The 52,862-nt window shown below is 71.4% G+C and carries 46 protein-coding genes, 5 tRNA genes and 1 pseudogene; 33 read left to right on the top strand and 19 right to left on the bottom strand.

Going from position 1 to position 52,862, the window contains the following annotated elements; all coding sequences use genetic code 11:
- Both DMB66_RS18040 and DMB66_RS18035 read right to left on the bottom strand, forming a co-directional pair.
- A partial coding sequence (locus tag DMB66_RS18040) for a class I tRNA ligase family protein (protein ID WP_148112745.1) occupies nucleotides 1–402 on the bottom strand: 402 nt, incomplete at its 3' end.
- Between the two features lie 71 nt (nucleotides 403–473).
- On the bottom strand, nucleotides 474–1,094 hold the full coding sequence (locus tag DMB66_RS18035) for an L-threonylcarbamoyladenylate synthase (RefSeq protein ID WP_125805251.1): 621 nt from the start codon (nucleotides 1,092–1,094) through the stop codon (nucleotides 474–476).
- 125 nt (nucleotides 1,095–1,219) lie between these two features.
- On the opposite strand from DMB66_RS18035, the gene DMB66_RS18030 reads away from it, so the two are divergent.
- Nucleotides 1,220–3,142 (top strand): hypothetical protein, encoded by a 1,923-nt coding sequence (locus DMB66_RS18030; RefSeq protein WP_125805250.1) that lies wholly within the window; start codon nucleotides 1,220–1,222, stop codon nucleotides 3,140–3,142.
- 62 nt (nucleotides 3,143–3,204) lie between these two features.
- Here the strand turns inward: DMB66_RS18030 and DMB66_RS18025 are convergent, their stop codons facing one another.
- Nucleotides 3,205–3,630 carry an NUDIX domain-containing protein gene (locus DMB66_RS18025; protein WP_125805249.1) on the bottom strand — a complete coding sequence of 142 codons (426 nt, stop codon included), beginning with the start codon at nucleotides 3,628–3,630 and terminating at the stop codon, nucleotides 3,205–3,207.
- A gap of 100 nt (nucleotides 3,631–3,730) precedes the next feature.
- Here DMB66_RS18025 and DMB66_RS18020 point away from each other — a divergent pair, with 100 nt between their 5' ends.
- From DMB66_RS18020 to DMB66_RS18005, 4 genes are all read left to right on the top strand, one after another.
- Nucleotides 3,731–7,342: a WGR and DUF4132 domain-containing protein gene (locus DMB66_RS18020; protein WP_125805248.1), complete on the top strand. Its 3,612-nt coding sequence runs from the start codon at nucleotides 3,731–3,733 to the stop codon at nucleotides 7,340–7,342.
- 194 nt (nucleotides 7,343–7,536) lie between these two features.
- On the top strand, nucleotides 7,537–8,610 hold the full coding sequence (locus DMB66_RS18015; protein WP_125805247.1) for an AAA family ATPase: 1,074 nt from the start codon (nucleotides 7,537–7,539) through the stop codon (nucleotides 8,608–8,610).
- Between the two features lie 3 nt (nucleotides 8,611–8,613).
- On the top strand, nucleotides 8,614–11,064 hold the full coding sequence (locus DMB66_RS18010; protein ID WP_199752459.1) for a DUF5682 family protein: 2,451 nt from the start codon (nucleotides 8,614–8,616) through the stop codon (nucleotides 11,062–11,064).
- Nucleotides 11,057–12,181: a VWA domain-containing protein gene (locus tag DMB66_RS18005; protein ID WP_125805246.1), complete on the top strand. Its 1,125-nt coding sequence runs from the start codon at nucleotides 11,057–11,059 to the stop codon at nucleotides 12,179–12,181. The genes DMB66_RS18010 and DMB66_RS18005 overlap by 8 nt, the downstream gene beginning before the upstream one ends.
- Here DMB66_RS18005 and DMB66_RS18000 read toward each other — a convergent pair.
- The 3 genes from DMB66_RS18000 to DMB66_RS65900 form a co-directional block, all read right to left on the bottom strand.
- Nucleotides 12,150–12,764, bottom strand: coding sequence for a hypothetical protein (locus tag DMB66_RS18000; protein ID WP_125805245.1), 615 nt, complete (start codon nucleotides 12,762–12,764; stop codon nucleotides 12,150–12,152). The two genes, DMB66_RS18005 and DMB66_RS18000, sit on opposite strands and share 32 nt — an antisense overlap.
- Nucleotides 12,765–12,869: 105 nt before the next feature.
- Nucleotides 12,870–13,496: a hypothetical protein gene (locus DMB66_RS65905; RefSeq protein ID WP_370318661.1), complete on the bottom strand. Its 627-nt coding sequence runs from the start codon at nucleotides 13,494–13,496 to the stop codon at nucleotides 12,870–12,872.
- Nucleotides 13,469–13,801: a hypothetical protein gene (locus DMB66_RS65900; RefSeq protein WP_370318659.1), complete on the bottom strand. Its 333-nt coding sequence runs from the start codon at nucleotides 13,799–13,801 to the stop codon at nucleotides 13,469–13,471. Before DMB66_RS65900 ends, DMB66_RS65905 begins: the two co-directional genes overlap by 28 nt.
- Nucleotides 13,802–13,889: 88 nt before the next feature.
- Between DMB66_RS65900 and DMB66_RS65895 the strand changes: the two genes are divergently transcribed.
- The 8 genes from DMB66_RS65895 to DMB66_RS17960 all read left to right on the top strand — a co-directional run bounded on the left by DMB66_RS65895 (nucleotide 13,890) and on the right by DMB66_RS17960 (nucleotide 21,696).
- Nucleotides 13,890–14,906 carry a hypothetical protein gene (locus DMB66_RS65895; protein ID WP_370318657.1) on the top strand — a complete coding sequence of 339 codons (1,017 nt, stop codon included), beginning with the start codon at nucleotides 13,890–13,892 and terminating at the stop codon, nucleotides 14,904–14,906.
- Between the two features lie 75 nt (nucleotides 14,907–14,981).
- Nucleotides 14,982–15,977: a zinc-binding alcohol dehydrogenase family protein gene (locus tag DMB66_RS17990; protein WP_233624655.1), complete on the top strand. Its 996-nt coding sequence runs from the start codon at nucleotides 14,982–14,984 to the stop codon at nucleotides 15,975–15,977.
- Nucleotides 15,978–16,101: 124 nt separating this feature from the next.
- Nucleotides 16,102–18,186, top strand: coding sequence for a glycosyl hydrolase family 28-related protein (locus DMB66_RS17985; protein ID WP_125805243.1), 2,085 nt, complete (start codon nucleotides 16,102–16,104; stop codon nucleotides 18,184–18,186).
- 179 nt (nucleotides 18,187–18,365) lie between these two features.
- Complete coding sequence (locus DMB66_RS17980; RefSeq protein WP_125805242.1) at nucleotides 18,366–18,710, top strand: helix-turn-helix transcriptional regulator; 345 nt, start codon at nucleotides 18,366–18,368, stop codon at nucleotides 18,708–18,710.
- Nucleotides 18,707–19,168 (top strand): SRPBCC domain-containing protein, encoded by a 462-nt coding sequence (locus tag DMB66_RS17975; protein WP_125805241.1) that lies wholly within the window; start codon nucleotides 18,707–18,709, stop codon nucleotides 19,166–19,168. Before DMB66_RS17980 ends, DMB66_RS17975 begins: the two co-directional genes overlap by 4 nt.
- Nucleotides 19,161–19,586 (top strand): DUF6069 family protein, encoded by a 426-nt coding sequence (locus DMB66_RS17970; protein WP_125805240.1) that lies wholly within the window; start codon nucleotides 19,161–19,163, stop codon nucleotides 19,584–19,586. The genes DMB66_RS17975 and DMB66_RS17970 overlap by 8 nt, the downstream gene beginning before the upstream one ends.
- Nucleotides 19,587–19,689: 103 nt before the next feature.
- The gene (locus DMB66_RS17965; protein WP_233624653.1) at nucleotides 19,690–20,505 is read left to right on the top strand and encodes an MOSC domain-containing protein; all 816 of its coding nucleotides are present in this window, start codon (nucleotides 19,690–19,692) and stop codon (nucleotides 20,503–20,505) included.
- A 33-nt stretch (nucleotides 20,506–20,538) separates the two neighbouring features.
- The gene (locus DMB66_RS17960; protein WP_125805239.1) at nucleotides 20,539–21,696 is read left to right on the top strand and encodes a Gfo/Idh/MocA family protein; all 1,158 of its coding nucleotides are present in this window, start codon (nucleotides 20,539–20,541) and stop codon (nucleotides 21,694–21,696) included.
- Here DMB66_RS17960 and DMB66_RS17955 read toward each other — a convergent pair whose 3' ends face one another.
- A complete protein-coding gene (locus DMB66_RS17955) occupies nucleotides 21,697–22,380 on the bottom strand; it encodes a TetR/AcrR family transcriptional regulator (RefSeq protein ID WP_125805238.1) in 684 nt (227 codons plus the stop codon).
- Between the two features lie 89 nt (nucleotides 22,381–22,469).
- Here DMB66_RS17955 and DMB66_RS17950 point away from each other — a divergent pair, with 89 nt between their 5' ends.
- Complete coding sequence (locus tag DMB66_RS17950; RefSeq protein ID WP_125805237.1) at nucleotides 22,470–23,207, top strand: SDR family oxidoreductase; 738 nt, start codon at nucleotides 22,470–22,472, stop codon at nucleotides 23,205–23,207.
- A gap of 168 nt (nucleotides 23,208–23,375) precedes the next feature.
- Here DMB66_RS17950 and DMB66_RS17945 read toward each other — a convergent pair whose 3' ends face one another.
- From DMB66_RS17945 to DMB66_RS17935, 3 genes are all read right to left on the bottom strand, one after another.
- Entirely contained in the window at nucleotides 23,376–24,146 is a 771-nt protein-coding gene (locus DMB66_RS17945) for a hypothetical protein (protein ID WP_125805236.1), read from the bottom strand.
- Between the two features lie 74 nt (nucleotides 24,147–24,220).
- The gene (locus DMB66_RS17940; protein ID WP_125805235.1) at nucleotides 24,221–24,517 is read right to left on the bottom strand and encodes a hypothetical protein; all 297 of its coding nucleotides are present in this window, start codon (nucleotides 24,515–24,517) and stop codon (nucleotides 24,221–24,223) included.
- A gap of 181 nt (nucleotides 24,518–24,698) precedes the next feature.
- Complete coding sequence (locus DMB66_RS17935) at nucleotides 24,699–25,361, bottom strand: DUF305 domain-containing protein (RefSeq protein ID WP_125805234.1); 663 nt, start codon at nucleotides 25,359–25,361, stop codon at nucleotides 24,699–24,701.
- Nucleotides 25,362–25,490: 129 nt separating this feature from the next.
- On the opposite strand from DMB66_RS17935, the gene DMB66_RS17930 reads away from it, so the two are divergent.
- Nucleotides 25,491–26,933 (top strand): LVIVD repeat-containing protein, encoded by a 1,443-nt coding sequence (locus tag DMB66_RS17930; protein ID WP_125805233.1) that lies wholly within the window; start codon nucleotides 25,491–25,493, stop codon nucleotides 26,931–26,933.
- A 144-nt stretch (nucleotides 26,934–27,077) separates the two neighbouring features.
- Nucleotides 27,078–27,587: a bifunctional 2-polyprenyl-6-hydroxyphenol methylase/3-demethylubiquinol 3-O-methyltransferase UbiG gene (locus tag DMB66_RS17925; protein WP_125805254.1), complete on the top strand. Its 510-nt coding sequence runs from the start codon at nucleotides 27,078–27,080 to the stop codon at nucleotides 27,585–27,587.
- Nucleotides 27,588–27,732: 145 nt separating this feature from the next.
- Here DMB66_RS17925 and DMB66_RS17920 read toward each other — a convergent pair whose 3' ends face one another.
- Nucleotides 27,733–28,599: a LysR family transcriptional regulator gene (locus DMB66_RS17920; RefSeq protein ID WP_125805232.1), complete on the bottom strand. Its 867-nt coding sequence runs from the start codon at nucleotides 28,597–28,599 to the stop codon at nucleotides 27,733–27,735.
- A 79-nt stretch (nucleotides 28,600–28,678) separates the two neighbouring features.
- On the opposite strand from DMB66_RS17920, the gene DMB66_RS17915 reads away from it, so the two are divergent.
- The gene (locus DMB66_RS17915; protein ID WP_233624652.1) at nucleotides 28,679–29,638 is read left to right on the top strand and encodes an aldo/keto reductase; all 960 of its coding nucleotides are present in this window, start codon (nucleotides 28,679–28,681) and stop codon (nucleotides 29,636–29,638) included.
- On the opposite strand, the gene DMB66_RS17910 is transcribed toward DMB66_RS17915, so the two are convergent.
- Nucleotides 29,639–30,487 (bottom strand): M15 family metallopeptidase, encoded by an 849-nt coding sequence (locus tag DMB66_RS17910; RefSeq protein WP_233624650.1) that lies wholly within the window; start codon nucleotides 30,485–30,487, stop codon nucleotides 29,639–29,641.
- Between the two features lie 150 nt (nucleotides 30,488–30,637).
- On the opposite strand from DMB66_RS17910, the gene msrA reads away from it, so the two are divergent.
- Nucleotides 30,638–31,141 carry a peptide-methionine (S)-S-oxide reductase MsrA gene (msrA, locus tag DMB66_RS17905; protein WP_125805230.1) on the top strand — a complete coding sequence of 168 codons (504 nt, stop codon included), beginning with the start codon at nucleotides 30,638–30,640 and terminating at the stop codon, nucleotides 31,139–31,141.
- Nucleotides 31,142–31,299: 158 nt separating this feature from the next.
- On the top strand, nucleotides 31,300–31,575 hold the full coding sequence (locus tag DMB66_RS17900) for a hypothetical protein (RefSeq protein WP_125805229.1): 276 nt from the start codon (nucleotides 31,300–31,302) through the stop codon (nucleotides 31,573–31,575).
- Between the two features lie 6 nt (nucleotides 31,576–31,581).
- Here the strand turns inward: DMB66_RS17900 and DMB66_RS17895 are convergent, their stop codons facing one another.
- Nucleotides 31,582–32,796, bottom strand: a complete 1,215-nt coding sequence (locus DMB66_RS17895; RefSeq protein ID WP_158647264.1) for a PQQ-binding-like beta-propeller repeat protein — start codon at nucleotides 32,794–32,796, stop codon at nucleotides 31,582–31,584.
- 103 nt (nucleotides 32,797–32,899) lie between these two features.
- Between DMB66_RS17895 and DMB66_RS17890 the strand changes: the two genes are divergently transcribed.
- The gene (locus DMB66_RS17890; RefSeq protein ID WP_125805227.1) at nucleotides 32,900–33,547 is read left to right on the top strand and encodes a 4a-hydroxytetrahydrobiopterin dehydratase; all 648 of its coding nucleotides are present in this window, start codon (nucleotides 32,900–32,902) and stop codon (nucleotides 33,545–33,547) included.
- 14 nt (nucleotides 33,548–33,561) lie between these two features.
- On the opposite strand, the gene DMB66_RS17885 is transcribed toward DMB66_RS17890, so the two are convergent.
- The gene (locus tag DMB66_RS17885; protein ID WP_158647263.1) at nucleotides 33,562–38,739 is read right to left on the bottom strand and encodes a diguanylate cyclase; all 5,178 of its coding nucleotides are present in this window, start codon (nucleotides 38,737–38,739) and stop codon (nucleotides 33,562–33,564) included.
- A gap of 40 nt (nucleotides 38,740–38,779) precedes the next feature.
- Entirely contained in the window at nucleotides 38,780–39,169 is a 390-nt protein-coding gene (locus DMB66_RS17880; RefSeq protein WP_125805225.1) for a MarR family winged helix-turn-helix transcriptional regulator, read from the bottom strand.
- A gap of 101 nt (nucleotides 39,170–39,270) precedes the next feature.
- Here DMB66_RS17880 and DMB66_RS17875 point away from each other — a divergent pair, with 101 nt between their 5' ends.
- The 4 genes from DMB66_RS17875 to DMB66_RS17860 all read left to right on the top strand — a co-directional run bounded on the left by DMB66_RS17875 (nucleotide 39,271) and on the right by DMB66_RS17860 (nucleotide 43,636).
- Nucleotides 39,271–40,695 carry an MFS transporter gene (locus tag DMB66_RS17875; protein ID WP_125805224.1) on the top strand — a complete coding sequence of 475 codons (1,425 nt, stop codon included), beginning with the start codon at nucleotides 39,271–39,273 and terminating at the stop codon, nucleotides 40,693–40,695.
- A gap of 75 nt (nucleotides 40,696–40,770) precedes the next feature.
- On the top strand, nucleotides 40,771–41,295 hold the full coding sequence (locus DMB66_RS17870; protein ID WP_125805223.1) for a GNAT family N-acetyltransferase: 525 nt from the start codon (nucleotides 40,771–40,773) through the stop codon (nucleotides 41,293–41,295).
- A 40-nt stretch (nucleotides 41,296–41,335) separates the two neighbouring features.
- The gene (locus DMB66_RS17865; protein WP_125805222.1) at nucleotides 41,336–42,817 is read left to right on the top strand and encodes a dienelactone hydrolase family protein; all 1,482 of its coding nucleotides are present in this window, start codon (nucleotides 41,336–41,338) and stop codon (nucleotides 42,815–42,817) included.
- Nucleotides 42,818–42,925: 108 nt separating this feature from the next.
- Nucleotides 42,926–43,636, top strand: a complete 711-nt coding sequence (locus tag DMB66_RS17860; RefSeq protein ID WP_125805221.1) for a hypothetical protein — start codon at nucleotides 42,926–42,928, stop codon at nucleotides 43,634–43,636.
- Here the strand turns inward: DMB66_RS17860 and DMB66_RS17855 are convergent.
- On the bottom strand, nucleotides 43,633–46,782 hold the full coding sequence (locus DMB66_RS17855; RefSeq protein WP_125805220.1) for an NACHT domain-containing NTPase: 3,150 nt from the start codon (nucleotides 46,780–46,782) through the stop codon (nucleotides 43,633–43,635). The two genes, DMB66_RS17860 and DMB66_RS17855, sit on opposite strands and share 4 nt — an antisense overlap.
- Nucleotides 46,783–47,174: 392 nt before the next feature.
- Between DMB66_RS17855 and DMB66_RS17850 the strand changes: the two genes are divergently transcribed.
- From DMB66_RS17850 to DMB66_RS17830, 5 genes are all read left to right on the top strand, one after another.
- A tRNA-Trp gene (locus DMB66_RS17850) sits at nucleotides 47,175–47,246 on the top strand.
- Nucleotides 47,247–47,281: 35 nt separating this feature from the next.
- Nucleotides 47,282–47,354, top strand: a tRNA-Leu gene (locus DMB66_RS17845).
- 20 nt (nucleotides 47,355–47,374) lie between these two features.
- Nucleotides 47,375–47,448 (top strand) — tRNA-Arg (locus tag DMB66_RS17840).
- A gap of 30 nt (nucleotides 47,449–47,478) precedes the next feature.
- A tRNA-Asn gene (locus tag DMB66_RS17835) sits at nucleotides 47,479–47,550 on the top strand.
- A 22-nt stretch (nucleotides 47,551–47,572) separates the two neighbouring features.
- A tRNA-Tyr gene (locus tag DMB66_RS17830) sits at nucleotides 47,573–47,653 on the top strand.
- Nucleotides 47,654–47,708: 55 nt separating this feature from the next.
- On the opposite strand, the gene DMB66_RS17825 is transcribed toward DMB66_RS17830, so the two are convergent.
- Together DMB66_RS17825 and DMB66_RS17820 are read right to left on the bottom strand one after the other, a co-directional pair.
- Entirely contained in the window at nucleotides 47,709–48,458 is a 750-nt protein-coding gene (locus DMB66_RS17825; protein WP_125805219.1) for a hypothetical protein, read from the bottom strand.
- 8 nt (nucleotides 48,459–48,466) lie between these two features.
- Nucleotides 48,467–48,979 (bottom strand): SigE family RNA polymerase sigma factor, encoded by a 513-nt coding sequence (locus tag DMB66_RS17820; protein ID WP_125805218.1) that lies wholly within the window; start codon nucleotides 48,977–48,979, stop codon nucleotides 48,467–48,469.
- Nucleotides 48,980–49,134: 155 nt separating this feature from the next.
- On the opposite strand from DMB66_RS17820, the gene DMB66_RS17815 reads away from it, so the two are divergent.
- Together DMB66_RS17815 and DMB66_RS17810 are read left to right on the top strand one after the other, a co-directional pair.
- Nucleotides 49,135–50,649, top strand: a complete 1,515-nt coding sequence (locus DMB66_RS17815) for a VCBS repeat-containing protein (protein ID WP_233624648.1) — start codon at nucleotides 49,135–49,137, stop codon at nucleotides 50,647–50,649.
- A 101-nt stretch (nucleotides 50,650–50,750) separates the two neighbouring features.
- Entirely contained in the window at nucleotides 50,751–51,611 is an 861-nt protein-coding gene (locus DMB66_RS17810) for a sulfotransferase domain-containing protein (RefSeq protein WP_125805217.1), read from the top strand.
- A gap of 36 nt (nucleotides 51,612–51,647) precedes the next feature.
- Here the strand turns inward: DMB66_RS17810 and DMB66_RS17805 are convergent, their stop codons facing one another.
- Nucleotides 51,648–51,950 carry a hypothetical protein gene (locus DMB66_RS17805; RefSeq protein WP_125805216.1) on the bottom strand — a complete coding sequence of 101 codons (303 nt, stop codon included), beginning with the start codon at nucleotides 51,948–51,950 and terminating at the stop codon, nucleotides 51,648–51,650.
- 137 nt (nucleotides 51,951–52,087) lie between these two features.
- On the opposite strand from DMB66_RS17805, the gene DMB66_RS17800 reads away from it, so the two are divergent.
- Nucleotides 52,088–52,465 (top strand): nucleotide pyrophosphohydrolase, encoded by a 378-nt coding sequence (locus DMB66_RS17800; protein WP_125805215.1) that lies wholly within the window; start codon nucleotides 52,088–52,090, stop codon nucleotides 52,463–52,465.
- Nucleotides 52,466–52,584: 119 nt separating this feature from the next.
- A pseudogene (locus DMB66_RS17795) lies at nucleotides 52,585–52,862 on the top strand (ATP-binding protein); the annotation flags it as partial.

Raw genomic sequence — 52,862 nt, 5'->3', positions numbered from 1 at the left:
GAGCTCGGCGAACGCGTCCGTGTGCCGGGTGACCGACTCGCGGCACTTGACGTTGAACTCGGCGATGCCGTACGCCTCGATGTCCTGCTTGCCGGTGAAGCCCAGCTCCTTTTCCACCGCGAGCTCGACCGGCAGGCCGTGGCAGTCCCAGCCGGCCTTGCGGGCGACGTGGAAGCCCTTCATGGTCCGGTATCGAGGGAAGAGGTCCTTGAAGACCCGGCTCTCGATGTGGTGCGTGCCGGGCCGGCCGTTCGCGGTCGGCGGGCCCTCGTAGAAGATCCACTCGGGGCGGCCGGCGGACTGCTCGAGGGTGCGGTGGAAGATGCTGTTGGCCTGCCAGAAGTGCAGCACCTCATGGTCCAGCGCACCCAGATCCACCTGGGCCGGCACGGGTAGATACATGGTTTCCTCCGACGACGGCAGCGGATCGCACTGTATCGCCGGGCACCGACAATCCGCCCGCGGTTTCCCGGCTACTCGAAGCGGGACGGGTCGCCCGCGCCGACCCGCAGGATCTCCGGCTCGCCGCCGGACAGGTCGATCACCGTGGTCGGCACCGTGCCGCACTCGCCCGAGTCGATCACCGCGTCCACCACGTGGTCGAGCCGCTCCTTGATCTCCCAGCCCTGGGTGAGCGGCTCCTCCTCGCCCGGCAGCAGCAGCGTGCTGGACAGCAGCGGTTCACCCAGTTCGGCCAGGATCGCACTGGTCACCGCGTGCTCCGGGATGCGTACCCCGACGGTCTTCTTCTTGGGGTGCAGCAGCCGGCGCGGCACCTCCCGGGTGGCCGGCAGGATGAAGGTGTAGCTGCCGGGCGTCGCGGCCTTGACCGCCCGGAAGACCGCGTTGTTGATCTGCACGAACTGGCCGAGCTGCGCGAAGTCGCGGCAGATCAGGGTGAAGTGGTGGTCGCTGCCCAGGTGGCGGATCTCCCGGATCCGGTCGAGGCCCTTGGCGTTACCGATCCGGCAGCCCAGGGCGTAACAGGAGTCGGTTGGATACGCGATCAATCCGTCGTCGCGCAGGACGCGGCCCACCTGGGCGATGGCCCGTGCTTGCGGATTGTCCGGATGTACGTCGAAATACTTCGCCACCCGCAGAGTTTAGATCGCCCGTCCCGCAAAGGACGGCAATTCGGATGGGCCGGGCCCGGTGCGGGAGTGACGCTTGTACCTGCGTAAATCTTTACTGTGCGTCCGCTGAATGGCAGCGTGGCCACATGAGACGGAGAGCCGCGCTCGTTGTTGCGCTGATTACGGCGATGGTGGGGGCATCCGCGGGAGCCGCGGGAGCCGCACCGAAGTCCTCCTACACCTATCTGCACCCCGGCGGCCAGCCCAGGCTGACCGAGAAGGTGCCCGTCAACGTGGTCTTCCTAGGCTATGAGCCGAACCAGGTCGGCAAGGCCGCCTACCTCTCCGGCCTGCCGAAGAAGTACGAGCCCATCGTCCGTTACCGGCAGTTCTACGGCCTGACCGAGAAGCTCGGCATCACCTACACCTACGACTACAAGGTCAGCTACAGCAACAAGTCCTACGAGGACAAGTTCTTCAAGCAGCTCGGCCGGCTGGCGAAGCCCGCGCCGCTGACGCAGTACCAGACCGAGTACAACGCGCAGCAGAAGAACGTCAAGGACATCACCTCCAACCACACCATCGACGCGCCCAGCGTCGAGAAGTGGCTGGCGTACCACCCGCCCGCCGGTGTCGACACCCGGCGCAACACGATCTTCTTCATCAACTGGCACGGCCGCTCCGACTTCAAGTTCCACGTCTACACCAAGATCGGCGAGCCCGACCCCGACACCGGATACGACTTCGGCAAGGAGCGGGACAGCCGCAAGATCATCGCCTGGGGTGGCACCACCGCCGACGACGAGGAAACCGGTCTCGGCAGCACCCGGCGGGTCTGGTTCCACGACCTGTCCGCCGGCCCCGAGTCGTGGACCAGCAACTACGACGTCGACAACCCGGACCTCGACGGCGACGGCGTCGTCGACTACCGGATGCCGCCGACCTGGGAATACACCGCCGGCGGCTTCCGGGCGCCCGGGGCGCTGGCCGGTGACCTCGGGCTGATCACCCGCTACGTCGCGATCAACCTGCTGATGACCTCGTCGCCGCTCTACCCGGTGGAACTGCCGACGGCCAAGCCGCCGAAGTCGCTCAACCTCGACAGCAACACCTACGAGGGCTGGCCCGGCGTCAACGCCTCCGAGCAGTACATCACCCCCGAGTTGCTCGTCGACGAGCTCTCCGAGCTGCGCTGGCGCAACCGGCTGGACTTCGACAACCAGGACCTGCCCTACGACGCCAGGGCCGAGGAGTGCTACCTCGGGGTGCTGACCGACGAGAGCTGCTATCCCGGCTCGGGATATCCGGCGTTCGCGAACCTGTACCTCTACAACTGGGAGAACCTCGAGCGGACCAAGGACGACGCCGGCCGGGTCGACTACGAGGTGCCGATGTTCAACTACGCCGTGGGTGCGGGCGTCGGCGTGCCGGCGCTGGGCTTCGCCGACGACAACTACGTCGACGGCACCCAGACCGGAGTCTTCAGCTTCATCTCCCCGGAGGTGGTCGCCTCCGGCTACGGCCTGACCACCACCCAGATCCACGAGGTCGGCCACCACCTGGGCATGAGCCACCCGCACGACGGCTACGACAGTGAGACCGGGGTGGACTACTCGCCGGGCGGCCCGTTCCTGTTCGCCAACGCCGGCGACGAGAGCAACTCGATGATGAGCTACATCGACGTCAACTGGGACTTCAGCCAGTTCGACCGGGACAACAGCGACCGGTTCCTGACCGCGGCGTACCACGAGGCCGCGAACCGGCTGGCCGCCGACGTGCTGGCCGCGCCCAAGGCGTCGAAGGCCCGCGGTCAGCTCCGCGCGGCCGACGTCCTGCTGGGCCTGTCCACGAAGGCGTTCGCGCGGCACGACTACCGCGCCGCGTACGCCTTCGCGGAAGGGGCGTACAACCAGGTCGTCGCCGCCGCGAAGCGGGCCGGCGTCGATCCGGCCGGTGCGGCCAAGGCGCTGGCGGCCGAGGCCGATGCCGCCCGCCGGACCACCGAGGTGCACGACCCGCACGAGTTCATCGACACGCTGGCGCCGGACAGCCCGCGTAGTCAGCCGTAGCTCCACCTTCGCCCGGGACGGCTCGCTGGAGCCGTCCCGGGCTTCTTGCGCGGCGGAACCGATCAGGAGACCGGATAGACGCGCCAGCCGTCTGGCGGGGGCAGGCCACGCCAGACGGTGAGGCTCATGGCAGACGGCGGATAGAGCGGATCCGGCAGGTCGTCCGGCGCATACCAGCCCCAGTCGTTCAGGACGTCGGGCTCCAGCGCCCGCGGCGGGATGCCGGGCCACGTCGCCACGGCCGCCGCGGTCAGGCCGCTGCCCGCGGTCCGCACGCCGATCGCGATGACCTCGGGCCGGGTGCCGTCGATGCCGGCTTCCTCGGCGGCCTCGCGGGCGGCGGCCTGCTCGATGGTCTCGCCACCCTCGACATGGCCGCCGGGCAGGCACCAGGTCGGCGCCTCGCCGGCCTTTACCCGGCGACCGAGCAGCACCCGGCCCTCCGGATCTACCAGGATCAATCCAACGCCGACTACCGGTCTCGTCATCCCGTGATTTTGTCGTACCGGATCGCTAACGTGCCTCGCACCGGTATCGACGAACGCGGTCGGGCCCGGGCCGTTCCGCGTCCCCTGACAAAGGTGTCACATGCGTAGTTTCGAGTTGCTCGACGGTGCGTCGGCGAAGTTCTGGGAGATCGACCAGGACGGCAGCGAGGTGACGGTCCGCTGGGGACGCGTCGGCACGACCGGTCAGACCAAGGTCAAGACCTTCGATTCGGCGGCCGAGGCCGCGACCCACGAGGGCAAGCTGATCGCGGAGAAAACCCGGAAAGGGTACGGCGAGACGACCGGCCCAACCGCACCAGCGTCCCCCTCCCGCACACCAGCGCCGACGCCGCCCGCCCCCACCGAGCACGCTCCCCCCGACGAGGAGTCCTTCGTCTTTCCCGCCGCGTGGCGCCGGCACCGCTCCGCCCGGCGGGGCAGCAGCGGCCTCGGCCGGTTCGTGCCCGACGCCGCGGCGCGCGCGGCCACTGACCAGCTCATGGACAGACCCGGCGGGATCGCCGAGGTCTTCGAGGCGCCGGCCACCGACCCGGCCGTGGCCCGGGCCGCGATGGCCTGGCTCGAGGGCGATCCGCAGGCCCCCGCCCTCGGTGCGGCCGCCGTCGCCGCCGCCGCGACTCTCGGCAACTGGGACGCGCGGGACAAGTTCGTCGCTTTCGCCGACCTCTGGATCGCCGAGCGTGGCCTGAGGCTGGCCGCCGAGGCCGCGGTCGAGCTGATGACCCTCAAGCTCGACGACGGCCTCCCGCCCGGCGCCCGGACAGGCAACAACCAGCTGTTCGGCGTCCGGTTCATCCGCGTCGGCGAGCAGCGCCGCAACTCATACGGCGATCCGGCGGTGGCGACCGTGCTGCGCGTCCGGGCTGCCCTCGCCGCCGCCACCGAGGAGGAATATGCCGAGGTGATCGAGGCCCTCACGCCCTACCGGGCGGCCGGCGCCTACGCGCGGGCGGCGACGTCGCTGCTGGCGCCCGCCCAGCTCGAATGGGTCGCCGAGGACGTCGCGACCGCGCTCGCCGACGGAGACGAGTCCCGGGCCACCGGGCTGCTCAACGCGGCCGGCACGCCGGATCAGGTGACGGCTCTCGCCGCGATCACCAGTTCCTATCCCGTTGCCGGCTCCATCGAGACGCTTACCACGATGATCGACGGGGTCGGCGTCGGCGCGGCACCGGCCCTGTTCCACTGGTTCGACGACATCGAGTGGGCCGACGGCCAACGGCGGCTGCTGTCCCTGCTCGCGGCGCTGCCCAGCGACGAGGCGATGCGCGGGTTGGTCGACCGGATCGACGTCAAGTACGTCCCGCCCGCCCTGCTCGATGCCGCCGGCCGCTATCCGGCGCGGGCGCTGCGGTTCCTCGCCGAGGGCGCCGCCAAGCCCATCGTCGCCGACCTGCTGCGCTCCCACGTGCTGACCCATCCGCGGATCGTCGAGGAGGCCCTGCCGCTGCTCAGCACCGCGGCGCGGCAACGGGTGGAGACCATCCGCGAGCAGGCCGCGGCGGTCGTCCCGGCGCCGCTGTCGGCCGTGCCGCCGCTGCTGCTCGATCCACCGTGGGACAAGCCGCGACGGCCCGTGAAGCCTGTGGTGATCACCGGCCTCACCGACACCGGCGCGCCCTCGGTCAGCTGGCTCGACGGGGAGCGGGAGGCCTGGCGTCAGACCCCCTATCCCCGCTTCTCCGAAGGTCCGCTCGACTGGGAAGAGGTGGGCAAGTCGATCGCCGCCGGCACCGCCGCCTGGTACGAGCCGTCCGAGTTCTTCGCCGGCGCACCTGAGGAGCTCGCCCGTCCGCTGCTGGCGAAGTGGCGCGTCGAAGACACCTGGCAGGCCGCCTCGTGGATGCGGGTCGTCGCCGCCCGGTTCGAGATCGACGCGCTGCCGGCGGCGCTGGAGCTGGTCAAGCGCAACACCGCGGAGATGGCGTCGGTGCTGTTGCCCTTCGCCGCCCCCGAGGTCGCGGTCCTGATGGCGGACGCATACGCGCGGCTCAAGTCCGTCCGCGGGACAGCCCTCACCTGGCTGCGGCGCCACCCCGCCGAGGCAGCGCGGGCGCTGGTGCCGCCCGCGCTCGACAAGGCCGGCGTCCCGCGTCGCCAGGCCGAGCAGGCGCTGCTCACGCTGCACGCCGACGGGCACACCGAGACGGTGCGCGCGGCCGCACGAGGCTACGGCGAGGCGGCCGCCGCGGCCATCCAGACCCTGCTGGAGACCGATCCGCTGACCGTGCTGCCGGCGAAGCTCCCGGCGATGCCCGCCTGGGCCGTCCCGGGCCTGCTCCCGCCGGTGCTGTTGCGAGACGGCGCCGGCGCCCTGCCCGCCGAGGCGGTCAGCAACCTGGTGATGGTGCTCGCGCTCGGCAGGTCCGGCACCCCCTACGCCGGGGTCGACATCGTCCGGCAGGCCTGCGAGCCGGCCAGCCTCGCCGAGTTCGCCTGGGGGCTCTTCCAGCGCTGGCACACCTCGGGCGGCGACAGCAAGGAAAGCTGGACTCTCGAGACGCTGGGTGTGGTCGGCGACGACGAGACCGTGCGCCGGCTGACCCCGCTGATCCTGGCCTGGCCCGGCGAGGGCGGGCACGCGCGGGCGGTCACCGGCGTCCAGGTGCTGGCCCGGATCGGCACGGACGTCGCCCTCATGCACCTGCACGGCATCGCTCAGCGGGCGAAGTTCAAGGGCCTCAAGGCCGCCGCCAATCAGAAGATGGACGAGGTCGCCGCCGGTCTCGGGCTCAGCGCCGACCAGCTCGCCGACCGGCTGGTGCCCCAGTTCGGGCTCGACGCCGCCGGCAGCATGGTCCTCGACTACGGCCCCCGGCAGTTCACGGTCGGCTTCGACGAGCAACTGCGCCCATACGTCGCCGACAGCGCGGGCAAGCGCCTCAAGGCCCTGCCGAAGCCCGGAGCCCGCGACGACGCCGCGCTCGCCCCCGCGGCCTACCAGCAGTTCGCGGCGCTGAAGAAGGACGTCCGCACGGTCGCCGCCGACCAGATCCGCCGCCTCGAACGAGCGATGGTCACCGGCCGGCGCTGGACCGGTGCCGAGTTCCGGCAGCTGTTCGTCGCCCACCCGCTGCTCTGGCACATCGTCCGGCGCCTCGTCTGGGCCGTCTACGACGAGCAGGACAAACGGATCGGGGCGATCCGGGTCGCCGAGGACAGGTCGTTCTCCGACGCGCACGACGAGCAGGCCCAGCTCGTCGCCGACGCGCGCGTCGGGGTCGCGCACCCGCTGCACCTGGGCGACAGCCTGGCCGACTGGGTCGAGGTCTTCGCCGACTATGAGATCCTGCAACCGTTCGCGCAGCTCAGCCGCGAGACCTTCAGCCTCACCGCGGAGGAGGCCGCGACCTCCCGCCTGACCCGCTTCGAGGGCCGCACGGTGCCGACCGGGCGGGTGATCGGCCTCGAACGCAAGGGCTGGCGGCGCGAGACCCCGCAGGACGCCGGCATCCAGGGCCGCATCGAGCTGGTCGTCGGCCCGCGCCAGGAGGTCGTCATCGACCTGGACCCCGGCATCGCGGTCGGCGCGATGGAGGTCTTCCCGGAGCAGGAACTAGAGATGATCTTCCTGTGCGACGGCACCGGCAACCGCTGGAGCAACAACACCGAGGGCCAGATCCCGCTGAACCGGCTCGACCCGATCGCCGCATCCGAGATCATCCGCGACCTCACGGAGCTGACCGCATGAGCCCCACCCCATCCACCCCCGGTCCGACCGCTGCCGGTCCGACCACCCCCGGTCCGTCCGCTGCCGGTCCGGCCGGTTCGCGGGCGTCGGGCTCCGGTTCGGCGGGCTCTGGCTCTGGTCGGGCGGGCTCCGGCTTTGGGCCGGCTGGTTTCGGGGCTGGCTCGGTTGTTGAGGTCACCGAGCCCGCCGACCGGGTGCAGCGGCCGCCCGCCGAGGTCCGCTACGCCGACGAGCTGGCCCGGCTGCGAGAGGCCGACACCGCCGAGCGCCCGCCCGGGTGGGTGCTCAGCGTGCAGGCGGCCCGGCGTTTCGTCGTCGGCGACAGCAAGCTCGGCGTCAGCCGCAAGTTCGTCGGCGACCCCTCGCTGATCGACCGCGCCCTGATCACCCTCGCGACAAGCCGCGGGCTGATGCTGGTGGGCGAGCCCGGCACGGCCAAGTCGCTGCTGTCCGAGCTGCTCGCCGCGGCGGTCAGCGGTGACTCCATGCTCACCATCCAGGGCGGCGCCGCCACCACCGAAGACCAGATCCGCTATTCGTGGAACTACGCGCTGCTCGTCGCCGACGGCCCGTCGACGCAGTCGCTGGTGCCCGCGCCACTGCTGCGCGGCATGGCCGAGGGCCGCACGGTCCGCTTCGAGGAGATCACCCGCTGCCCGCTCGAAGTCCAGGACTGCCTGCTGTCCCCGCTGTCCGACCGGGTGCTGGCGATCCCGGAGCTGACCGGGCCGGCGGCGATGGTCTTCGCCCGCGACGGTTTCAACATCATCGCCACCGCCAACACCCGCGACCGCGGCGTCAACGACATGAGCTCCGCGCTGAAGCGGCGCTTCAACTTCGAGACGGTCTTCCCGATCGCCGACTTCTCCACGGAGCTGGCCCTGGTCGAGGCCGAGTCGTCGGCGCTGCTGCGGCGCTCCGGGGTCACCGCCGAGCCCCGGCGGGACGTCCTCGAGGTGCTGGTGACCACGTTCCGCGAGCTGCGCACCGGGGAGACTGCGCGCGGCGACTCGATGGACAGGCTGTCCGCGGTCATGAGCACCGCGGAGGCGGTCTCCGTCGCCCACGCCGTCGGGCTGCGTGGCTGGTTCCTGCGCGGCGAGCCCGGCACCGCCGAGGACGTGGTGGCGTGCCTGGCCGGCACCGCGGCCAAGGACAACCCGGAAGACCTGGCGAAGCTGCGGCGCTACCTGGCCCAGCAGGTCACCTGGCGTGGCGGCGAGCAGTGGCAGGCGCTGCACAACGCCCGCCACCTGCTGCCGGGCTGAGCCATGACGGTCACGTTCATCGGGGTCCGGCACCACAGCCCGGCGTGCGCCCGGCTCGTCGCCGCCACTATTGAAGCCCTGCGACCGGCCTACGTGCTGATCGAAGGGCCGGCCGACCTCAACGGGCGAATCGGGGAGCTGCTGCTGGGTCACGAGCTGCCGGTCGCCGTGTTCAGCAGCTACCGCGACGGCGAGCGGCGGCATGGCTCCTGGGCGCCGTTCTGCGCATACTCGCCGGAGTGGGTGGCGCTCACCCAGGGCCGGGCGGTGGGCGCGGAGTTGAGGTTCATCGACCTACCCGCCTGGCATCCGGCCTTCGCCGGGCGCAGCAACCGCTATGCGGATGCCGAGCTGCGATACGCCGAGGTAATGGAACGGCTGTGCCGCAGCTTCGACGTGGACAACGTAGACGTGCTGTGGGACCACCTGTTCGAGATCGCCCCGGAGGACGGCCTCGCGGAGCGACTCGCGGTCTACTTCGATCTCGTACGAGGCGAGTCGGCGGCCGGCGAGTCGGACACCGCACGCGAGGCGTACATGGCGCAGTGGGTCGAGGCTGCGGCCGCCGAGGCGGGGGAGCGGCCGGTCGTCGTGGTGACCGGCGGATTCCACCGGCCGGCGCTGGTGTCGGCGCTCGCCACCGCGCCGGGGGGCGCCCAGTGGCCAGAGGTGCCGGAGTTGCCTGTGGAGGCGGTCGGCGGCAGCTTCCTGGTGCCGTATTCGTTCCGGCGGCTCGACGCCTTCGACGGATACCAGTCCGGCATGCCGTCCCCCGGCTACTACCAGGAGCTGTGGGAGTCGGGACCGCGGAGCGCGGCGCGGCACCTCACCGAGTCGGTGGCCGGCCGGCTGCGCGAGCGAAAGCAGCCGGTGTCCACGGCGGACCTGATCGCGGCCAGGGCCACCGCGGAAGGGCTGGCCACCGTACGCGGCCATCGACATCCGGCGCGGACGGACGTGCTGGACGGGCTGGCGTCGGCCCTGGTGAAGGAGGCCTTGGACGTGCCCCTGCCCTGGGCGGCCCGGGGCAGCCTGCGAACCGGGAGCCATCCCGTCGTGGTCGAGATGGTCGCCGCGCTCAGCGGCACGCGCGTCGGTCGCCTGCACGCCGACACGCCCGCACCGCCGCTGGTCCACCACGTCCAGGCCGAACTCGAACGGCTCGGCCTGGACGGCGATGCCGACCTCGACCTGGACCTGACCGTGGCGGCCGACCGGGCCCGCAGCAAGGTGCTGCACAGGATCCGCATCCTGGCCGTGCCGGGGTTCCGCCGCGACTCGGGGCCGGCCACGGGCCTGGAGCCGGTCCTGCGGGAACGCTGGACGCTGCGCCCCGACCCCGCGAGGCTCACCGCATTCATCGAGGCCGGCGCGTACGGCGCCACCCTCGCCGACGCGTGCGCGGCGGCCCTGGCCGAGCGGGCCACGCAGGCCGGCCGGAACGTGGACCTGCTCGCGGGCGTGCTGTTCGACGCGGCGCTGTCGGGCACGACCGACGTGTCGGAGCAGGCCCTCGCCGGCATCGAGGAGACCGTGGCCGCGGCGGCAGACCTCGGCGCGCTCGGCCGCATGCTCGCGGTGGTGCTGACCATGTGGCGACACGACCGGATCCTCGGCTCCGCCCACAGCACGACCCTGGGGGCGGTCATCGTCGCCTCGGTCCGGCGCACCCTGTGGCTGGCCGAGGGCGTCCACGGCCAATCCGCGCCGGCCGATCTGGGCCGAATCGGCGCCCTCGCGGCATGTCGCGACGCCCTCCGGTATGCCCGCCGGGAGCTCGGCCTGGACGTCGAGACTGCCCTTGAGGTGGCCGCGCGAATCTCAGCAGACAGCGACGCACCACCCGATCTCCGCGGCGCGGCCTTCGGACTGCGCTGGGCCCTGCGTCCGCCAGAAGCAGCCGACAGTCAAGCCACCGAAGGCCCGCCCCCCGAGCCAGGGGCACCACCGCCCGGCCCGGGTGTTGTCGTGTCGGGTTCCGTGCCGGAGGTGTTTCCGTCCGGGGCGGCTGCGGGTCCAGGTGTTGCTGGGCCGGATGAGGCCCTTCCGCTCGAGCCGGCCGTTGCCGGGCTCGATCCCCTGCGGGCCGTGCGGGGAGCGTTCCTGCCGGAGTCGGCCGGAGACTGGCTGGCCGGATTGTTCGCGCTGGCCCGGGAAGAGGTGCTGCACACGGCGGCAGTGATCGGATTGCTCGATGAGTTGCTGTCCGGGATGGCGGCCGACGACTTCCTGATCGCGGTGCCGGCGCTGCGGCAGGCGTTCGAGTTCTTCCCGCCGCGCGAGCGGGAGATCATCGCCGGCCGGCTGCTGGAACGACGAGGCCTCAGCGGGACAGGGCGCGGCCTGCTGCGCGGCGTCACGAATCCGGAACTGGTCGCGGCCGGCATGCTGTTGGACGACCGGGTCGATGCCGTGCTGCGCCGCGAGGGACTGATGGGTGGAGCCCGTGACTGACCCGGATCTCGAACGATGGCGGCTGGTGCTCGGGGCCCCGGCGTCGTCAATGCAAGCGCTCGGCCCGGAAGGGCTCGCGCGCGACGCGGCGCTTGACTGGCTCTACGGCCGCGACGGCGACCTGGAACAGCGTGGCATCCGGGGCGGCACGAGCCGGGCCGGTGGTGCCGGGCCGTCCGCACTGACCACAGTGGACTGGCTCAACGACATCACCCGGCTCTTCCCCCGCGAGACGGTGGAGCGGCTGCAACGCGACGCCATCGAACGATACGAGATCACCGACATCGTCACCGATCCCGGCGTGCTGGAACGGATCGAGCCGAACCCGGCGCTGCTCAAGGCCGTCCTGCAGACCAAACACCTGATGAATCCGGAGGTGCTGCGGCTGGCCCGGCGCCTCGTCGACGCCGTCGTCCGCGACCTGATGGCGAAGCTGGCCACCGAGGTGCGGGCGGCGTTCACCGGCACCCGGGCCCGGCGGCCGAGCCGGTGGAAGCAGGCCCGGGACTTCGACATGACCCGGACCATCCGCGCCAACCTCGGCCACTACCGGCCGGCCGAGCGGCGGCTGTTCATCGAGACACCGCACTTCTTCTCCCGAAGCCGAAAGCAGATCGACCAGTGGCAGGTGATCCTGCTGGTCGACCAGTCCGGCTCGATGGTCGACTCGGTGATCCACTCCGCGGTGACGGCGGCGTGCCTGTGGGGCCTGCCGGGCGTCCGGACCCACCTGGTCGCCTTCGACACCGAAGTGGTGGACCTGAGCAGCGAGGTCGACGACCCGGTCGAACTGCTCATGAAGGTCCAGCTCGGCGGCGGCACCGACATCGCCCGGGCGGTTCGCTACGGTGCCGGCCTGATCGAACAGCCTCGCCGGGCGATCGTCGTCCTGATCACCGACTTCTACGAGGGCGGCTCGCCGTCGCTGCTGATCCGTACGGTCCGCGAACTCGTCGAGCAGGGTACGAAGGTGCTCGGGCTGGCCGCGCTCGACCACGACGCCAACCCCAGCTACGACACCCACACGGCCCAAAGCCTGGCCGACGTGGGCGCCTCGGTGGGCGCCATGACCCCGGGGCAGCTGGCTACCTTCGTCGCCGAGCAGGTCGGTCGATGAGCGAGCAACGCAGGCGGCACGGTCCATCAGCGGCCGTTGCCACTCGGCCGGCTGCGTCTGTCGCGGCGCGGAGGTTTCCATGAGGACGGAACTGCGGGCACTGACGCCCGAGACGTTGGCGGAGTTGACGAACCGGGGCCTGGTCAAGCGGGCGGTCCGCGAAATCGAGCGAGCCATGCCGGTGGTGGTCGAGGACGGCGAAGCCACAGTCCACGCCACCTACGACGACGGGGTGACCACTGCGCTGCCGGCCGGCGGCCTCGATCAGGGGCGGTGTAGCTGTGGCGCGCCCGGCGTATGCCGGCACATCGTCGGCCTGGTCCTGGCCTACCAACGCGTTGCGAACCATCCCGATCACCCCGGTCAAGCGAATCACCTGGAGAGCACAAACCCAGGTCACCCTGATACCCATCCGCAGGATCGCCCGGCTCCCGGTCAGGCCGACGCTGGCATTCCAGGCTCCGGCCACCTCAAAGTCGGTCTTGCCGATCCCGGTCACGCCGATCCCGGTCCCGCCAATCGTGGTCACGTGGATCGTGGTCACGTGGATTCCGGTCACCCGGGTTTCGGTCTTCAAGACCATGGCCACCAGGGCCGAGCCGGCCGCTCGAAGCCGAGTCTGGCGCTGGCCGGCGACTCTGGCCCGAGTGACGCGGCCGGGCCGACAGCCCGGGTCGACGGTGACATCTCAGTCGCGGGGTTCGGCAAGGCTGATGCCGACGGGAACGCCCGGATCGAGTGGTCGCCGGGCGATTTCACCGATGCCCAACTGATGGGGCGAATCGGGGCACGCCGAGTGACCGCCGCGCGTCGGGTGCAGCGGACCGGATACGTCGCGCGGGTGCACCGCGCCCGGCCCGGCGACCCGGTATCGAGTGTGGAGTTGCCGACGGCGACCGTGCGCTTTCTCGTGCCCCGCGACCTGGGTTTCGCCCGCACCGACGCGGTCGCCGGGGTGCGTGACGACGTGTTGGCGCTCGCTGTCTGGGCGTTCCGGGAGGCGGATGCGCGCTTCCCGGGCGAGGCCGACGTGCAGGTGCAGGTCGGCGGCAGCGGAGCCACGGCCGGCGGGCCCGGGCTGGACGCGGCCGTGGCGCTCGCGAGCGTCGTGCTGCGCGAGGGGGCCGTTCACGTCGGAGCCGGCATCGCGGCAGACATCGGTGCTGTCAGGCGCGCGCTCGAAGCAGGACGAATGCGATGGCCGCTCCTCGCGGTCGACGATCTCGTCGCGCAACTGGAGGCCTACCGGGACCGCAGCGCCCGATACCGCCCTGAGGCACTCGCCGATCACGTGGCAGAACTCTTCGCCCGCCACCGCGCAGTGACCAGCGCCGACCCGGAACCGGACACAAATCTAAACCCGAGTGCCAGCCCTGATCCGAGCGTTAGCCCGGGCCTGAGCGTCAGCCCGGGCGTGGGTGTCAGCCCGGGCGTGGGTGTCAGCCCGGGCGTGGGTGTCAGCCCGGGCGTGGGTGTCAGCCCGGGCGTGGGTGTCAGCCCGGGCGTGGGTGTCAGCCCGGGCGTGGGTGTCAGCCCGGGCGTGGGTGCCAGCCCGGGCGTGGGTGCCAGCCCGGGCGTGGGTGCCAGCCCGGGCCTGGGCGCTGAGTCGGGCCTGGGCACCGGGCCGGACGAGATCGCTGAGCCCGCACGGATCAGCAGCCCGCGACCACCGTCAGGCTCACAAGATCAGCGGGCGTTGCGGTCGCGGGTGCTTGGAACCGACGAGGCCTCCGAGACCCCCCTCCGCCGGGCCCGCCTCGATGGTCTCGGCGCGCGGGTTTCCGTTGTCGGCGCCGAGCGTGTGGTCGAGGTGTTTCTCGCCCACGCCGACAGCGCGGCCGTGCTGGTGCTGCGCCGCTCGTATGAGACCGGTGACGCCGGGCCGTTGCTTGCCGGGCGGCGGGTCGCCGGGGTCAGCATCGGCGCGCTGGCTGCCGGCGCTGTGGTCACGGAGTCCGCAGCCCGTAGTGCGAGCCGGGCCGTTCGTCTCGGCACCCGGCGGTTGAGCCGTACCGAAGCGATGGCCTCGCGTGGCTCCTGGCACGACCTGCCCCGGGCCTTGATCGCCGGTGACCTGGCCGCGCTCGCCGCTGAGCTCATCGCGCTGCCACCGCGGCCGGTCCGGGCCCGGGTCGAGGCCGAGTTGGTGCGGGTCATACCGGTCGCCGAGGTCCGTTCGGTGAGCTATGCACCCGGCGCGCAGCGACTTGATGCCGTCATCGCGGACGCGGCCGGGGTTACCGCCGTGGTGTCCGCGTCCCACGCGGCCTGCGCTCCCGGCCGGCTGGACAGCATGGCCGCCGCCCTGCGCGGCGAGCTTCGGTACGTGGCCGGCAGTGTTCGCCGGGCCGGTGGTGGAGTCGTGATCGATCCGATCGGTTTCGCACTCGCCGATTCTGTCGTGGTTCCGGACCTCGCCCCGGCCGACCGTGGGACCGATCCCGACGATGCCCCGGTGCTCAGCATGGATCCGTTGGGGCTGGCCCTGGACGAGGCCGCCGCCCTGCTCGCCGAGCTGGCACATGGCGGCCTGCAGCATGCGCCGGCCACGGTGCCCGGCCGGTTGCGCACAGCGTCGGGCCGGTTGCGCCAGGTCGGGTTGCGCCGGGTGGGGGAGACGGTCGAGGCTCTGGCCGAGCGGCTCGGGCCTGACCCCGGCGACGATGCCGCCGAGGCGTGGGTGGATGCCTACCTGCGCGTCAACCTGGCGGCCGACATGCGCTGAGCAGCACGGGGCCGCCGGAAGCAATGTGTGCGACAGCACCGGGCGCGCCCGCCGTCGCCCAGCTATATTGCTTCCATGGAAGCTAATTCTATGGAAGCGGTCGTGCTGGACGCGCCCGGCCCGCCCGAGGCGCTGCACATCCGCGAGCTGCCGATTCCCGTTCCGGCGCCGGGGCAGGTGCTGATCCAGGTGAAGGCCTTCGGCCTCAATCGCTCCGAGCTGCACACCCGGCTCGGGCTCGCCCAGGGCGTTACCTTCCCGCGGGTGCCCGGCATCGAGGCGACCGGCGTGGTCGCCGCGGCGCCCGGTGGCGAGTTCGCGGTCGGACAGCAGGTCTTCGCGATGATGGGTGGGATGGGCCGCACGTTCGACGGTGGCTACGCGCAGTACACGTGCGTCCCGGCGGCGCAGGTGATCGCGTTCCGTAGCGGCCTCGACTGGGCCACGCTCGGCGCGGTGCCGGAGATGCTGCAGACCGCGTACGGCGCGCTGACCGCCGGCCTCGACGTGCAGCCAGGGACTTCGCTGCTCGTTCGGGGCGGCACCTCCTCGGTGGGCATGGCGGCCGCGGTTCTCGCGAAGCGCCTCGGCATGACGGTGCTGTCCACCACCCGCAGCCCAGGCAAGGCGGACGCGTTGCGGGCCGTCGGCGTCGACCACGTGCTGATCGACGACGGGGACGTGGCCGCGCAGGTGCGCGCGATTTTGCCGGACGGGGTGGACTACGCCCTCGAGCTCGTTGGTACGCCGACCCTGCCCGACACCCTGCGGGCCGCGCGCAAGCTCGGGGTTGTCTGCATGGCCGGCATGTTGTCGAACGAGTGGATCGTGCCGGACTTCTACCCCATCGGCTATCTCCCGCGCGGCGTGCGGCTGGCCGGCTACGGCGGCGACGCCGACGATCTGCCGCCGGCCGTGCTGCAGGAGTTCCTCGACGCGGTCGCGGCGGGCGAGGCCATCGTGCCGCTCGACCGCACGTACCGCTTCGACCAGATCGTCCAAGCGCACGCGGACATGGAAGCAGGCGTCGCCGCCGGCAAGCTCGTCGTCCTCACCAACGAGGCCGCCTGAATCAACGAGGGATTTTGAAAGAAGCGAGCAGAAGCACGAAAATAGTAGACAGCCTCTTGTGGAGTTCGTCACAGCCGACCTAAGGTCACCTCAGCCGGCGCTCCCGAGAGAAATGAGCTGCTCGATGTCTGTGAATGCGAGGTGGCCCGCCCTGGCTACCGCTTTCGTTGTCGGGCTGGCTCTGATCGCCGCTGCGGGCATCCCCGCAAGCGCCGCTGCCACGACCCGAGCCGCCGCCGCGTTCCCGGTCGTGACCAGGGCCGCCACCGCGTCCCCCACCGCGCCCCGCACCACCGCCGCGGCCCCCGTGGTGACCCGCGCAGGCCTCGATCCCGCCCTCGTCACCGGCCGTGGCGCGACAGTGGACTTCGCCGAACAAGAGGCGGAGAATGCCACCTTCACCGGCTCCGTCATCGGTCCGGACCGTGCCGCCTACACCCTGGCCGGCGAGGCCTCCGGCCGGACCGCGGTCAAGCTGACCCCGGGCCAGTATGTCGAGTTCGTCCTGCCGAAGGCCGCCAACGCCATCACGGTGCGCTACAGCATCCCGGACGCCCCCACCGGCGGCGGGATCACGGCGCCGCTGGCTGTGGCGGTCAACGGCAAACGGGCCGCGACGATGACCCTGACCTCGCAGTACGCGTACCTCTACAACCAGTATCCGTTCACCAACGACCCGACCGCGGACCTCCTGCACCCCGACTGGTGGATCACCGAGTGTGGCTGCGTACCGTCGGCCACCATCCCCGCGCCGGGGATCGACAAACCGTTCCGGCCGATGCACTTCTACGACGAGCAGCGGCTGCTGCTCGGCCGGAGTTACCGGGCGGGTGACCGGATCCGGCTCACCGCCTCCGCCGGTGCCGCGTGGACGGTCATCGACCTGCTCGATTCGCAGCTTGTCGGCCGGCCGCACGTCGACCCGGTCGCGGCGAACGTGGTGCTCTTCGGCGCCGATCCGACCGGGCGGCGTGACGCCGCCGCGGCCTTCGACAAGGCGATCGCCTTCGCGAAGCGGGCCCGCCTCAAGGTGTACGTGCCGCCGGGCACGTACCAGGTGAACAGGCACATCATCGTCGACGACGTGACGATCGAGGGCGCCGGCAGCTGGTACACGATCATCAAGGGCCGGCAGGTCGCGCTGCCCGCGCCCGCGCCGGACGGCTCGGTGCACACCGGTGTCGGTTTCTACGGCAGGGATGCCGCCGACGGTGGCAGCCGCAACGTGCATCTGAAGGGCTTCGCGATCGAGGGTGACGTGCGCGAGCGCATCGACACCGACCAGGTCAACGGCGTCGGCGGCGCGCTCAGCGATTCCAGCATCGACGGCCTGCTGATCCGGCACACCAAGGTCGGACTGTGGTTCGACGGCCCCATGCGCAACCTGCGGATCACGAACAACGTGATCGTCGACCAGATCGCCGACGCCCTGAACTTCCACACCGGCGTCACGAACTCGGTGGTGCGCGGCAACTTCGTGCGGAACACCGGCGACGACGGCCTGGCCATGTGGTCGGAGAAGGCGGCGAACACGGGCAACACGTTCGACCACAACACCGTGCAGACGCCGACCCTGGCCAACGGCATCGCCATCTATGGCGGCACCGACAACACCGTGTCGAACAACCTGATCGCCGACCCCATCCGGGAGGGCAGCGGCATCCACGTGGGCTCCCGGTTCGGCGCCGAGCCGTTCGCCGGCGCTCTGACGATCAAGAACAACACCGTGGTACGGGCGGGCACGTTCGAACTCAACTGGAAGATCGGCCTCGGCGCGATCTGGTTCTACGCGCTGGACCGAAGCATCGACGCCCGGATCCGCGTCACCGGCGACCACTACCTGGACAGCACCTACAACGCGATCATGCTGGTCAGCGACTGGGGTGTGAAGGACCTCTATACGATCACCGGCGTCGGCTTCCAGGACATCCGGGTGGACGGCACCGGCACGTCGGTGGTCAGCGCGCGGGTGGCCGGATCGGCCTCGTTCGCCAATGTCGACGCCCGCAACGTGGGCGCGGTGGGCATCAACAACTGCGGCTCGTTCAACTTCAAGCCGACCGGCTCGGAATTTACCGTGACGGACCTGGGCGGCAACGACGGCGGCGGCACGACCGGCCCGTGGCTCGCACCCTGGGAGTTGCCGAACACGATCACGTGCGACGACCGCCCGCCGGTCGTCGCGCCGCCCGCACCCACCACTTGGTGAGAGCCGCCTCACGGAAGCAGAGCGGCCGGTCACCGCTTGGTGAGAGCCGCGTCACGGAAGCAGAGCGGCCGGTCACGGCTTGGTGAGAGCCGGATCACGGAAGCAGAGCGGGCGGCCACCCTGGCCGCCCGCCTTGCGCATTGTTGAACTAAGTGGTTCAGTGTCGTAATGTGAACCACATGGTTCAGCAAGAAATCCTCGATCGTGTGTTCGCGTCGCTCGCGGATCCTCAGCGACGGCGGATTCTGGTGCGGCTCGGCGAAGGCCCGGCCACCATCGGCGAGCTGGCCGAGCCCGTCGGGATGAGCCTGACCGGCATGAAGAAGCACGTCCAGGTGCTCGAGGACGCGGGCCTCGTCATCACGGAGAAGGTGGGACGCGCACGGCAGTGCCGCCTCGGCGCGGCGCCGCTGGACGAGGCCATGGCGTGGATCGGCTTCTACCAACGGCTCTGGGCCCGCAAGCTCGACGGCCTCGACGCCTACTTCACTCTCGAACGCGGCACGGAAGGACACCGAACATGACTCTGGACATGCGGATGACGCGGCGGCTGCCGGCGACCCCGGCCGAGGTCTTCGACGCTTATACCGACGCGGAGAAGCAGAAGATCTGGTTCAGCATCCTCGACGAGGAGCCGGGCATCGTCGAGATCGAGGTGGATCTCCGGGTCGGCGGCCAGCAGACCGCCGTGTGGGGACCGAATCCCGACACGCTGTTCCGGGAGACGCAGACGTTCGTGGAGATCGACCGGCCGCACCGGCTGGTCACCGATTCCACCGGCACCAGCCCGGACGGCATGACGATGACCACCCGGGTCGAGATCACCTTCGAGGCGGTCGACGACGGCACGCTGGTGACCGTCGTCCAGAGCGGCTTCCCGGTGCCCGAGGTCCGCGACTTCTTCGTCAACGAGGTCTGGGTGGGCGCCTTCGCCCGCATCGAGGCGTTCCTCGCGCGCGGGACGGAGCCGGCGGATGCCTAAAACCCTGATCATCGCGGCCGCCGTCGGCACGGCGGCGCTGGTCAACCTGATCCTGTACGGCGTCGGCCGGGCCGCCGGTGGCACCTTCCGCTTCACATCGTCCAGCGGCCCGGCGGTGGTGGACGGCGTCACCGTGGTCGCCTTCAGCGTCGCGCCGTTGCTGGTCGGGCTCGTGGCCGTGGCGCTGCTGGCGCGGCTCGGCGGCTGGGTGATCCGCACCGCCCTGGTCGTCGGCCCACTGCTGGCGATCGCCACCATCGCGCTGATGACGCTGCCCGCCGACCTGGACGCCACGAGCACGGTGACACTCGCGCTCTGCCACCTGGTCCTGGTGCCGGTCATCATCGTCGCCGTCCGGGCGCTCGGCCGCCGGACCGACGCGATACGCCAATCGACGGTCGCCGCGGGCGCGGGCTGAGAAGGCGGGCGCGGGCTGAGAAGGCGGGCGCGGGTAGAAAGCGGGCGCCGGCCGAGGAAGCGGCTGAGAAACGGGGTCGCCGGAGCGTTCGATATTCGGCAGCATGGCCGACATGCCGAAGATCGTCGCGCTTTGGCGCTTCCCGCTGAAGAGCGCGCTGGGTGAATCGCTGGGAGCGGTCGAGGTCGAGAAGAACGGGCTGCAAGGCGACCGGGCCTGGGCTTGCATAGACGACGAGGACGGCATGGTCGGCAGCGCGAAGCATCCCCGCCGCTGGGGCCGGCTCCTCGAAGTCGGCACGTCGCTGCGGCGGGACGAGCTGACCGTACATGTCGGTGGGGTGGCCCTGCGCGCGGGCAGCGCGGCGGCGGACGCGGCCCTGACCACCCACCTCGGCCGCCCGGTGCGGCTCAGCCGCACCGCGCCGGATGATCCTCGCCTGCACCGGGTCCTGCCCGACGATCCCGGGCTGGTGCCGGAGTGGATGGCCGGTGTCGGGCCCGGCGACGAGACCGTCAGCTCGGTCGGCGGGGTGGGGCGGCTCGGCCGGTTCGCCGACTTCGGGGCCGTGCACATCGTGACCACGGGCGAGCTGGCCCGGCTGGGCGCGTTGCTGGGCGGGCCCGCGGTGGCCGCGGCCCGGTTCCGCCCGAACCTGGTCCTCGACCTGCCGCGCGATCCGGAGCCGGGGGAGGAGCTCCGCCTGGGCGACGTGGTGCTGCGGGTCGACCTGCCTACCCCGCGTTGCGTCGTTCCCGGGCTGGGGCACGGCGAGCTGCCGGCCGACCGGTCGGTGCTGGGCGCGCTGGCCCGCCACTACCGCATCCAGGTCCCGGACCTCGGCCGCGCGGCCTGCTTCGGCGCCTATGCCGACGTCGTGCGACCCGGCCGGCTCCGGGTCGGTCAGCTCATGCACTGATCATCAGTGCCGCCGCTGGGGCAGACTTACCGGATGAGTCGAGAAACGCTCGGGGTCGCCGTTGCCGGATTCGGCTGGATGGGCCGCGTGCACACCCAGTCCTACCTGCGGGTTCTGCACCACTTCCCGGAGCTCGGGGTCCGCCCCGAGCTGGTCGCGGTCGCCGACGAGGTGCCCGGCCGGGCCGCCGAGGCCGCCGCCCAGTACGGCTTCACCACCGCCACCCTCGACTGGCGCGAGCTGGCCGCCGACCCGCGGATCCGGGCCGTGAGCATCGCGGCGCCCAACTTCCTGCATCGCGAGCTGGGGGTCGAGCTGGCCCGGGCCGGCAAGCACATCTGGATCGAGAAGCCGGTCGGGCTCGACGCCGCCGACGCCCGGGCGGTCGCCGAGGCGGTCCGGGCAGCCGGCGTCCAGGGCGTCGTCGGCTTCAACTATCGCAACGCCCCGGCGGTGGCCGCCGCCCGCGACCTGATCGCCGCCGGCGAGTTGGGCACGGTCACGCACGCCCGGTTCCGGCTCTTCAGTGATTATGCCGCGCATCCCGAGGGCGCCCTGAGCTGGCGCTTCGAGCGGGCCCGGGGCGGCAGCGGCGTGCTCGGCGACCTGGCCGCGCACGGCGTCGACCTGGTCCGCTACCTGCTCGGTGACATCAGCGCGCTGGTCGCCGACACCGCGACGTTCGTGACCGAGCGGGCCCGGCCGACCGGCGCGACCGCGGGGCACACCCGGGCCGGCGGCGGCGAACTGGGCCCGGTCGAGAACGAGGACTACGTCTCCAGCCAGCTGCGTCTCGCCTCGGGAGCCCGGGCCGTGCTGGAGGCGAGCCGGATCGCGGTGGGGCAGCAGAACAACTACGGCTTCGAGGTGCACGGCACGCGCGGGGCGGTGGCGTGGGACTTCCGCCGGATGGGCGAGCTGAGCGTCAGCGTCGGGGACGCGTACCAGGACCAGCCGGTCCGGACCGTCTACGTCGGACCGGGGGCCGGTGAGTACGCGGCGTTCCAGCCGGGCGCCGGCATCGCGATGGGTTACGACGATCTGAAGGTGATCGAGGCTTACCACTTCCTGCGGTCGGTCGCGGAGGGTAAGCCGTACGGCGCGACCCTGGACGACGCCGTGCACAGCGCGCTGGCGCTGGACGCGATGGCGCGGTCGGTCGACAGCGGCGCCTGGGTGAGCCTGAGCTGATCAGGCGGTGAGTCGGCCCAGCCACTCGTCGAGCAGAGCCCGCTCGGCGGGGGAGAGCTCGGCGAGCCGAGGCAGCGCGGCCCGCAGCGCGATCGCGTTCGCGGCCACGCCGTCGTGGCCGGCGGCGGGGGAGTCTGTGGTCACGGCCGCGATGACCGCCTCGCGAGCCAGCACCGACAGCGCGGGGTCGCGCTGCTCCGGCAGCAGGCCGATGAGCTGGAAGGTCATGCCCGCGGCGGCCGAGTGGATCAGGTGGGCGGCGCGTTCCTCGCTCACCCGCAGGCGGCCGGCCTCGGCGATCCGGCGTACCTGGGCGGCGAGGATCTCCTCCGCCTCCCGGGTGGCCGGTGACCGCACGCCGGGCCGCGGCTCGCCGTAGATCAGCGCGTAGTAGGCGGGGTTCTCCACCCCGAAGCCGACGTGCAGGTCCCAGCCCTGGCGCAGGTCCTGGACCGGGTCGTCGCCGGGCTTGAGGGCGGCCTTCTCGCGCAGGTAAGTGGCGAAACCGTGGCTCGCGACCGCGTCCAGCAGGCCCTGCTTGTCGCCGAAGAGCCGGTAGAGCGTCGGTGCCTGAACGCCGGCGGCCGCGCCGACCGCACGGGTCGACACAGCTTCCCGGCCGCCCTCGGTGAGCAGGACCGCGGCTGCCTCGATGATCCGTTCGCGGGTGGTCTCCGATGCCATGTAACGACGATAACACCTCCATGTTAGCGCATTGCTGGTAGCGGTGCTAACGTCGACTTGTTATCGACATAGCCTTCGAAGGAGTCAGCATGACCGGCAACCAGCCCCGCGTCGCGATCGTCACCGGCGGATCCCGTGGCATCGGCCGCGCGGTCGCCGAGCGTCTCGCCGCCGACGGGCAGAGCGTCGTCATCGTCTATGCGGGCAACGAAGCCGAGGCCGGCAAGGCGGTCGCGGCGATCGAGACCGCCGGCGGGAGCGCGGTCGCGGTCCAGGCGGACGTGGCCGACGAGACCGCCATCCGCGCGGCCTTCGACCTGGCCGAGCAGCGGTACGGCGGGATCGACGTGGTCGTCAACGCGGCCGGCGTCATGGCGCTGGCCCCCGTGGCCGAGTTGAGCCTGGCCGACCTGGACCGGGTGCACCGCACCAACATCCGGGGCACTTTCGTGGTCGACGGCGAGGCCGCCCGCCGGCTGCGTCCCGGCGGCGCGATCATCAATTTCTCCACCTCGGTGACGCGGCTCCACCTGCCGACCTATGCGGCGTACGCGGCGAGCAAGGCGGCCGTCGAGGCGATCAGCCCCATCCTGGCCAGGGAACTCCGCGGTCGCGACATCACCGTCAACGCCGTGGCCCCCGGCCCGACCGCCACCGCGCTGTTCCTGGACGGCAAGGACGAAGCGACGATCGAACGGATGGCCAAGCTGAACCCGATGGAGCGGCTCGGCCGCCCGGAGGACATCGCCGAGGTCGTCTCGTCGCTCGCCGGCCCGGCCCGCTGGATCAACGGCCAGACGATCTACGTCAACGGCGGCGCCGCGTAACATAGCCACCGCGCCAGGATCGCCCAACGGCCGCTTCCTATGCGGAAGCAGAGCGGGGCGATGGCCGCTTCCTATGCGGAAGCAGAGCAGGTTGACGGCCGCTTCCTATACGGGAGCAGAGCGGGGCGATGGCCGCTTCCTATGCGGAAGCAGAGCGGAAGCGGCGGGTCAGGCGGCGGCGGCGACGCGGCGGGCGCTGGGGACGTGGCCAGTGGTCTCCGGGAGGGCGGCGCGGGCGGTCTCGGCCAGGGCCTCGGCCGTGGCGACCTCCTGGCGCAGGCTGCGGACCGCCGCGGTGGCGATGTCGGAGGCCTGCCAGGCGGCGTTCTCGGCGTCGAGGCTGAGCTGGTATGCGGCGAAGCGGTGGCTGACCGCGGCCCGGGCCAGGACGAGCTCCTGCTCGACCGGGTGCAGGGCCGGGTCCCATCCGTTGCGGTGGGTCAGCGCGTCCAGCAGCTGGGTGTCGGAGAGATCGCCGCGGCGGTATGCGGCCTGGGCGGAACGGCGCAGCGCCTTGGCCCGCTCGGCCCGCTCGTCGTTGTCGATCGGGGCGTCCGGGAAGCCGTATGCGGCGGCGCGGCGGGCCCGGCCCAGCGCGGCGTCCGCCCGCTGGTATGCCTGCCAGGCTCCCTCGACGGCGGCCTGCGCCCGCTGGCATTCGTCGCGGCGGCGTTCGGCTGTGTTGGTCGCGCCCCGGGCGGCGACGGCGATCTCGTCGGCATAGCGGATCGTCTCGGCCGCCTCCTCGGCCCGGCGCTCTTCCTCGGCGCGCTTCTGCGCCGCGTTGTCGGCCAGCCACGCGGAGATCTGCCGCGGGCGGTGCACACCGCGCGGCAGGGCCAGCGCGAACAGGGCGATGACAGCCAGCAGGATGAGTGCGAGCCAGATGACGGCCACTTGGCCGCTGTTGCCGACGAGAAGTGCCACAGCAAAGTCCATGATCTATCCCTTGTCCACCGCGAGAGGTCGGTAATCGAGCACCCTCGAACTTTCTCGAGGGCGTGACGAGACGTTCAGGCGGTGTGCGGGGGACCTCGTGGCGCGGTGGCGGCCGTGCTGACCTGGTCGGTCAGGACGGGTGTGGCAGGCAGGACGGGCTGGGCCGGCGCGGCCGCGGTGGCCGGTGGCTGGGTGACAACCTCGTCGAGGAGGACCGGCGTGGATGCCGCGGCAGCCGGTGCGGCTGCTGCCGCGGCGGCGGTGGCGGGCACCGGAAGCGGATCGGTGACCGGGCCGGCCACGGTCGGGCCGCCGAGCAGCGCGGCGAGGAAGAGGGACACGACGAGCGGCAGCCGCCTACGGCGAAGCACACCCCTCACATCCACACGGGACAACCTATCGGGCCGCCCGGGCCGCACGCATCCCCGTGGCTCGATTAGGTGACCGAACCAACACCGTCCGGGGCGCCGGTCCGGCAGTGATCATGGTCTTGCCGGTGCGCGGGTGGCGCGGGGCGGCGACCGCCTCTGGCAGCAGCGGGCGCCGCAACGGCTAGAGCTGTGCGAGTCGCCGGATCTCGCTGCCCTGCTCGACCGCCATCTCGTTGGCTGTCTCGCGCAGCAACTGGTCGCTGCCGCCGCTCAGCGCGTCGCCGGCCATCTGGAGGGCGCCCCGGTGGTGCGCGGTCATCATCGCGATGAACTTGCGGTCGAAATCCGCGCCCCGGGCCGCGGTGAGCGCCGCGACCGCCGCCGGGGTCTGCATGCCCGGCATGGTGGCGTGATCGTGCGCGGGATCGGTCTCGGGGAGCTTGCGATCCGCCAGCCACCGCTTCAGCCAGCTGATCTCCGGCCCCTGCGCGGCGCTGATCCGGGCGGCCAGCGCGCGCAGCCCGGTGCCACCGGCGCGTTCCGGGGCGAGCTGCGCCATCTCCAGCGCCTGGGCGTGGTGCACGATCATCATCTGCACGAATGTCACATCGATCGCGTTGTATGTCGAGCCGTCGGGCGCGCGTACCTGGTCCGAGTCGGACACCCGGGCGGACTCGCCGGGCCGGCCGGGCAGCACCACCCGGACCGGCGGCGCCGAGCTCGCGGCCGGCCGTGGCGCAGCGGCCGAACGGTCGTCACCGGCGCGCGCGACCAGTGCCGTCCCGCCCGCTGCGAGGACCACCACTGCGGCGCTGGCCAGCGTCAATGTCCTTTGGCGAGTCATCTGGCCCTCTCATCCGGATAACAATGTCCCCCGCGTTCATGCTCTGGCGATTACTGTAACGACCTAGGTGAATGCGCACCGTACGTGACCACCCTGACCCTCGGTGCGCCAGCAGCCGGAAGGAGCTTTATGAAGCACTCTGCCTCACGAGGGCGGCAGCTCAAGCGTCTGGCCTGCCTCAGCACGGCGGCAGTCCTCATCGGACTGTTGACGGCCCCCTCGAGCGGTGCGGCGCAAGCCCCCGTCCTTGATCCGGGCACCCCGCCCGGCGTCGACGAGATCGTCAGCACGCCCAACCTGAAGCAGGTCGCGTACCTGCCGAAGACGGGCCCCTTCGCCACCACCCCCAACACTGACTGGGCCTTCCAGGGCGACTACGCATATGGCGGCAATTACAACGGTTTCACGGTCTATGACATCAGCAAGCCCAAGGCGCCGACCGTCGCCGCGCAGGTGCTCTGCCCCGGCTCGCAGAACGACGTGTCGGTCAAGGGCAACCTGCTGTTCCTGGGCACCGACTCGCAGCGGACGAACGACTCCTGCGACAACGCCGGCTCGACCACCGCCGTGCCCGGTGACCGCTGGGAAGGCATCAAGATCTTCGACATCAGCGATCCGCTGACGCCGAAGTATCTCAAGTCGGTCAAGACGGTCTGTGGTTCGCACACCCAGACGCTGGTTCCGGGCAAGCGCGGCGACAAGTCGGTCTACCTGTACGTCTCGTCGTACAACCTGTCCACGGCGGACCTGCCGAACTGTGCGCTGCCGCACGACAAGATCTCCATCGTGCGCGTGCCGCTGCGGAACCCGACCGCCGCCGCCGTGGTGGCGACGCCGGTGCTGTTCCCGGACGGCGGCTATGGAGGTGGCACCGCGGGTCAGTCCGCGACGACCGGTTGCCACGACATCACCGCGTACCCGGAGAAGGACATCGCCGCCGGCGCCTGCATGGGTGACGGTGTGCTGTTCGACATCTCGGTGCGCACCGCGCCGAAGGTCATCACGACGGTCCGGGACACGGTGAACTTCGCGTTCTGGCACTCGGCCACCTTCAACAACTCCGCTACCAAGGTCGTCTTCACCGACGAGCTCGGCGGCGGCGGCGCGGCCACCTGCAACCCGGCGATCGGCCCGACGCGCGGCGCCGACGCGATCTACGACATCGTGGGCAAGGGCAACAAGCGCAAGCTGGTGTTCCGCAGCTACTTCAAGATCCCGCGGACCAACACGGATACCGAGAACTGCGTGGCCCACAACGGCTCGCTGATCCCGGTGCCGGGCCGCGACATCATGGTGCAGGCGTGGTATCAGGGTGGCATCTCGGTCTGGGACTTCACCGACTCGCGCAGGCCCAAGGAGATCGCGTACTGGGAGCGGGGACCCATCTCGGCCACCAGCTTCGTGCTGGGCGGTTCGTGGTCGGCGTACTGGTACAACGGCTACATCTACTCCAACGACATCGTCAAGGGCCTGGACGTCCTGCAGCTCAAGGACCGGCGGACCAACGCGGCCCGCTGGGCCGAGACGGACGTGATGAACGCGCAGACCCAGGACAACTACCGCAACTGGTAACTCCCGGATGATTGTGGGCCCGGTCTCTTCCCGAGACCGGGCCCGTTTCGTCTGGCAGTGTGCTGTCACGTGGACAACCTCTGGCTGCAGCAGATCGCGGCGAACCCCGGCCATTCGCAGTGGTACATCGAACGGTTCCGGACCATGGCGCGCGACGGCGCCGACCTCGGCGGCGAGGCGCGGCTGATCGACGCGATGGTCGCCCGCGGCGCGCGGATCCTCGACGCCGGCTGCGGTGCCGGCCGGGTGGGTGGCCTGCTCGCCGCCGCCGGGCACGAGGTGACGGGCATCGACCTCGATCCCGAGCTGATCGCCGCCGCCGAGCAGGACTACCCCGGGCCGCGCTGGCGGGTCGGCGACCTGGCCGAGCTGGAGCTGCCGGAGCGCTTCGACGTGATCGTCTGCGCCGGCAACGTGATGACCTTCGTGGCCCCGGACACCCGCGGCGAGATCCTCCGGCGGATGCGGGCCCATCTGGGGGAGCGGGGCCGGGTGGCGATCGGCTTCGGCGCCGACCGGGGTTACCCGTTCGACGACTTCCTCGCCGACGCGACCGCCGCCGGGCTGACGCCCGACGTGCTGCTCTCCACCTGGGACCTGCGCCCGTTCGGCCCCGGCTCGGAATTCCTGGTAGCCCTGCTCGGGCCTGCTTGATCCGTCGCCCTGCTCAGGCGTGCTTGAAACGCCCTGCTCAGACTCGCCGGAATCGGAGTGCTGCTCGGGCCCGCCGGAATCGGAGTGCTGCTCGGGCCCGCCGGAATCGGAGTGCTGCTCAGGCTTGCCGGAATCGGAGTGCTGTTCAGGCTCGCCTGATCAGCTCTTGACGGCAGGCCCGGGCCGGCGCGCTCAACCGCCGGTTCCGAAGGTGGATCAGGCCGATGGCCGGGTGCGCGGGCGCCGGTTCCAGCCGCACGACGACGACGGCCGGCCCGTCGGTGACAGTGGCCGAGCGGGCCACCAGCGCCACGGCCAGCCCGGCGCCGACCAGCTCCCGGATGCTCGCCGCGCTGTGGGTCTCGAACTGCACCCGCGGCTCGAAACCCGCCGCGGCCGCGGCCCGGTCCAGGATCGCGCGCAGCCCACTGCCCGCCGGCAGGCACACGAACGGCTCGTCGCGTACGTCCGCCAACTCCCGCACCGCCGCCCGGCCGGGCGGCAGGATCAGCACCACCTGCTCGTCCACCAGCTCGCGGGCCGTGAACCGCGCCGGGAGATCCTGGTGGACCGGCCCGAGGACCAGATCGACCTCGCCGGCGTCGAGCTTCGCCAGCAGCTCGGTGATCAGGCCGGTGCGCAGCGCGAGCGAGACCCCCGGGTAGCGGGCGTGGAAGCCGGCGAGCGCGGCGGGCAGGTCGAAGCCGCCGAGCACCGCCATCGAGCCGAGCGTCACCCGCCCGTGCAGCACCGCCGCCAGCTCCGCCAGATCCGCGCGGGCGCCGTCGAGCTCGCCGAACATTCTGCGGGTGCGGGCCAGCAGCAGCTCGCCGGCCTGGGTGAGCGCCACCCGCCGGGTGGTCCGGGTGAACAGCGCGGTGCCCAGCTCCGCCTCCAGCGCCCTGATCTGCGCCGAGACCGCGGACTGGGCGACGTGCAGCTGCTCGGCGGCCCGGGTGAAGCCGCGCAGCCGCGCGACGGCCTCGAAGTAGGTCAGCTGGCGCAACTCCATCGATTCATCGTGCTGCGCGATGAGTGGGAGCGCAAACGGCTCTTGGACTTATGACTGGCGCCGCCGCAGGCTGCAGGGCATGGAACAACGACATCTCGGCGGCCTGGCCACGTCCGCGCTCGGCCTGGGCTGCATGGGCTTCTCCCAGGCGTACGGGCCCGCCGACGACGAGCAGTCCGTGGCCACCGTCCGGGCGGCGCTCGACCTCGGGGTCACCCTGATCGACACCGCGATGAGCTACGGCCGCGGGCACAACGAGCGGCTCATCGGCCGGGCGATCACCGGCCGCCGGGCCGAGGTGGTGCTGGCGACCAAGTTCGGCATCGTCCGCGGCGAGCACGGGGTCGAGCTGGATGGCCGCCCGGAGCACGTGCGCGGCCACTGCGAAGCGTCCCTGAACCGGCTGGGCGTCGACACGATCGATCTGTACTACCTGCACCGCGTCGACCCGGCGGTGCCGGTGGCCGAGACCGTCGGCGCGATGGCCGAGCTGGTCACCGCGGGCAAGGTCCGGCACCTGGGGCTCTCCGAGGTCGACCCGCGGCAGCTTGAGCAGGCCGTACGGGTGCACCCGATCGCGGCGGTGCAGTTCGAGTGGTCCCTGTCGTGGCGGGAGCCCGAACGTGATGTCGTGCCGGCGGCGCGGCGCCTCGGGGTGGGGCTGGTGCCGTACAGCCCGCTCGGGCGCGGGCTGCTCACCGGGGCGTTGCCGGCCTCGTTCGGCGACGGCGACTTCCGCGCCGGCGATCCGCGCTTCGCCGGGCCGAACCTGGCCGCGAACCTCGCCCTGGTGCGGGAGCTGGCCGCGATCGCCGAGGCGCACCGGATCGGCGTCGGTCAGGTCGCGCTGGCCTGGCTGCTCGCACGCGGGCCGGACGTCGTGCCGATCCCCGGCACCCGCAGCCCCGCCCGGATCGCCGAGAACGCGGCCGCCGCGCGGGTGCGCCTGACGGACGCGGACCTGGCCGCGCTGGACGCCCAGGACTGGCACGGTGACCGGCGCTCGTTCGCCGCCCACGGCACGTCCCGGACGCGGTGATCACCGGTTGTTCATGCTGAAGTGCATGTCGTCCCGCAGGCTGCGCCAGCGTCCGCCCCAGTAGAACCCGTTGTCGGTGAACGCCCGGACCGCGCCGGCCGCGTGCATCATGCCGCGGCGGTACGCGCCTCGCCGCAGGAACGAGGTGCCATCGGTGGGATCGATGTAGGTGCCGCGCACCATCGGATTCTGCACCGGGTTGACGTCGATGGCCTTCCCGTACGCGTGCTGCGACCAGGTCTTGCTCCCGTTGACGGCCCGGCAGTTGTATCCGGAGGTGACCGCGCCCATGTCCGAGATGTAGGGCGCGTTGAGGGTCATCGGGCTCATCCCCTGGATCCGGAAGCGCATCCGGTACAGCGCCTGGAATGCCCGCTGGGTTCGGGTCGCGATCGTCCGGTGCACGACGATGCTGCCCTGGTGGGAGACGCCGTAGAAGTCGATGTAGGTGACCCAGACCTTGCGCAGGTCGGCCGGTGGCACCGGGCATTTCTTGGCCGGATCCCAGTTCACCACCCCCGGGGTCACGGTCTCGATCGAGGAGCGCCAGCCGGACAGTCCGCCGCCGGCGGGCTTGGCCAGGTTGAGGACCCCGTCCGGGCTGGGCTGGTTCGGCTTGATGATGCCGTTCCAGGCGCGCAGGTCACGGCGTCGCAGGCCGAAGCGAGCGGCGATGCTCTTGATCGTCTCGCCGGGCCGCACCACGTGGTAGGCGGGCGCGGCCTGGGCCGGGGTGGTGGCGGCGACCGGCGCGAGGGCCGGGGCGGTGGCGGCGGCCGGCGCGGCCGGAGCGAGGACCGGGGTGACGGTCAGGGCAAGGGCGCTGAAGAGCGCGGGCAGACGTTTCACACGCCCTATTACGCCCCGAAACGACCGGCGAAGGAGGCGATATCGGAAAAAGGCTCACTTTGTTCCGCTGGTGGGCTCTCGGCCCTGCGCTACGGTTCGTGGGGCAGGCCGCCGTCGTCAGGCAGGCCGCTGAGAAAGAGGTGTATCGCGATGACCACAGCGAAGGCCGTACTCGCCGGAGGCTGTTTCTGGGGGATGCAGGACCTGATCCGCAAGCGCCCGGGCATCGTCTCCACCCGGGTCGGTTACACCGGTGGTGACGTGCCGAACGCGACCTACCGCAACCACGGCACCCATGCCGAGGCGATCGAGATCGGCTACGACCCGGCCGTGACCTCGTACCGTGATCTGCTGGAGTTCTTCTTCCAGATCCACGACCCGACCACGCTCAACCGCCAGGGCGGCGACATCGGCCTCAGCTACCGGTCGGCGATCTTCTACACCGACGACGAGCAGAAGCACGTCGCGCAGGAGACGATCGCGGACGTCGAGGCGTCCGGGCTGTGGCCGGGCAAGGTCGTCACCGAGGTGACCGCCGCCGGCCCGTTCTGGGAAGCCGAGCCGGAGCACCAGGACTACCTGGAGCGCATTCCGAACGGCTACACCTGTCACTTCCCGCGGCCGGGCTGGAAGCTGCCGCACCGCGCGGCCTGAGCGCACTCTCGCTACGGGCAGGAGCCCGGCCGGCGGATAGTCTGCCTTCCGGATTCCTGCCCGTGAGTTCAGAGTGGAGAACTGTGAAGCTGAGTCTCAACAAGCGTCAGGTTGTCATCGCAGGGGTCGTGATCGCGGTGGTCCTGGTTGGACTTGCGGTGGGCAGATCTTCCCGGGACGAGGAGGTCGGCAAGCTCGATGCCCCGGCCACCCGGGCGTGTGCCGACTTCGCGGAGGGCTATCCGGCGGCCCGCGGTAAGACGGCCCGGCTGGCCCTGGCCGACAAGGTCAGCACGTCGGTGGCGGGCAGCGACAACGGGGCCATCGCCGACCGGGTGAGTGCCGTGGGCCGCAGCGCCAACGACAGCGACGCCGCCTGGAAGTCCGCCGCGGCCGCGCTCACCCAGGCCTGCCGGGACGCGGGCTGGAGCTGACCCCGGCTACGGCCTCGGGGCGAAGCCCAGCACGGCCGTCAGGTAGGCGGTGGTGAACACCCGGCCGGAGCCGACGGCCACGGAGCCGCTGCTGTAGCCGTCGCTCACCGGGAGTTCGGCCAGCCTGGCGCCGGTCTTGCCGTGCAGGGCGAGCAGCCGGGCCGGCCGGTCGACGGGATGGGGCTGCGCCGGGCCGTCCTGCGGGTAGTGCTGCAGGTAGACCACACCGTTGGCGACAGTGAGCGGACCGGTCGGGCTCGCGGGCACCGCCCAGCGGGGCCGGCCACCGGTGGTGAGCGCGACGACCCGCTGGTCGCGGTCGGCCACCTCGGAGTCGGCCACGGCGTAGAGCCCGCCGCCGGCCACGGTGACGTCGTGGTAGCGGCGGTCCTTGACGCACCATCGCCGGCCGCCGTCCTTGGCCCGCAGGGCACAGAGGTCACCGCCGGCCAGGTAGACGCTGCCGGCGTCGGCGGCCAGCGGGCCCGCGGCCAGCCCTTTCCGGGTCCACAGCCGGCGACCACTGGCCGCGTCCACGGCGGTGAGATCGGCGGTGCCCGGTCCGGCCGCGGTGCTCACCGTCAACCGGCCGGCCGCCGCCACGAGCTGCGGCGAGCCGCCGGGTACGGTCCGCTGCCAGGCCCGTTTGCCGGTGGCGGCCCACCACGCGGCGACGGTGGTCCGCTCGCAGCCGGCCTCGGGCTCCCGGTCGCAGTCGAGTTCCCCGGCGGCGATCACCAGCGGACCGGCGATGACCAGGTTCAGCAGGAACTTCTCCCCGGGCAGCCGGCGGGCCCAGGAGGCCCGGCCGTCGAGGGTGTACGCCCGCACGCTCGCGACGGGATCCGCGTTCTCGTACGCGCTGACCGTGAAGATGCGGGCGCCGTCGGTGGCCGGCTGGGCGAACAGGAGCGCGTTGACGGCGGGCGCGGCGAACGGCAGCGGTCGCCCGGTGGCGGCGTCGCGGCGGGAGATCCGCAAGCCGCTGCGGGGATCGCTGACCGGCCAGGCGTCCTCGGTGTAGTAGACCGATCCGTTGGCGTAGACGGGGCCGGACCCGATGGTTCCGTGTGCCGGCGAGCCGGTCCAGGCCCGGCTGAGCCGGGCGGCGTCTCTGGGTCCCGGCCCGGGTGGCGCCGGATCCGCGCCGGCCGGCCCGGTAGCCAGCACGGCGGCCGACACCGCCGTCACCACGGCGAACAGTCCAGAGATGAGGCGCATGAGCCGTACCTTTCCGGCGGGACCCGGGAATCCGCCGGCCGACACGCGGGTCGTCACCCGGGCGTGGCTTGACTTCTCGACCGGTTGCGCGAGCATCCCTTTCATGACCGAACTGACGGGACAGCAGATCGCCGACCAGGCGCCGGCCGGGTGGGCCTACCTGCTCGGTGGGCTACAGACCCGGATCCGGACCCCCGACTTCGCGGCCGGGCTCGCCATCGTCGACGCCGTCGGCGCCGCGGCCCAGGCGATGGACCACCATCCCGATCTCGATCTGCGATACACCCACGTCGACGTGCGGCTGACCAGCCACGATGTCGGCGCGGTCACCGGCCGCGACCTCCGGCTGGCCCGCACCGTCTCCAGGATCGCCGCCGACGCCGGCACCGCGACGGACTGCGCGACCGTCTCCCGGCTCGAGCTGGCACTGGACAGCCCGGAGTTCGGCGCGGTCCTGCCCTTCTGGGGTGCCGTGCTGGCGATGGCGCCCGCCGGCGACGAGCTGGACGATCCGTTCGGGGCGCTGCCGGCCGTGTGGCTGCAGCAATCCGGCAGCGCCGAGCCCCGGCAGCGCTGGCACCCCGACGTGTGGGTGGACCCCACGCAGGTCCAGCCCCGGATCGAGGCGGCGGTCGCGGCGGGCGGCACGCTGGTCAGCGACGCGGAGGCGCCGAGCTTCTGGGTGCTGGCCGATCCGCAGGGCAACAGGGTCTGTCTGTGCACCTGGCAGGAGCGCGACAAGGGCGAGTGACCGCCAGGCCCCGGCTAGCCGGGCCGCACCTGGTCGCGGCCGCCTTCCTTGGCCCGGTAGAGAGCCGCGTCGGCGCGGCCGAGCAGGGTTTCGAGGTCGTCGTCGGGCTTGAGTTCGGCGATGCCGATGCTCACGGTGAACCGGACCGGCCCGCTCGGGCCGTCGGCCGGGTTCTCCCGGATGGTGACCAGCAGCCGTTCGGCGACGTCGATCGGGTTGCCGTGCATCTCGGTCATGACGATCGCGAACTCCTCGCCGCCGTAGCGGCAGAGGATGTCGGGGTCCCGGACGTTGGTGCGCAGCGTGCCGGCCACCCGCTTGATGACCTCGTCGCCGACGGCGTGCCCGTACGTGTCGTTGATCTTCTTGAAGTGGTCGATGTCGACCATCATGGCGATCAGCGGCCGCAGGTTGCGGCGGGCGATGGACAGCTGCCGGACCGCGTGGTCGGCGAAGTGCCGGCGGTTGGACACCCCGGTCAGCGGGTCGGTGGTGGCCAGCTGCTGCACCCGGGTGTAGAGCCGGGCGTTCTCGTACGCGGTCGCGCCCTGCCCCGCGACGGCGGCGACGAGTTGCAGGTGCTCGTCGCCGAACGCGTGCGTGGGCGTGGCGGCGGCCAGCAGGACGCCGTGACCGCAGGCGTGGGTGTGGATCGGCACGGCGACCCAACTGCCCGCCTCGCCGATCAGGCCGGCCACATTGCGGGTGATCCCCGGGTCGTCGCGGACCTCGGCGGTGAGGGCGAGCAGCGCCCGGGCGTCCACCGGAGCCGGATCGGGGTACGGGGCCCCGTCCGGCCCGGTGACGGTCAGCACGTCGTCCTCCTCGTACACCAGGCAGGCGCGGTCCGCGGGGGACACCGCGGTGACGATGGCGAGCAGCGACCGCCGTACCTCGTCGGGGTCCAGGCTGCCGCTCATCCGGGTCATCGTGTCCCGCAGCGTCTCGGCCACGTCCCGCTGCTGGTGGGCCGTCTGGACCGCCACCTCCAGCTGGGCGGCGCGTGCGGTCTCCAGGGAGACCGCGATGTGGCTGTTCACCGCGGTGAGGATGTCGACGTCGCGTTCGGTGAAGACACCCTTGGCCACCCGGCTGTCCAGGTAGACCACCCCGAGCAGGCGCCGGTCGAGTTCCAGCGGGGCGACGATGATGCTGCGCAGGCCGTACACCAGGGCGCTCTGGGATCCGAGCGCCGCGCCCTCGTCGCTGCCGGTGACCACGATGGCCGCCCGGGAGTCGGTCACCCGGTCGACCAGGGTGGAGCTGTAGCCGGACAGTTCAGCCAGGTCTTCCCCGGTGGCGCTGCGGCCCACGCTCAGCTGCGGGCGGCCCGCGTCGTCGGTCAGGAACAGCGCGGCGCGCTCGGCGCCGAGGATGCGCAGCGTCTCATCGAGCGCGACCCGGGCCAGTTGTCTCGGGTCGAGCATGGTCGCCGCCGCGAGGCTGACCTGCTGGAGGGCCTCCAGCCGGCCGCGGTAGCGATCGCCGGTGCCGAGGCTGGTCTGCCGGGTGCGGCTGGTGTGTGCCCGCAGCGCCGGCTCCCTGATGCCGAACTCCGCCCGGACCTGGCGGGCCCGGTTGGCCCAGCCGTGCTCGGCGGCCAGCGCGAGGGCGACCTGGGCCTGGCGGGAGCCGGCCGCCTCGCGGCCCTGCCCGAGCAGCGCCCGCGCCCGGACCCGGGCCGCCTCGTGCTCCAGCAGGGGCGCGTCGACCGAGTAAATCATCGGTTCGGTGCGGGCGAGCCGGCGCAGCGCGGTGTCGTAGCGTCCGGACAGCACGTCCAGGTCCGCCTCGGCCAGACCGAGGTACGCCCTGAGTAACTCGACCTTCGCCACCCGGGCCAGTCGGCGCACCGCGGTGGAGGCCTCGGCCAGCCGCCGGACCCGCTCGTCGCCGGCGGCTTGCCGGGCGAGGGCCAGCCGGGCGAACGCCTGATAGGCGAAGAAGAGCCGGTGGTCGAGCATCATGGTGGCCGCCGACACCCGGACCGCGGCGAAGGCTTCGGTCGCCGCCTCGAACGGCTCGCCCAGTTCGCCCTGCTCCACCGCGCAGATGGTCGCGGCCACGGCGTAGCTGAGCCGGCGTCCGGCGGCGGTCCGCTCGTGGCAGCGTTCGGCGAGGATCTTTTCGGTGTCGACCGGCCGGCCGAGGACGGCGTCGATGAGCAGCCCCGCGGTGCCGAAGCCGTCGGGTCCGTCCGAGCCGGCCGGCGAGGCGAGGCCGTGCGCGTGCAGGGCGGCCGCCCGCCCGGTGTGCCCCCGGGCGGCCAGTTCCTGGCAGCGCATGGCGACGACGTTGACGTAGTAGTCAGGGTCGAGCCACCGCCGGTGCTCCTCGGCCACCCGCATCAGCTCGGCCCGGGGACCGCCGCCGATGACCGACTCGATCACCGCCCACACGTAGGCCACGTAGGCGGACAAGGCGGGGTCCCGCACCTCCGCCGCGACGGCGAGCGCCTCGCGGTGGTGCCGGTCGCGCCGGCGGCGCATCCGCAGCATCCCCGCGAGGGATGCCAGGCCGATCTGGCCGCTGGCGTACTCGGCGGAACGTCCGAGTCGCGCACCCAGCCGCGCCGAGTGCAGGCCGAACGGGACGGTCCACGCCGGGCGGTAGCTCATGTACATGTTGGTGCCCAGCAGGCTGCACAACTTGACCGCCAGCCGCAGCCGCTCGCGCTGCTCACCGACGGCGGGCCGGGCACTCGGCCGGCGAGCCCCGGCGAGGATCCACCGCAGCAGGTGCCCCAGGGTCCACAGGGTGACGGCGAGCGGCTTGCGGGGCAGCAGGCAGTCGGCCTCGGCCAGGCCCTGCCAGGCCACGTCGGTGGACCGGTCGATGTGCCACCGGACCCGATGGGCGAGGGCGAGCCGCAGCGACAGGCTCGCCCGGCGGGTCCGGTCCGGCTCGGCCGCGAGCCCCGCCTCCAGCACCGGCACAGCCTCGTCCGCCCGGCCGCAGGCGAGATACGCGCGGCCGAGCGCCTCCTGGAAGCGGCCGTCCGGGACGATGCCGGCGGCCGGGGCGGCCGCCACCGCCGGTTCGAGGAACTTCACGGCGGTGGCCGGGGCGTGCTCGTCGAGGGCGAGGAAGCCCGCCGCGGCGCCGGTGGCGAAGACCCGCTCGGGCGTCCGTCGGCTCTCGCCGTTGGCGTAGTGGCCGGCCACCGCGTACACCGTGGCGGGTTCGGTCGAGCCGTAGCCGTCCAGCACGACAGCGATCCGCTGGTGCAGCTCCCGTCGCGTGGATTCGGGCAGGACGGCCAGCAGCGCCTCGCGGATCCGGTCGTGCACGAAGCTGTACCGGCCGGCCGCCCACTGGAGCAGGCCGCGCTCGACCGCGGCGCTCAGCTCGGCGGCGGGGTCGTGGCCGGCGACGTCGGCCAGCAGCGTGGGGCCGAACCGGGAGCCGATCGCCGCGGCCGAGGTCAGCAGCCGCCGCCCCGCCTCGCCCAGGTCGTCGATGCGGGCCAGCACCAGGTCCAGGACGTCGGCGGGCAGTTCGACGCCGCGTAGCAGCTCGGCGTCGTAGACCCACGTTCCCCAGTGCGGGCGCAGCGCGCCCGCGTCCACCAGGGCCCGCAGGTACTCGCCGATGGTGAACGGGTTGCCGCGGCCCCGGACCGCGACCTCGGCGGTCAGCTCCGGGCTCACGCCGGCGCCGGCCAGGTAGGCCGAGACGAGCCGGGCCACGTCGTCGTCGGGCAGCGGGCCGATCGCCACGGTGAGGTCGAGCCGGTCGCCGCAGGCCGCCCGGAATGCCGGAGCCGGTTCGCCGTCCCGGTCGTCCGAGCGGGCGGTGGCCACCAGCAGCAGCGGCTCCCCGGTCAGCTCCGCCGCCAGCCGGCGCAGCACGTCGCACCCGACCGGATCCAGCCACTGCACGTCGTCGAGCTGGACGAACAGGCCCCCGTGGGCGCGGGCCAACCCGGTCAGGAAGGTCGCCACCGCGGTGGCGAACTGGTCGGGCCGGGCCTCGGCGTCCGGCGCGGGCAGGTCGAGCAGGCCGGCCAGCGTGCCGGACAGCGGGGCAAGCAGGTGGCCGCCGGCGCCGGCCGCCCGGCGTACGCGGTCCACCGCCGCCCCGCGCTCGGCCTCCGGCACCGCCGCGACCGTCGTGGCGTACCGGTCGATGGCGCCACGCAGCGCGGCGGCCGGAGTCGATTCGTCGGGGGCGCACCGGCCGGTCAGCACCAGCCCGCCGTCGGCGGTCACCTGGGCGGCGGCGACGCCGGCCAGCGCCGTCTTGCCGCTGCCCGGCAGGCCGGTCACCAGCGCGAATCCGCCGTCGCCGGTCGAGGCGCGCCGCCATCGGTCGCGCATCTCGGTCAGTTGCGGGGCCCGGCCGATGAGGTCGCTGGTGGGCGCGGCCGGCGGCTCGGCCAGCCCACCTATCCGGCGCAGGCGAGCCGCGACCTGCTCGGCGGCGGCGTACCGGTCGTCGGGGTCCTTGGCCAGCAGCCGCCCGATCAGTGCGGCGAGCTCCGGCGACAGCCCGGGGTTGCGGGTGCGCGGGTCGGGAGCGGGCACGGTGGCGTGCATGCGGATCAGCTCGCCCGTGTCGCCGGAGCGGAAGGGCAGCTCGCCGGTAGCGCACTCGAAGAGGACGACGCCCAGCGCGTACAGGTCCGACCGGCCGTCCACGGGCCGGGCCAGCATCCCGGTCTGCTCGGGCGCGCTGTAGTCGAAGGTACCGGCGACCGCCTCGTCGCCGACCTCGCGGTGCCCGGACGCGGCCAGGCCGAAGTCGATCAGGTGCGCGCTGTCGTCCTCGGCGACCAGGATGTTCGCCGGTTTGACGTCGCGGTGCACCAGCCCGGCCCGGTGCGCGGCGGCAAGCGCGTCGGCCACGGTCGCGCCGAGGCGCCCGATCCGCGCCTCGGCGAGCCGGCCGGCGGCGATGAGGGTCGACAGCGGCCGGCCGTCGACGAACTCCATGGCGAGGTACGGCCGGTTTCCGGAGAGCCCCACGTCGAAGACCCGGGGCACCGCCGGATGGTTGACCCGGGCCAGCAGCGCGGCCTCGCGCCGGAACGTCACCACCGTCCGCTCGTCGGCGGTCGCCGTGGGATGCAACGCCTTGACCGCGTAGTCGACCCCGTCCCGCCGGATCCGGTAGACGGCCGCGTACGCGCCCCGGCCCAGTTCCTCCGTTCCCTGCGCGCCCGGCCGCAGGTCGAAGTCAGAACCGCTCACAGTCACCATCATCGGCGGCTGCGGCGCCGGCCGCAGCCGTTTACAACGCGGTGGCCGGGGAGTCGAGGTGCTCCGCGAGGATCGTGCGGTGGGTGGCGCGGGCGTCGGCGTGCCGCTGCAGGCCGTCGGCGGTGACGGCGACATAGACGCCCCGGCGGTCGTCTTCGCAGAGGCTGCGGGTGACGAGCCCGCCCTTCTCGAGCCGGGCGACCGTCCGGGACAGCGCGCTCTGGCTGAGATACATCGCCGCGGCGAGGTCCTGCATGCGGCGCTTCTCACACGTGGCCGTGATCAGCCGGTCGAGGGTCTCGAACTCGCCCATGGTGAGCCCGTGCGCCTCCTGCAGCGCTCGCTCCAGGTGGCCGGCCACCTCGTTGTAGCTGGTCAGCAGGGAGCGCCAGCGGTGCACCAGGGCCGGCTCCGAGGTCATGTCGCGCATCCTAACCGCTCGTCGCAGTACATGCATCCAAATTATATGCACGCGGATTTGATGCGTCGACATCTAATGCGTGCGCATGTAGCTTCTGCCGCGTGACTATCTCAGAAGCCGTCGTCCCGGCGGCGCCCCCGACCACCCCGCTCACCCAGCGCTGGACCCCGCGACTCTGGGGCGTGCTGGCGGTGCTGTGCGCGGTGCTGTTCCTGGACGGGCTCGACGTCTCGATGGTCGGCGTGGCCCTGCCGTCCATCGGCGCCGAGCTCGGCCTGTCGACCACGTCGCTGCAGTGGATCGTCAACGGCTACGTGCTCGGCTACGGCGGGCTGCTGCTGCTCGGTGGGCGTACCGCCGATCTGCTCGGCCGCCGCAAGGTCTTCCTGACCGCCCTGGCCGTCTTCGCGGTCGCCTCGCTGGTCGGCGGCCTCGTCGACGACGGCACGCTGCTCATCGCCACCCGTTTCGTCAAGGGCCTGGCCGCGGCGTTCACCGCGCCGACCGCCCTGTCCATCCTGACCACCACGTTCCACGAGGGACCGGCCCGCAACCGCGCCCTGTCGGTCTTCTCGGTGTTCGGCGCGAGCGGCTACTCCTCCGGCCTGATCCTCGGCGGCCTGCTCACCAGCTTCGGCTGGCGCTGGACGTTCCTGATCCCCGTACCGTTGGCGATCGCGGCCCTGGTCGCGGGCATCGCACTGATCCCGCGTGACCGCCCGGCCGCGGGCGGCGGCCACGACCTGATCGGCGCCGCGACCCTGACCACCGGAATGCTGCTGGCGGTCTACACCGTCGTGTCGGCACCCGACCGCGGGTGGACGGACCCGCTCACCCTCGGCTCGATCGTGCTGGCGGTCGCGCTGCTGGCCGGCTTCGTCATCACCGAGAAGCGCGTGCGGCACCCGCTGATCCGGCTCGGCATCCTGCGCACCGGCACGGTGGTCCGGGCCAACCTGAGCATGATCGCGCTGTTCGGCTCGTACCTGAGCTTCCAGTTCATGATGACCCTCTACCTGCAGAACGTCCTCGGCTGGTCGCCGCTGCGGATGGCGCTCGCGCTGCTGCCGGCGGGCCTGCTGGTGGCGTTCGGCTCGCCCTTCGTGGGCCGGCTGATCGACCGGTACGGCACCCCGCGCCTGCTGATCAGCTCGATGACCTCGCTGGTCCTGGGATACGCGTGGTTCCTGCTGACCGCGGGCGACGCGCCGCACTACGCGGTCACGGTCCTGCCGACGATGCTGCTGCTCGGCGGCGGGTTCGCGTTCGGCTTCAGCTCGATCATGGCGCAGGCGACCCAGGGCATCGACGATTCGGAGCAGGGCCTGGCCTCGGGGCTGGTGCAGACGTCCGGGCAGGTCGGGGCGGCGCTGGTGCTGGCCGTGCTGACGGCGCTGATCGCGGACGGGGGAGCGGGCACCGACTTCCGCGGGTTCCACCCCGGAGTCAACCTGGTGACGGGGGTGGCGCTGGTCGGCCTGCTGCTCAACCTGGTCCCGCTGCTGGCGGCTCCCCGACGGCGCTGACGGTCTCACCGCCCGGGCCCGGGCGCACTTGGGCGGATCAAGTGCGCCCGGGCCCGGCATGTGATGATTTCCGCGATGCCACAGCTGCCCACGCCCTCCGTGCGTTTCGTGCCCCTGCCGCCCCGCGTCCTCGACGCCCTGCTGGCCGGCGACCTGGCCGCGGCCCGGACGGCGACCGGTGTTCCGCTCTCGGAGTGGTTCCTCTCCGACGAGATCACCTGGCTGTGGCGGATGCGTCTCGATCAGATCGCCGCGGACCCGCGGGCCGCCGATTGGATCGTCCGAGCCGCGGTCTCCGTCCCCGATGGAGTGGTGATCGGGGCCGCCGGCTTCCACGGCCCGCCCGACGAGGCCGGCATGGTGGAGATCGGCTACAGCACAGACCCGGCGTACCGCAGGCGTGGCTACGCCAAGGCCATGGTGACCGAGTTGCTGCGCTGGGCCGCCGCCGAGCCGTCGGCGGTCACGGTCCGGGCCAGCATCGGCCCGGCGAACGCCGCCTCGCTGGCCAGCATCGCCGGATTCGGTTTCACCCACGTCGGCGAGCAGTGGGATGAAGAGGACGGCCGGGAACTGCTCTTCGAGCGCCCGGCCCGATAGCGAGAGCCCGCACCCAGACGTGATCTTCCATCGTCGGTCGATGCTCGCGGCGTTGCTCGCCCTCCTGGTGGCGGCGGGCGCCGGGATGTGGTTGCTCGCCGGGGCGGGCGGCGAGATGACCCGCCGGCACGTGGTGGTCGGCGGGGTGCCGCTCGACGAGGTCCACCCGTCCGATGTGGGCGGTGGGCGCCGCCCGGGAGTGGTGGTCGCGCACGGCTTCGCGGGCTCGGCCAGGTTGATGGCCCAGTTCGGCGATTCGCTGGCGGCGCGCGGCTACGTGGTGGTGTTGCTGGACTTCTCCGGGCACGGCGCCAACACCCGTCCGCTGCCGGAAGGCACGGCGGGCACCGAGGCCTCGACCGCCGCGCTGCAGCACGACCTCGACGTCGCGACGGCGCATCTGCGTGGGCTGCCGGACGTCGACCCTTCCCGGATCGCGCTGGCCGGGCACTCGATGGGTGCCTCGGCGGTGACCCGGTATGCGGCGGCGCATCCCGAGATCACGGCGACGGTGGCGATCTCGCTGCCGGACGCGTCGACGGTGCTGCCGTACCGCCCGGCGCGGTTACTCCTGCTGGTGGGCGGGCTGGAATTCCCCAACTTCCGGGCCGAGGCCGAACGTGCCGCCGGGCCCGCCCGCGAGGGCCGGTCGATGGTGGTCGTGCCCGCGGTCGAGCACATCTCCATCCTGTACGCGCCGCGTACCCATCGCGAGATGATCGCCTGGCTGGACGACAGCTTCGGCGGGCCGGCCGCCGACCGCTCGCCGCCGGCACCGTTCCGCCGGGTCGGCGGGGCCGCGGTGCTGCTACTGTCCCTGCTGATCGGGCTCTACCCCGTCGCCCGGCTGCTGTTCGGCGGTGCCCGGGCGGGCTGGCCGCGGTTCTCGGTGCCGCAGCTCGGTCCTGTCGTCGCCGTGGCTGCCGCCGCGGCGGCGTTCGCCGCTCTGGTCGCGCCGCTTCTGCCGACCAGCCGGCTGCCGCTGGCCCTGGGCGGCTACGTCGTCGGTTTCACCGCCACCACCGGCGCCGTGATCCTCGGCTACCGGCGGTGGCGCGGGGCGAACTTCCCGGCTCTGACGCCGGTCGCCCGCCCGGGAAAGCTGCGGCTGGCGTTCGCCACGCCCGTGCTCATCGGGTACGCGGCGACGGCGATCGCGCTGCCGCTGCACCTCGGCCTCACCCACGTGCTGCCCGTCGGCGCCCGGTGGTGGCTGCTCGTGCTCGTGTGGGCGGCCTTCGCCGTGCTCGCGTACGCCGCCGAGCTGGTCACCGCCGGCAACAGCTTCGGCGTGCTGGCCGTCTCCGCGGTCGCGGTGATCGCGCTGACCGGGGCCGCCGTCGTCGGTCTCACCGGCGGCTTCCTGTTGCTCATCGTTCCGCTGCTCGCGGTTCTGCTGCTGTGGCAGGCGGTCTGGAGCGCCGTGCTGCACAGGTTCTCGGCGCCGTCGTGGCTGATCGCACTCGTGGGATCACTGGTAGTCGCCTGGCCCCTCGCGACCGCGCTGCCGATGATCGGATAGCCGTCGGGATCTCCAGGGTTCGTGCCACTGTGCGCCGCGACCGGGCTGCGGCGCACAGCTGATCGACAGGATTGGCCAGGTCGGAACACATCGATCTGGAGGAATTCCGTGCGGACTCATCGTGCCACCGTTCTCTTCGGCGTCCTGGCCGCCGCCCTGGTGCTCACCCAGCAGGCCTGCACGCCGTCCGACCGCCGCTCGAACGCCCCGGTCGCCTTCACCGCACCGACCGAAGCGAGCACGCAGGGCACCGGCGCCAAGTCCTCAAGCGGGACCAAGACTTCCAGCGGGACCAAGACTTCCAGCGGCACCAAGACCTCCAGCGGCAAGTCGTCGACCGCGGGCAAGAAGACCAAGGTGGACCCCATCCTGGAGGGCAAGCGGCAGATCGTGATCGTGCCGATCCCGAGCTTCGAGTCGGTCGTCGTGGTCGACGACAGCGGCCGGCTCAGCCTGACCGACGGCGAGGCCGAGCACGGCATGTTCGTGCTCACCCCGGTCGGCGACAAATACCTGATCAAGACCGCTAAGGCCGGCGCCGGCGGCGAACCGTCCTGCATGGGCATCAAGAACAACGGCAGCGCCTCGCTCACCGTCGTGGCGGCGGCCTGCGACACCAGCCGGGCCGGCCAACTGTTCACCATCGCCCGGCAGAAGGCCAAGTCCAACGGAGACCCGACGTACGCGATCAGTAACCAGGGCGCGTTCCTGCAGGTGTTCCCGTCCGGCCTGATCGCCGAGGAACTCGGGGACGCGCCACTGAAGACGACGTACGTGTTCGCCGACAACGGCCCGGCCACCCTGCCGAGCCTGGACTAGGACTCCCCGATCGTGCGAAATATCTGAATCAGCCGTTCCCGCACGGGATTGTCCAACTCGATGGGGAAGTTCCGCTGGATGAGGCCGAGCAGGACTTCGGCCGGTGACGGCACGTCGGTCAGCTGGCTCGACATGATGCTGATGAAGATGGCCTGCAGCTCGGCGTCCGAGAACCACGATTCCTCATCGAAGACCTGCCGGATGAGGAGGTCTCGTTGTCGCGGCATGGTCGTCAGCCTGAAGGCCCAGCGGTACTGCTCGGCGCGGAGTTCGTGCGGCTGCGCCTCCGGCGGCGACAACAACAGCCGCAAGAACAGCGCTGCCTCGGACACCAGGAACGTCTGCCCCTCGACCTGGTGCAGACCGGGTGTGCCCGCGGCCTGCCAGTACGGCATCAGGTCGTAGAGACACTCGCGCACCTCGTGGGCGGTCTGCACGAAGGCCGACCGGCGCAGTGACTTTCCCATCCGGCTGTCGGCGGCGACCGACACGTCCGGCGCCAGCGCCGTCGCGAGATCGCCGGGGCGCACGGTGACCGGGCGGACCTCCGGCGGCCAGGGCAGTGACTCGTAGACGCTGATGCCGGTGCCGTCCTCGGGGCGTACCTCCAGGCGGGTGGGGTCGGTATCCAGGCGCCAGGCCACCCGCAGCGCCTGCCACATCCGCTTGCGGTCCTCGGCCTCGAGCTGGCTCTGCCACAGCAGCGCCTGCCGGCGCCAGTTGACGGCGACCGGCTCCCCGACCAACTCGACCGCGTCCACCGGCCCGTCCGACAGCAGCACCGCGAGGCAGACCAGGTTGGCCGAGAACGCCGCGTGCCGCACCGCCGGCGGGGTTCGGTAGGGCTCGTAGTCGTTCCTGGTCCACGTCGGATGCGGATACCCGGCGTCGGGCAGCAGCTCCAGGACGAGCTCGCGGCAGATCGCCCGCTGCCCGGCCTCGAGCCGGGCGAGCAGGCCGCGGCAGAAGTCCCACAGCGGGGCCCGGCGGGCGACGGTGACGAACGACGTGGCCGCGTACAGCGGGCCGGGGTCGATGACGCCCTGGCGGCGGCGCTGGTGGATCCGTTCCTCGGCCAGATCGACGAGGCTCGCCACGATCTGCCGGGCGGCCAGGAAGTCGCTGAACGTGGCGTGCAGGAATTCGAAGCTGCGTTCCGGGCCGCCGGTGTCGCGGGTGGCCCGGGACTCGTGGACGAAGAAGAACCGGCCGACCATGAGCTGGCTGACGGTGAGGGCGCGGGCGGCCGCATCGGCGCGCGCCGGGCGCAGGTCGCTCTCCCACAGCAGGCGCGGGATGTCGTCGTTCAGCTCGGCTTCGAGGATCACGTCGCCGCCGCGGTTCAGGATGGCCACGGCGACCGCGCTGAGGCGGCGCCACTCCGCGTCGATCTCGTCGCGGCGCTGGTCGTCGGTCCGGCCCTGGCCGTGCTTGTCGACCTCCCGCTCCACGAAGTCGGCGAAGAGCCGTCCATAGAGGTCGACCCGGTGAATGTCGCCATCGGCGGACTGCAGCGCGTTGGCACCCGCGTCGTAGAGCGCGAGCAGCAGCAACAGCAACGGCTGGCCGGCCAGCTCGCCGTGGGCGAGGGCCGTCTCGGCGGGCAGCGGTCGCAGGCCCCGGGCGGCGAGGCCGCCGGCGTTGTGGGCGTTCCAGACCTCGAGCCAGGCCCGAACCTGCGGTTCGTCGAACGGCTCCAGCCGCAGGACCACCGAGTTGTCCGGGAAGCGGGTCCGGTCGGCGACCACGGTACGGCTGGTGACCAGCACCGCGACGGGCCGGTCGAGCTCCTCCTCGCGCTGCTGGAAGCGCCGGATCTGATCGAGGTAGTCGGCCCGGTTCATGCCGGTGGCCTGCAGCAACTCGTCGAAGCCGTCCAGGATGACGACCGGCAGCGCGGCGCCCGCCCGGCGCGCGAGGTCGGGCCACGAGACGCGCTCGCCGAGCATCTGCAGCAGGGCCTCCTCGATCTGCGCCTGGATCGAGGAGTCGGCGGGAACGTTGCGCAGCTCGACCCGGATGACCAGGAAGTCGGCGGCGGGCAGCCGGGCGGCGAGCGTCTTGGTCATCGCGGACTTGCCGGAGCCCGGCTGGCCGAGCACCACCAGCGGGGTCACGACGGCGGCCGGGCTGGTGAGGTGCGCCAGCAGGAAGCCCTGGACGTCGTCGACGGCGGTGGACCTCTCCCACCACGCCTCGGTGGCGGGCAGATCGAACGGCCCCGCCACGGCGGCGCGGCCGTGTGGATTGATGTAGCCGTCGCCGAGGCTGGGCAGCACGACATGGCCGGGCGCGTGCGCGGCGCCCAGGATCGCCGTGCCGAGGGCGGCCCGGTACCGCTTGCCGAGTCCGGCGAGGACGGCGTCGATCGCGGCCGCGCCGGACACCGTACGCAGGTCGTCGAGCCGCGCGGACAGATCCGTCACCGAGCTCCGCAGCAGGGCCCGGGTGGCCTGGTCGTCGACCATGCCCGCCCAGACGCCGAACTCGGGCGCCTGGATGATCAGGGCCCGGTACGCCTGCGTGTACCGCTCGACGGCTGCCCGGCGTACCTCCTGCTCGACGGCTTCCAGGGTCTCGCGGACTGGGTCGTCCCGTCCCTCGAACGCACTCAACCCGCTGAGAAAGCCGCACAGCGCGGCGGCCGCCGACCCGAAGTATCCCGCGAGGGCGCCGACGGTCGCTTCGAACGGGCGGTGCGGCGCCGGCATCGGCGGCGGCGTGTCGATCAGTACCTGCACCAGATCGGCGTACCGCCTGGTCACCACGGTCGAGGTGGCGATGGCGACCTGTTCGCCGGCGGTCAGCTCGGCGGTGGCCAGGTCGATATCCGGGTGGTCGGCCAGCACGGCGTCGAGGGCCTCGTAGAACGCGGTGACCACGATGATCGCGTGCGCGGCGACCAGTCGCTGCGTACGGTCGAAGCGGCGCACCCCGGTGACCCGCTCGCGCAGGCCGGTGGCCACCGTGTTGCCCCAGGTGATCAGCTCGGCGCGCAGGGCGAAGAAGTCGTTGGCGCCGAGCGTGCCGACGGTCACGGCGGCGGCCGCCGCCCCGCTGGCCGCGCCCAGCACCTTGATGACGGCGTTGTCTGTTCCGCCGAGAAGCCGGGCCGCGTCGGCGTAGCCGAGAGGGCGAGAACGCATCTGCCGAACGGTAGAGCAACGGCTACCCGGCGACAACGCCCGCGGGCGTGGCGCCGCCGCGCATCAATTAATTCGCTGGCGGTGCGCGACGCGTTGCGCAAAACTGTGTGCAACGCCGGCGGGGACGCGAAATGCGGATCACAAAAGCGTTGACGAGAACGGCGAGGGTCGGTCATCCTGGATGTCGACCGCCGCACCGAGACCTCGAGGGGAGCTGACCGTCATGTCGCACCAGAATCGTCGCGCGAGCTATTGGATCAATCTGTCCACCCGGACGGCTGAGCTGCGCCTACGAGGCCAGTGGTGCAGCGGTTAGCGCAGCGGAGTCTGCGTCTACGCCGCCCACCTCATGCCGAGGGCCGGGCGGCTTTTTCGTTCCCCGGAATTGTCCTACGGGTGTAGCTCAACGGTAGAGCACCGGTCTCCAAAACCGAAGGTCGCAGGTTCAAATCCTGCCGCCCGTGCGTGTGCTGAAATACGTTCGACGGAAATGTTTTTCGCCCGGGTAGCCCAACGGAAGAGGCGTCCGATTCAGGGTCGGAAGGTTGAGGGTTCGAATCCCCCTCCGGGTACGCGGTGAAGGCACGTTGATGTTCCCATGGCGCAGTTGGACAGCGCGCGACGCTACGAACGTCGAGGTCGCAGGTTCGAATCCTGCTGGGAACGCGTTTGCGGCTCCATGCCGCGACTGATCGATCCGGCGTCGCCCAACGGCAGGGCAGCGGACTGTTAATCCGTACGGTGGTGGTTCGAATCCACCCGCCGGAGCGCGACATATGCACCGTCCCGGGCGGTAGCGCCGACGTTGGAGAGTCGGACCTGCCTGTAAAACAGGTGCCTTGCTGAGGGGGTTCGAATCCCTCCTACCGCACAAAGGTGTGCGGGGCGAGCCGAACCGGCTCGCCCCGCACGTCGGATCGGCTCGATCAGCCGCGGCCCTGCACGGCGTCCTTGTGGACGTGCACGCCGGCGCCGATGTCGAGCATGTTCTGCTCGCTCAGGCCGAGGCCCTCCCAGAACTGGACCAGCAGGTAGATGCCGTTGGGCTGCTTGACCCAGAGGGTGGCGCCGTCGTTGGCGTCGCCGTCCACGAGGAACGGGGCCGCGGAGGCGCCGCCCTTGGCGATGGCCCCCCGCTTGGCCTCCTCCTGAAGCCGGCGGGTGGTGGCGTCGGGCTCCGGCTCGGGGACCAGGACGCCCTCGGTGTCGCCGACCTTGACCTGCTTGCCCTTCGGGGCGTCCAGCTGGTCCTTGGACTGGAGCATGATGGTGATCTTGCCGACGAAGCTCGCCGGGTTCTGGTCGAGGGCATCCTTCGGCGCCAGGAGCAGGGTGCCGGGGGTGTCGGCCTGGATCTCCCAGCCGTCCGGGACCTTGTCGATGGTGTAGCCCTTGGGCTGGCTGCCGGTGTAGGCGACGAGCTGGGTGGCCGGGACGCTGACCGTACCCGGGTTCTTTCCGGCGTTCGGTGTGGTCGTCGCCGGGGCGTTGGTGGTGGCGACCGTGACGCCGGCGGTGAGCGCCGCCACGGCGAAGGCGGCGCCGGCGATCTTCTGGAGGGTGCGGCGCTTGCGCAGGGCACGCCGGCCGCGTTCGAGGTCGGAGTTGACATCTTCCCTGGTGGTAGGGACCTCGGGGCCAGCGAGGGTGTCGAACTGCCGGTGCAGGTCCATCATTTTCCTTTTCAGCGGAAGGCCGGAACGGCCGGTCGGATTTCCAGGGCGGAGCGCAGGCGGGCCAGCGCACGGGAGGTTTGGCTCTTCACGGTGCCTTCCGAGCAGCCCAGGGCTTCGGCGGTCTCGGTGACGGTGAGATCGTGGAAGTACCGGAACACGACGGCGGCGCGCATCTTCGGCGGCAGTTCGCGCAACGCTGTGCGCAGCCCGTCGGTCACGGCCTCACTGTGCTGATCGGTGCGCGGCAACTCTGGCAACTCGGCCGTGGAGTGCTCCCGCCGCCGCCACAGTCGCCGGCGTTCGTCGCTCAGAGCATTGACGAGAACGCGCCGCGTGTAGGCCTGGGGGTTGTCGGCGCGCTGGAAGGACGGCCAGGCCACGTAGAGCTTGGTCAGGGCGGACTGCACCAGGTCCTCGGCCAGGTGGCGGTCGCCCGCGGTCAGCAGCGTGGCTGTTCGCAACAGACCGGCGCGCTGTGCCAGCACGAAATCGTGGAACTGCTTGTCTCGATCGCCTCTCACACCACCATGACGATTGCATCGACGTCGAGGTTGCATGGGCCGGCGACCCGACGCGCCGGCACGTTGGACGGTGGCAATCCGGTGACTGGTTGGTTAGGGTCGTTGTCGATGGGACGAACTCGCCGGACGGCCCTTCCGCGCAGGGGGAATGTGTCGTGAGGTTTTCAGGTCTGACCGGCGCCCTCTTCGCGGCAGCAGTCGCCGCAGGGTCGCTGTCTCTGCCTGCCACCGCCCGGGCCGCGATCCCCTCCACCTCGTGCCAGCCCGGCGGCGTCACCACGGCCGACACCGCGATCGCGCGCGGCCTGCGGTCGTCGATGACCGGGAAGCGGATGGGCCGGTCGGTGAACGGCTACAACATCTCGTGCGCCCGGTCCATCGTGCGCCAGGTGTTGTCGCGCGGGCTGCCCGCCCGAGCGGCGGTGATCGCCGTGACCACGGCCATCGCCGAGAGCACGCTGCACAACTACACCCTCGCCGTCGATCACGACAGCCTCGGGTTGTTCCAGCAGCGCCCGTCGATGGGCTGGGGCCGGCCGGAGCAGCTGCTCGATCCGGGCTTCGCCACCGACGCCTTCCTCAACAAGATGATCCGGCTCTATCCCGGCAACGGCTGGATGGCCGGTGACATCGGCCAGATCAGCCAGCGGGTGCAGGTCTCGGGCTATCCCGCGGCCTACAGCCCGGAAGCCAACGATGCCCGGCTCATCGTCGGGCAGCTGTGGACGAGCTCCGTCGCTGTGACCCCGAACGCCAAGCAGGCGACGCCGAAGGAGTCGACGCCGAAGGAGTCGACGTCGAAGAAGCCGACCGGCCCCTTCAGCAAGTCGCTGCTGAAGGCCGTGCCGGGGCTTCCCGCCGCGTTCGACGACCGGCACCAGGTGCTGCTGGCCGACTGGAACGGCGACGGGCACGCCGACCTGGTCGTGGTGGAACAGTCCGGCACGGCCAGCGGCGCCACCGAGGTGCGCGTCATGAGCGGCGCCAACAACTTCCAAAACCTCCTGCTCCACACGGCGATCCCGATGGGCCCGACCGACGCCCGTTACGTCTTCTCCATGGCGGATTGGAACTTCGACGGACGATTCGACCTGGTGGTGACGCAGAAGTCCGGCACGGCGAGCGGCCACACCGAGGTCCGCGTGCTCGACGGCGCGTCGTACCTGCGGCGCTACCTGCAGGAAACGATCACCCCGCTGGGCCCGACCGGCGACTGCCACGCGTTCACCGCGGCGGACTGGAACGCTGACGGGCGCCCGGACATGGCGGTGGTGCAAAAGTGCGGCACCGCGAGCGGCCACACCGAGGTCCGGGTGCTCGACGGCGCCTCAAACCTGCAGCGCTACCTGCAGGAAAGCGCCACCCCGCTGGGCAAGACGGACGCCCGCCACACCTTCTCGGTGGCGGATTGGAACGGCGACCTGAATCTGGACCTGGTGGTGACCCAGAAGTCGGGCCCCAAGAGCAACGAGACCGTGCTGCGGGTCCTGGACGGTGCCTCGCAGTTCCGGGGATTCCTGCTGAAGAAGAGCACCGCGAAGGTCTCCACAGACGACCGTCACAGCCTGGCGGTCGTGGACTGGAACAGGGACGGCCGACTCGATCTCGTGGTGGTGCAGAAGTGGGGCATGGCCGGCGGCCGCACCGAGGCCCGAATCCTCGCGGGATAACGACCGGTCCCCGCGGACACAGCGAATTCTCGACTTCGTGATGTAAAGTGCCGCAACCGGCAGCTCCTCCTGCTCCGCAGGCAAGGATTGAGGTATAGGCGATGGTCGATCGCGCAGTCAGGTTCCTCAAGCAGCACACGCCCAATTCGTCGCGGGTGGTGGCGCGGCGCGTGCTGTGCGAAGCGCACAACGCCAGGCTGCGGCTCACGGTGCCGGTGGAGTCGCGGAGCGGCTACCAGAACGTATTCCACTGCGCGGTGCGCAAGACGGCCAGCCAATGGGTAAAAGCCCTGCTCAGCGATCCCATCGTCTACCGCCATTCCGGGTTGCTGCCCTACGACCCGCGCCCCTACCGGTGGCAGCACCCGCAAGGCTTCCCGCCCGGCCGCGCGGTCTCCTGCCTGTTCGTCTCCCACAAGAAATTCACCACAATCCCGAAACCCGACCACTACCGGACGTTCTTCGTCCTGCGCGACCCGCGTGACATCGTCGTCTCCAGTTACTTCTCCACGCGAAGCTCCCACACACCGATGGGCGACATTCCGGAGGTACGGAAGGTTCTGCAGGAAAAGCCCTTGAAGGAAGGTCTGCTGTACCTCATCGGCAATCTCTCTCAAAAGGGAACCTTCAGGAACCTTCGGTCCTGGGCGACTGCTCCCGCCGCGGAGGCCGTCCGGTTGTTCCGGTACGAAGACCTGACGGGGGAGCGGCAGGAGGACGAGGTGGACCTGCTGATGCGGCACTGCGGGATCGAGCTCCCGCCGGCCGAGCTGGCCGGGCTGCTGTCCCGGTACAGCTTTTCAAGAATGCGGGGAGAGCGGGAGATCGCGGGAAAGGTCTCGCACTACCGAAAAGGAAAGTCGGGCGACTGGCGAAACCACTTCGACGACGACATCTACGAGGCGTTCGCCGCAGCGACGGGCGACCTGATCGAGCTCCTCGGCTACCCGGCACGCGACTGAGGATCAGCAAACGGACGGCCTCCGCCTGCTGGAGTGTCAGTAGTAGTAGGCGTGGGCGGTGGCCGGGGCCTTGCCGGCCCGCCGGTACGCGCGCATGATCGCGACGACCACCTGGCCGAACAACCGCCGGTCCACGCCGGCCGCGGTGCCCGACGGCTCGCCCACGACGGGATCGAACAACAGGTCCCCGATCGGCTGGCCGCTCTCGTCTGCCGGCCGGAGCCTCCGGGTCGACACCTCGAACATCACGAAGCCGGTCACTTGATCGGCCTCCCATCGGTAGAGCACCGACTCACCAGTCGGGTCACCTTGCGCCCAGACGCCGATCGAGGCCGTCATCGCCGGCACCGCACACATTCACCGAGCACGTCGATGCCGTCAGCCCTCCGCGATCACATGCATCTAGACGCGCAAACGTCTAGCTCTTTCAGCTCATAGTATGTCGATGGGAACATTCCGTTTCGACGTTGTGAGGTATGAAGCCGTTGTCCTCGATCGCAGAGCTGACCACACGGGTGCGGGCCTTCGCGCAGGAGCGCGACTGGGAACAGTTCCACACGCCGAAGAATCTGGCCATGGCGTTGGCCGGTGAGGTCGGCGAGCTTGTCGCGGAGTTGCAGTGGCTCACTCCGGAACAGTCGGCCGCTGTCATGCAGGACGAGGAACTCGGGCCACGCGTACGCGCCGAGCTTGGCGACGTGACTATCTACTTGGTGCGTCTGGCCGACGTTCTGGGTGTCGATCTCGTCCAGGCGGCCTTGGCCAAACTGGAGGACTCCGGCCGTCGATACACCGTCGAAGCCGCCCGCAGCTCGGCGGCGAAAATCAACGCCGATCGGCCTCCCGCGTCGTAGCGACGCGATGATCGTGCCGCTACAGTCTGCGTTGTCCGTATGCGGTCCGACAGGCTTCCCGTACCTGGATATGCCTCCCATCCGCACGATCAATTCGTGCTGCTCGGGGGCAACAGTTCATGTCGGCATTCCGCGTGTCCGCGGCCGGTCTTCTTCGTCTTGCCATGGAGGGCAGCCTGGCTGACCGCGTGGCCGAGCAGGTTTGGATGAGCGGGCACGGCGTGAGTCCGGCAGAGCGCAAGTCGTGGTCGCGTAGCCTGTCCGTGCTCGCCCAGGATCTCGCCGATGCGGGCCTTCACGACGTCGAGGTCTTGGTCGAGTACCAGTTGCCGCTCACCAGCCGGCGTATCGACGCAGTGCTCGCCGGAGTCCACCCGGAGACGGGCGAGGACTCGTT

The organism is Actinoplanes sp. ATCC 53533 (assembly GCF_003947245.1).
Note: the sequence above shows the minus strand (reverse complement) of the source record. Positions and strands in the feature narration are given on the sequence as shown.

What these genes read in the sequence shown, in the direction of transcription:
- DMB66_RS18025 (WP_125805249.1), bottom strand. Translation starts at nt 3,630, where the DNA reads ATGACGAGACCGGTAGTCGGCGTTGGATTGATCCTGGTAGATCCGGAG.
- DMB66_RS17945 (WP_125805236.1), bottom strand. Translation starts at nt 24,146, where the DNA reads ATGGACTTTGCTGTGGCACTTCTCGTCGGCAACAGCGGCCAAGTGGCC.
- DMB66_RS17825 (WP_125805219.1), bottom strand. Translation starts at nt 48,458, where the DNA reads ATGATGGACCTGCACCGGCAGTTCGACACCCTCGCTGGCCCCGAGGTC.
- DMB66_RS18010 (WP_199752459.1), top strand. Translation starts at nt 8,614, where the DNA reads ATGACGGTCACGTTCATCGGGGTCCGGCACCACAGCCCGGCGTGCGCC.
- DMB66_RS17805 (WP_125805216.1), bottom strand. Translation starts at nt 51,950, where the DNA reads ATGACGGCCTCGATCGGCGTCTGGGCGCAAGGTGACCCGACTGGTGAG.
- msrA (WP_125805230.1), top strand. Translation starts at nt 30,638, where the DNA reads ATGACCACAGCGAAGGCCGTACTCGCCGGAGGCTGTTTCTGGGGGATG.
- DMB66_RS17950 (WP_125805237.1), top strand. Translation starts at nt 22,470, where the DNA reads ATGACCGGCAACCAGCCCCGCGTCGCGATCGTCACCGGCGGATCCCGT.
- DMB66_RS17960 (WP_125805239.1), top strand. Translation starts at nt 20,539, where the DNA reads ATGAGTCGAGAAACGCTCGGGGTCGCCGTTGCCGGATTCGGCTGGATG.
- DMB66_RS17990 (WP_233624655.1), top strand. Translation starts at nt 14,982, where the DNA reads ATGGAAGCTAATTCTATGGAAGCGGTCGTGCTGGACGCGCCCGGCCCG.
- DMB66_RS17970 (WP_125805240.1), top strand. Translation starts at nt 19,161, where the DNA reads ATGCCTAAAACCCTGATCATCGCGGCCGCCGTCGGCACGGCGGCGCTG.
- DMB66_RS17955 (WP_125805238.1), bottom strand. Translation starts at nt 22,380, where the DNA reads ATGGCATCGGAGACCACCCGCGAACGGATCATCGAGGCAGCCGCGGTC.
- DMB66_RS18020 (WP_125805248.1), top strand. Translation starts at nt 3,731, where the DNA reads ATGCGTAGTTTCGAGTTGCTCGACGGTGCGTCGGCGAAGTTCTGGGAG.
- DMB66_RS17920 (WP_125805232.1), bottom strand. Translation starts at nt 28,599, where the DNA reads ATGGAGTTGCGCCAGCTGACCTACTTCGAGGCCGTCGCGCGGCTGCGC.
- DMB66_RS18030 (WP_125805250.1), top strand. Translation starts at nt 1,220, where the DNA reads ATGAGACGGAGAGCCGCGCTCGTTGTTGCGCTGATTACGGCGATGGTG.
- DMB66_RS17930 (WP_125805233.1), top strand. Translation starts at nt 25,491, where the DNA reads ATGAAGCACTCTGCCTCACGAGGGCGGCAGCTCAAGCGTCTGGCCTGC.
- DMB66_RS17935 (WP_125805234.1), bottom strand. Translation starts at nt 25,361, where the DNA reads ATGACTCGCCAAAGGACATTGACGCTGGCCAGCGCCGCAGTGGTGGTC.
- DMB66_RS17855 (WP_125805220.1), bottom strand. Translation starts at nt 46,782, where the DNA reads ATGCGTTCTCGCCCTCTCGGCTACGCCGACGCGGCCCGGCTTCTCGGC.
- DMB66_RS18000 (WP_125805245.1), bottom strand. Translation starts at nt 12,764, where the DNA reads ATGGTCTTGAAGACCGAAACCCGGGTGACCGGAATCCACGTGACCACG.
- DMB66_RS17975 (WP_125805241.1), top strand. Translation starts at nt 18,707, where the DNA reads ATGACTCTGGACATGCGGATGACGCGGCGGCTGCCGGCGACCCCGGCC.
- DMB66_RS17915 (WP_233624652.1), top strand. Translation starts at nt 28,679, where the DNA reads ATGGAACAACGACATCTCGGCGGCCTGGCCACGTCCGCGCTCGGCCTG.
- DMB66_RS17925 (WP_125805254.1), top strand. Translation starts at nt 27,078, where the DNA reads ATGGCGCGCGACGGCGCCGACCTCGGCGGCGAGGCGCGGCTGATCGAC.
- DMB66_RS17965 (WP_233624653.1), top strand. Translation starts at nt 19,690, where the DNA reads ATGGCCGACATGCCGAAGATCGTCGCGCTTTGGCGCTTCCCGCTGAAG.
- DMB66_RS17985 (WP_125805243.1), top strand. Translation starts at nt 16,102, where the DNA reads ATGTCTGTGAATGCGAGGTGGCCCGCCCTGGCTACCGCTTTCGTTGTC.
- DMB66_RS17890 (WP_125805227.1), top strand. Translation starts at nt 32,900, where the DNA reads ATGACCGAACTGACGGGACAGCAGATCGCCGACCAGGCGCCGGCCGGG.
- DMB66_RS17880 (WP_125805225.1), bottom strand. Translation starts at nt 39,169, where the DNA reads ATGACCTCGGAGCCGGCCCTGGTGCACCGCTGGCGCTCCCTGCTGACC.
- DMB66_RS17980 (WP_125805242.1), top strand. Translation starts at nt 18,366, where the DNA reads ATGGTTCAGCAAGAAATCCTCGATCGTGTGTTCGCGTCGCTCGCGGAT.
- DMB66_RS17865 (WP_125805222.1), top strand. Translation starts at nt 41,336, where the DNA reads ATGCTCGCGGCGTTGCTCGCCCTCCTGGTGGCGGCGGGCGCCGGGATG.
- DMB66_RS17810 (WP_125805217.1), top strand. Translation starts at nt 50,751, where the DNA reads ATGGTCGATCGCGCAGTCAGGTTCCTCAAGCAGCACACGCCCAATTCG.
- DMB66_RS17870 (WP_125805223.1), top strand. Translation starts at nt 40,771, where the DNA reads ATGCCACAGCTGCCCACGCCCTCCGTGCGTTTCGTGCCCCTGCCGCCC.
- DMB66_RS17895 (WP_158647264.1), bottom strand. Translation starts at nt 32,796, where the DNA reads ATGCGCCTCATCTCTGGACTGTTCGCCGTGGTGACGGCGGTGTCGGCC.
- DMB66_RS17800 (WP_125805215.1), top strand. Translation starts at nt 52,088, where the DNA reads ATGAAGCCGTTGTCCTCGATCGCAGAGCTGACCACACGGGTGCGGGCC.